40 protein-coding genes are annotated in these 47392 nt (G+C 44.5%); 13 read left to right on the top strand and 27 right to left on the bottom strand.

What is annotated here, in order from left to right; all coding sequences use genetic code 11:
* Nucleotides 1-329 precede the first annotated feature (329 nt).
* Together cysQ and nudE are read right to left on the bottom strand one after the other, a co-directional pair.
* Nucleotides 330-1124 carry a 3'(2'),5'-bisphosphate nucleotidase CysQ gene (cysQ, locus tag ACW689_RS20210; protein ID WP_476294093.1) on the bottom strand — a complete coding sequence of 265 codons (795 nt, stop codon included), beginning with the start codon at nucleotides 1122-1124 and terminating at the stop codon, nucleotides 330-332.
* Between the two features lies 1 nt (nucleotide 1125).
* Complete coding sequence (gene nudE / locus ACW689_RS20205; RefSeq protein ID WP_476294092.1) at nucleotides 1126-1689, bottom strand: ADP compounds hydrolase NudE; 564 nt, start codon at nucleotides 1687-1689, stop codon at nucleotides 1126-1128.
* A 61-nt stretch (nucleotides 1690-1750) separates the two neighbouring features.
* On the opposite strand from nudE, the gene yrfG reads away from it, so the two are divergent.
* Nucleotides 1751-2407: a GMP/IMP nucleotidase gene (yrfG, locus tag ACW689_RS20200; RefSeq protein WP_476294090.1), complete on the top strand. Its 657-nt coding sequence runs from the start codon at nucleotides 1751-1753 to the stop codon at nucleotides 2405-2407.
* Here the strand turns inward: yrfG and ACW689_RS20195 are convergent.
* The 4 genes from ACW689_RS20195 to ACW689_RS20180 all read right to left on the bottom strand — a co-directional run bounded on the left by ACW689_RS20195 (nucleotide 2404) and on the right by ACW689_RS20180 (nucleotide 6621).
* On the bottom strand, nucleotides 2404-3030 hold the full coding sequence (locus ACW689_RS20195; RefSeq protein WP_476294089.1) for a dUTP diphosphatase: 627 nt from the start codon (nucleotides 3028-3030) through the stop codon (nucleotides 2404-2406). The genes yrfG and ACW689_RS20195 overlap by 4 nt on opposite strands.
* A 103-nt stretch (nucleotides 3031-3133) precedes the next feature.
* Nucleotides 3134-5479 carry a fatty acid cis/trans isomerase gene (locus tag ACW689_RS20190; protein ID WP_476294087.1) on the bottom strand — a complete coding sequence of 782 codons (2346 nt, stop codon included), beginning with the start codon at nucleotides 5477-5479 and terminating at the stop codon, nucleotides 3134-3136.
* Entirely contained in the window at nucleotides 5480-5845 is a 366-nt protein-coding gene (locus ACW689_RS20185; protein WP_476294085.1) for a hypothetical protein, read from the bottom strand.
* Nucleotides 5846-5955: 110 nt separating this feature from the next.
* Nucleotides 5956-6621 (bottom strand): SDR family oxidoreductase, encoded by a 666-nt coding sequence (locus ACW689_RS20180; RefSeq protein ID WP_476294083.1) that lies wholly within the window; start codon nucleotides 6619-6621, stop codon nucleotides 5956-5958.
* A gap of 119 nt (nucleotides 6622-6740) precedes the next feature.
* Between ACW689_RS20180 and ACW689_RS20175 the strand changes: the two genes are divergently transcribed.
* The gene (locus tag ACW689_RS20175; RefSeq protein WP_476294082.1) at nucleotides 6741-7478 is read left to right on the top strand and encodes a hypothetical protein; all 738 of its coding nucleotides are present in this window, start codon (nucleotides 6741-6743) and stop codon (nucleotides 7476-7478) included.
* 90 nt (nucleotides 7479-7568) lie between these two features.
* Here the strand turns inward: ACW689_RS20175 and ACW689_RS20170 are convergent, their stop codons facing one another.
* Nucleotides 7569-7910, bottom strand: coding sequence for a hypothetical protein (locus tag ACW689_RS20170; protein ID WP_476294080.1), 342 nt, complete (start codon nucleotides 7908-7910; stop codon nucleotides 7569-7571).
* A 111-nt stretch (nucleotides 7911-8021) separates the two neighbouring features.
* Between ACW689_RS20170 and ACW689_RS20165 the strand changes: the two genes are divergently transcribed.
* Both ACW689_RS20165 and ACW689_RS20160 read left to right on the top strand, forming a co-directional pair.
* Nucleotides 8022-8387, top strand: coding sequence for an RNA-binding S4 domain-containing protein (locus ACW689_RS20165; protein WP_476294078.1), 366 nt, complete (start codon nucleotides 8022-8024; stop codon nucleotides 8385-8387).
* A gap of 157 nt (nucleotides 8388-8544) precedes the next feature.
* The gene (locus ACW689_RS20160) at nucleotides 8545-8997 is read left to right on the top strand and encodes a PaaI family thioesterase (RefSeq protein ID WP_476294076.1); all 453 of its coding nucleotides are present in this window, start codon (nucleotides 8545-8547) and stop codon (nucleotides 8995-8997) included.
* On the opposite strand, the gene ACW689_RS20155 is transcribed toward ACW689_RS20160, so the two are convergent.
* Nucleotides 8981-9703, bottom strand: coding sequence for a substrate-binding periplasmic protein (locus ACW689_RS20155; RefSeq protein ID WP_476294075.1), 723 nt, complete (start codon nucleotides 9701-9703; stop codon nucleotides 8981-8983). The genes ACW689_RS20160 and ACW689_RS20155 overlap by 17 nt on opposite strands.
* 190 nt (nucleotides 9704-9893) lie before the next feature.
* Here ACW689_RS20155 and ACW689_RS20150 point away from each other — a divergent pair, with 190 nt between their 5' ends.
* Entirely contained in the window at nucleotides 9894-10991 is a 1098-nt protein-coding gene (locus tag ACW689_RS20150) for an NAD(P)/FAD-dependent oxidoreductase (RefSeq protein ID WP_476294074.1), read from the top strand.
* Between the two features lie 9 nt (nucleotides 10992-11000).
* Here the strand turns inward: ACW689_RS20150 and ACW689_RS20145 are convergent, their stop codons facing one another.
* The 4 genes from ACW689_RS20145 to ACW689_RS20130 all read right to left on the bottom strand — a co-directional run bounded on the left by ACW689_RS20145 (nucleotide 11001) and on the right by ACW689_RS20130 (nucleotide 15999).
* Nucleotides 11001-11528, bottom strand: coding sequence for a DUF4124 domain-containing protein (locus tag ACW689_RS20145; protein WP_476294072.1), 528 nt, complete (start codon nucleotides 11526-11528; stop codon nucleotides 11001-11003).
* Between the two features lie 102 nt (nucleotides 11529-11630).
* Nucleotides 11631-12371: a phosphoadenylyl-sulfate reductase gene (locus ACW689_RS20140; RefSeq protein ID WP_476294070.1), complete on the bottom strand. Its 741-nt coding sequence runs from the start codon at nucleotides 12369-12371 to the stop codon at nucleotides 11631-11633.
* A gap of 46 nt (nucleotides 12372-12417) precedes the next feature.
* Nucleotides 12418-14139, bottom strand: a complete 1722-nt coding sequence (cysI, locus tag ACW689_RS20135; RefSeq protein WP_476294068.1) for an assimilatory sulfite reductase (NADPH) hemoprotein subunit — start codon at nucleotides 14137-14139, stop codon at nucleotides 12418-12420.
* A 39-nt stretch (nucleotides 14140-14178) separates the two neighbouring features.
* Nucleotides 14179-15999 (bottom strand): assimilatory sulfite reductase (NADPH) flavoprotein subunit, encoded by a 1821-nt coding sequence (locus ACW689_RS20130; protein ID WP_476294067.1) that lies wholly within the window; start codon nucleotides 15997-15999, stop codon nucleotides 14179-14181.
* Between the two features lie 303 nt (nucleotides 16000-16302).
* Between ACW689_RS20130 and ACW689_RS20125 the strand changes: the two genes are divergently transcribed.
* On the top strand, nucleotides 16303-17955 hold the full coding sequence (locus ACW689_RS20125) for an endonuclease (RefSeq protein ID WP_476294065.1): 1653 nt from the start codon (nucleotides 16303-16305) through the stop codon (nucleotides 17953-17955).
* A 112-nt stretch (nucleotides 17956-18067) separates the two neighbouring features.
* Here ACW689_RS20125 and ACW689_RS20120 read toward each other — a convergent pair whose 3' ends face one another.
* Both ACW689_RS20120 and ACW689_RS20115 read right to left on the bottom strand, forming a co-directional pair.
* Complete coding sequence (locus ACW689_RS20120; protein ID WP_476294064.1) at nucleotides 18068-19231, bottom strand: DUF3103 family protein; 1164 nt, start codon at nucleotides 19229-19231, stop codon at nucleotides 18068-18070.
* 236 nt (nucleotides 19232-19467) lie between these two features.
* Nucleotides 19468-19845: a hypothetical protein gene (locus ACW689_RS20115; protein ID WP_476294062.1), complete on the bottom strand. Its 378-nt coding sequence runs from the start codon at nucleotides 19843-19845 to the stop codon at nucleotides 19468-19470.
* A gap of 230 nt (nucleotides 19846-20075) precedes the next feature.
* Here ACW689_RS20115 and ACW689_RS20110 point away from each other — a divergent pair, with 230 nt between their 5' ends.
* From ACW689_RS20110 to ACW689_RS20100, 3 genes are read left to right on the top strand one after another with little or no spacing between them, the layout of a single operon-like run.
* Nucleotides 20076-21728: a S41 family peptidase gene (locus tag ACW689_RS20110; protein ID WP_476294061.1), complete on the top strand. Its 1653-nt coding sequence runs from the start codon at nucleotides 20076-20078 to the stop codon at nucleotides 21726-21728.
* Nucleotides 21728-22129 carry a hypothetical protein gene (locus ACW689_RS20105; protein ID WP_476294060.1) on the top strand — a complete coding sequence of 134 codons (402 nt, stop codon included), beginning with the start codon at nucleotides 21728-21730 and terminating at the stop codon, nucleotides 22127-22129. Before ACW689_RS20110 ends, ACW689_RS20105 begins: the two co-directional genes overlap by 1 nt.
* A gap of 48 nt (nucleotides 22130-22177) precedes the next feature.
* A complete protein-coding gene (locus ACW689_RS20100; RefSeq protein WP_476294059.1) occupies nucleotides 22178-22867 on the top strand; it encodes a 4'-phosphopantetheinyl transferase family protein in 690 nt (229 codons plus the stop codon).
* 62 nt (nucleotides 22868-22929) lie between these two features.
* Here the strand turns inward: ACW689_RS20100 and ACW689_RS20095 are convergent, their stop codons facing one another.
* The 4 genes from ACW689_RS20095 to ACW689_RS20080 all read right to left on the bottom strand — a co-directional run bounded on the left by ACW689_RS20095 (nucleotide 22930) and on the right by ACW689_RS20080 (nucleotide 28014).
* Complete coding sequence (locus ACW689_RS20095) at nucleotides 22930-23970, bottom strand: OmpA family protein (protein WP_476294058.1); 1041 nt, start codon at nucleotides 23968-23970, stop codon at nucleotides 22930-22932.
* 107 nt (nucleotides 23971-24077) lie between these two features.
* Nucleotides 24078-25856 (bottom strand): ABC transporter ATP-binding protein, encoded by a 1779-nt coding sequence (locus ACW689_RS20090; RefSeq protein ID WP_476294057.1) that lies wholly within the window; start codon nucleotides 25854-25856, stop codon nucleotides 24078-24080.
* Nucleotides 25857-25870: 14 nt separating this feature from the next.
* Complete coding sequence (locus ACW689_RS20085; protein WP_476294056.1) at nucleotides 25871-27319, bottom strand: protein adenylyltransferase SelO; 1449 nt, start codon at nucleotides 27317-27319, stop codon at nucleotides 25871-25873.
* Nucleotides 27319-28014 (bottom strand): DNA-3-methyladenine glycosylase I, encoded by a 696-nt coding sequence (locus ACW689_RS20080; protein ID WP_476294054.1) that lies wholly within the window; start codon nucleotides 28012-28014, stop codon nucleotides 27319-27321. Before ACW689_RS20080 ends, ACW689_RS20085 begins: the two co-directional genes overlap by 1 nt.
* A gap of 200 nt (nucleotides 28015-28214) precedes the next feature.
* On the opposite strand from ACW689_RS20080, the gene ACW689_RS20075 reads away from it, so the two are divergent.
* Nucleotides 28215-29435 (top strand): isochorismate synthase, encoded by a 1221-nt coding sequence (locus tag ACW689_RS20075; RefSeq protein WP_476294053.1) that lies wholly within the window; start codon nucleotides 28215-28217, stop codon nucleotides 29433-29435.
* Between the two features lie 105 nt (nucleotides 29436-29540).
* Here the strand turns inward: ACW689_RS20075 and ACW689_RS20070 are convergent, their stop codons facing one another.
* Nucleotides 29541-31676, bottom strand: a complete 2136-nt coding sequence (locus ACW689_RS20070; RefSeq protein WP_476294051.1) for a TonB-dependent receptor domain-containing protein — start codon at nucleotides 31674-31676, stop codon at nucleotides 29541-29543.
* A 133-nt stretch (nucleotides 31677-31809) separates the two neighbouring features.
* On the opposite strand from ACW689_RS20070, the gene ACW689_RS20065 reads away from it, so the two are divergent.
* Nucleotides 31810-32775 (top strand): helix-turn-helix domain-containing protein, encoded by a 966-nt coding sequence (locus tag ACW689_RS20065; protein ID WP_476294049.1) that lies wholly within the window; start codon nucleotides 31810-31812, stop codon nucleotides 32773-32775.
* On the opposite strand, the gene ACW689_RS20060 is transcribed toward ACW689_RS20065, so the two are convergent.
* Genes ACW689_RS20060 through ACW689_RS20025 form a run of 8 tightly spaced genes read right to left on the bottom strand, consistent with a single transcriptional unit; the run spans nucleotide 32772 to nucleotide 45238 of the window.
* Entirely contained in the window at nucleotides 32772-33950 is a 1179-nt protein-coding gene (locus tag ACW689_RS20060) for an MFS transporter (protein WP_476294047.1), read from the bottom strand. The two genes, ACW689_RS20065 and ACW689_RS20060, sit on opposite strands and share 4 nt — an antisense overlap.
* Nucleotides 33947-35479: an amidohydrolase family protein gene (locus ACW689_RS20055; RefSeq protein ID WP_476294045.1), complete on the bottom strand. Its 1533-nt coding sequence runs from the start codon at nucleotides 35477-35479 to the stop codon at nucleotides 33947-33949. The genes ACW689_RS20060 and ACW689_RS20055 overlap by 4 nt, the downstream gene beginning before the upstream one ends.
* Nucleotides 35479-36732, bottom strand: coding sequence for an aminotransferase class III-fold pyridoxal phosphate-dependent enzyme (locus tag ACW689_RS20050; RefSeq protein WP_476294044.1), 1254 nt, complete (start codon nucleotides 36730-36732; stop codon nucleotides 35479-35481). Before ACW689_RS20050 ends, ACW689_RS20055 begins: the two co-directional genes overlap by 1 nt.
* A gap of 15 nt (nucleotides 36733-36747) precedes the next feature.
* Nucleotides 36748-37521 carry a 2,3-dihydro-2,3-dihydroxybenzoate dehydrogenase gene (gene dhbA / locus ACW689_RS20045; RefSeq protein ID WP_476294042.1) on the bottom strand — a complete coding sequence of 258 codons (774 nt, stop codon included), beginning with the start codon at nucleotides 37519-37521 and terminating at the stop codon, nucleotides 36748-36750.
* Nucleotides 37521-38342 carry a siderophore-interacting protein gene (locus tag ACW689_RS20040; RefSeq protein WP_476294040.1) on the bottom strand — a complete coding sequence of 274 codons (822 nt, stop codon included), beginning with the start codon at nucleotides 38340-38342 and terminating at the stop codon, nucleotides 37521-37523. Before ACW689_RS20040 ends, dhbA begins: the two co-directional genes overlap by 1 nt.
* On the bottom strand, nucleotides 38339-42670 hold the full coding sequence (locus ACW689_RS20035; protein WP_476294038.1) for an amino acid adenylation domain-containing protein: 4332 nt from the start codon (nucleotides 42668-42670) through the stop codon (nucleotides 38339-38341). The genes ACW689_RS20040 and ACW689_RS20035 overlap by 4 nt, the downstream gene beginning before the upstream one ends.
* Nucleotides 42667-43566 (bottom strand): isochorismatase, encoded by a 900-nt coding sequence (locus ACW689_RS20030; protein WP_476294036.1) that lies wholly within the window; start codon nucleotides 43564-43566, stop codon nucleotides 42667-42669. The genes ACW689_RS20035 and ACW689_RS20030 overlap by 4 nt, the downstream gene beginning before the upstream one ends.
* 19 nt (nucleotides 43567-43585) lie before the next feature.
* Entirely contained in the window at nucleotides 43586-45238 is a 1653-nt protein-coding gene (locus ACW689_RS20025) for a (2,3-dihydroxybenzoyl)adenylate synthase (protein WP_476294034.1), read from the bottom strand.
* 354 nt (nucleotides 45239-45592) lie between these two features.
* Here ACW689_RS20025 and ACW689_RS20020 point away from each other — a divergent pair, with 354 nt between their 5' ends.
* Nucleotides 45593-46120, top strand: a complete 528-nt coding sequence (locus ACW689_RS20020; protein WP_476294032.1) for an RNA polymerase sigma factor — start codon at nucleotides 45593-45595, stop codon at nucleotides 46118-46120.
* A 337-nt stretch (nucleotides 46121-46457) separates the two neighbouring features.
* The gene (locus tag ACW689_RS20015; RefSeq protein ID WP_476294030.1) at nucleotides 46458-47108 is read left to right on the top strand and encodes a substrate-binding periplasmic protein; all 651 of its coding nucleotides are present in this window, start codon (nucleotides 46458-46460) and stop codon (nucleotides 47106-47108) included.
* The last annotated feature ends 284 nt before the right edge of the window (nucleotides 47109-47392 follow it).

Here is a 47392-nt window from a genome sequence, read left to right as displayed (position 1 = left end):
GGAGCCGGATTTGAACCGACGACCTTCGGGTTATGAGCCCGACGAGCTACCAGGCTGCTCCATCCCGCGCCTGTAAATTGTCAGCTAAATGAAGTCGGGGACCGACGACCTTCGGCTTTTTAGGCTTAACGAGTCCGACGAATGATTTATCATTCTGCTCCATCCCGTGCCTGTGATTCGAATAAAAAATTCGAAATTTACTCCTTGAAAAACAAGGTTTTTAAACCTGCTTTTTGAAGAGGTCGCCATAATATAGGATTAAATTATAAATGCAAGCATTTGCTTGCAAAAACCGTCCAACCGCTCAAATATCAACCAAAATGATATATTTAGCTACGGTGATGCGGCGTGATCAATTTTTGCCATTGCCAATCGGGATGGCCCATCACAATAAAGTCAGGGTTTTCTGTTATCTCTCGCTGATTGTATGTAAGCGGATTAAATTCTGCATCCGTGATACAACCTCCCGCTTCTTCGACAATCACTTGTGAAGCACCGGTGTCCCACTCACCTGTTGGACCAACACGCATAAAACAATCAGCCTTCCCCTCGGCAACAATACAAGCTTTCAGTGAACAAGAGCCCAGCGCAATCGTATCAAAGTGGCTATTCAAATATTGGCTTACCGCTTCTATTTTTTGTCGTCTACTCACTGCTAATGTCAAACTTTGCGGGGGCGCAACATAGATCTGATGTTGCTCCTCATCTGAGCGCTTGAAAGCGCCATTGCCTTTAGTTGCATAGTAAGTAATATTTTTTGACGGCCAATAAATGACCCCGAGCACCGGCTGATTATTCTCAACCAAGGCAATATTCACCGCAAAATCACCACTTTGTAGAATAAACTCCCCCGTGCCATCCATAGGATCGAGTAGCCAATAGCGCTGCCATTGCTGTCGCTGTGATAATTCTGGAATGGGCGTTTCTTCTGACATAATGGGGATATCGGGCGCAATTTTTCTAAGACCCGCTACGAGTACTTCATTGGCTGCTAAATCGGCTGCAGTAACTGGCGTATGGTCTGACTTTTCGCGCTCACCAATGTCATCATTCTGATAAATTTCCATGATCACATCACCTGCTTGTTGTGCGAGTGAAATGCAAGGCTCTAGCAGTGTGTGCATATTAAACCTCCTGGGCTAAATGCTGTTGCAACAATAATAGTGCTGCAACACTGCGTGCTTCCGTAAAATCACTTTGCGTTAGTAATGATTGCCAGTCATCTAACGGCCATCTTACGGTCACTAAAGGTTCTGGTTCATCTCCTTCAAGCTGTTCTGGATAAAGCCCTTTCGCCACCAAGATATGCATTTTTGCATTGAAATAACTCGGCGCTAACGATAACGTTTTGAGATCGCAGAAATGCTCCGCACCAAAACCAACTTCTTCTTTTAACTCTCGATTGCCAGCTTCTATTGGGGTTTCCCCGGGATCAATCAGCCCTTTGGGAAAACCCAGCTGATAATTGTGCGTTCCTGCACAATATTCTCTCACTAATAATAGCTCATTTTCTGCCGTTAATGGCACTATCATGACCGCACCTCGGCCACCACCACGAATGCGTTCATACTGACGCTGTTCACCATTTGAAAACTCTAATTGCAGGGACTCTACGGTGAATAAACGGCTTTTTGCTGTCACTTCACAGTGTATGATTTCCGGTGGTGTTGGATGCTTTTTCTGTGACATAAGATTTTATTTGTTATCATGACTATTAAACTTATCATAAAGCCTTTAAAGACAAATGCCCATGCTAAATTGGTCTGAAATTGACACCGTTCTGTTTGATATGGACGGCACCTTACTCGATTTACACTTTGATAGTCACTTTTGGCTGCAAGTTATTCCACAAGAGCACGCCAAAAAACAAAATATCTCTTTCGAAGAAGCCAAAGCGGATATCCTAAAACGCTATGAAGCCGTGCAAGGACAAATTCAATGGTACTGCCTTGATTACTGGCAAGCGCAATTAGACTTACCAATTATGGCACTTAAAAGAGAGATCCAGCATTTGATCTCGCTACGCGAAGATGTACCAGAGCTTTTAGAAGCGCTCAAAGCGGCTGGAAAAGAGCTGATTATTCTTACCAATGCCCACCCTGATAGCTTAAGTTTAAAGGTCGAGCTTGCTGATTTTGCGCATTACTTTGATTGTTTGGTGTCAACCCACGAATATGGTGTCAGTAAGGAAAGCCAAGATTTATGGCACAAAGTACAGGCGGACTTAAAATTTGATAAACAGCGAACGCTGTTTGTTGATGACAGCTTAAGCGTGCTTAATGCAGCACGCGAGTATGGCATCGGCCACCTACTTGCTGTCGCGAATCCAGACAGTAAGCAGCCTGTAAACACGATTACAGACTACTTATCGATTACCGACTATAGAAGGTTATTACCTATTACTTAGGCCTCACTTGGGTAACGCGCTTGCAAACCCGCATACACATTTTTAGCAAAGTCTGGGTGCTCTGTATCTAGGCTTTTAACCACTTCAACCAAATGCTCATTATCTTCTTGACCGTTCCATACCTTGATATAGCTGCCTTCTTTGTAACCATGATCTTGGCGGAAGAAATTAAGGGTGTTTTTACCAACATAACCACGGTATAGATCATCAATGTCCATACCTATTTGTTGCATGCAACCTGCGAACGCTTTGCCGTTAAATTGCTTATCTGCAACGGCACTCGCAGCGAGTACTTCGAGTGTTTGCTTGAAATCAGTTTCTGCTGCTGGTTGGCTAAGCTCCGCTGACAGCTGCTCTGCTAGCGCTTCATAGCTGGTTGTACCATCAATACGTAGTGATAAGCCGAAGTGGAAAATATCCACCAGCTCTAAAATAACTTGCTCTGTATCAGGTACTTGTTTTTTCCACCACTTCCAACCGTAGTGATCAAGCATTTCAGCACACTCAACCCAAATTGCACGATACCATTCAAAACCTTGGTTAAACCATTGCTCATGCACCTTAGTGTTCATGGCATTTTGCATTTCTAACATCACGACTAGCTTAGTGATATTGGCTGACATTGCGCTCTCTCTTTATTGTGTGAAAAGATCTGTATCATACCCCACTCAAAGGGGGGTTCACAGTTTCATAATATGTTTTGTTGGCTCTAATCGGTGACTAACGCTAGCGATTCTCCAAACGGTTATAGTCAAATAATCCGTATTCAATACCTCGATATTGCTTCGCTACGCTATGCAGTAAGTCGCTATATTGCCAAAATTGCGGGTGCGTGCGGCGTATAGCAAATTGTGAAGTCAATCGTTGGTAATCGGCTTCACTGCGCACTTTGTTCAATCGTTCGATAAAAGCATGAGCGTTTTTATCATCGGCTAAGTACCAAATTACTTCTGGGTAATCGCCAATAAAACCAGGCACCAGCGTTGCGGTATCTTCATCATAAGCTCGCTGCCCTTCTTCATTGAGCAAACTAGAAATATTGTAGTGCGCATTATGGTGTATCAAAGTAAAAGCGCGGTGCTCACCATTCGTTTGCCTTTGCAAGATAAAGGACACTTGTGGCAACAAATTAATCGCTTCACTAGGCAAATGATTCAGCTGCGCTAAGTCAACTTCAATCGACTGATAATTGTAACGGTTATTCAATACTGGCTGTAACCTCGCTTTAATTTTTTCATATAACTCCGCTTTAGGATCATCCGTTACGAACTCAATACCTGTTGGTGCAGCAAGTAAACTCTTGCGATTGATAAATTCGCTTAAGCTGACATGTGACTTACGATACCAATGATTTTTTATTTGTTGTCTTACATGTTGCGGCAGCATGTTGATGAAGTTTTGTTCACCTTCAAGGCGTAAAAAGTCCATATACAACCTAGTCACCAGTTGGTGACCAATATTGCCATACACGTCAAAGCCCGCCACTAGCAAATAATGAATACGTTCAAATAAGGCATAATCCAGTAGCCACATAGTTTTTGGTGGCTGACCAACAAATCCTTTAACGACGGTAGCACTGTCAAAATGGCGGAATACGGTTAATGCAGCATTATCGTTATACCCCTCACCTTGCCAAATCAAATCCATATTCAATCGTTTACCATCGGCAAGTAACTCATTCGCGAGCTTAGTTTTAGCTTGCAGATATTCATGTTGGCGATTGGCATACTTTACCCAGCTCGCCAAAGGCAAGACATTACTTTGCTCAGCAGCTGGAAGCGCTAAATCATCTTCATGACGCAGCAAAAGCTCGCTAACCGCCGGCAAGCTATTTTTATCTGGGTCAACAAAGGCGACCCAAAATTGATCGTTGATCACATTGAGTGCAATTTGACCACGACACACAGGTCCCTTAATAAAACCATTAATGATCAGCTGAGCCTCGTCCAACATAAACTGATATTTAGACTTTACAGGTATTGCTGCAAACGTTTTAAATGGGTTGGAAGCTTCCTTAGGTGCGTAACTTGGCAAGCTATCAACCTGATAATCAGCTTGCATAAATTGTTTATCCAAACGCGCTAACTTTGTCTCGGTTAATGCCAATGGCATGTGCGTTTTTGCCAGTATGGTGCTGCGTTCATGCATCAAGCGATAGTAAACGCGCTCTGCATGTGGGTCATCGTATGGGCGCCGAGTGCCAATAAGTTTAATCGGACTACCTGGCGGTGTGCTTGAACGCACGAGTTTGAAAAAGCTTGGCCGCGCACTGCTATTTTGCTCTGGAAAGTAAATGTTAGCCAAATACCAATGCTCATAAATATAGCGAGCCGCTAATTGCGCCTTGAGCGCATCTTGATTTAGAAATAGCTCCCACTTTGCCACTGCTTGCCTTTCAGCAGCGATAGGTTCTGGGATCTGAGCCATTTTGGCGCCACCTTTGAGCCAACTTTCAATTTGCTTAAACTCGCTGCGCTCTAGTGCTGGTAGGCCATAAGGCATACCCGCATGCGGCTGACTTTTTGCGTATCCAGCAAACTCATCCATATTCGGACAACTTTGTGTTCTGTCGAGCGAAAAGTCGAACTCTTTGCCAAGTAACCCTTGCTCAGGAAAGGGTTTACTCATTTTCAATAACAAAGCATTGTAGAGCACACTACCAGCTAAATTAGCCTGTTCGCTTTGCTGGCGTTCATTCAGCACAGGCGTAAAGTCTTTTGCACGCCATTGCTCTGTGGACGTAGCATCAAATAGTAAGCGAGAAGGCGCTTGCGCAAGCAATCGTGTGCCATCATACACTCGCTCTTTGGTTAAACCTCTATCTATCCCCTCTGGCGAGGACAGTTTCAGCTGACAAGGTGCATCATAGCAGCCATGGCAGACCACACAGCGCTGTTCAATTATAGGTTTAACCAGCTGTAAATAATCGCTACCATTTGATTGAAAATGATTGACCTCACGCGCCTGAACGCTTTGCTGTCCATAAAGTTCATCATATTGGCTAAATCCCAATGCCATACATCCAGACAATACCAATACACTGCATATTAGCCACCAAGCGCGCTTATCCATTTAGCTCTCCTCTTCTTCGCCCAAATCAAACGTTGGCATCATTTCCATCGGCGGAGATATAAATACGGTACTTTCATCTAGGCTCAAAACAGCACTCAGAACAGGGCCATGATTGAGAATAAGCTGAGCCTGGTGCTCACCATCAATTGCTTGAGCATATTGGCTTTGCTCTGCAGTCAGTTGATAATCGTTGAGGTTAATGCTGATATTTTCATCCACTTTGGGATTTTGGCACAAATGGGCAAGTAAAGTTTCATCGAGAGTCACTTGTAATGTGACGTCTGGTTGCGACATATCTCTTTGCTCAAGATGCTCATCCAACAAAAAAAGCGGCAGATTCAGCGGGGTGTTCTGTGATAATTCCATAGTCTACAACGAGGGTGAATTTAATAGATGAGCACATACTAGCATACATTCAAGCTTTCATACGCCTGTAGGTAAGGAGCCTACCTTCTCAGTAGGCTCAACTTTTCAAGCTACCAGGGAAGTGTTTCTCCATTGGCGTGCCAAAACCCCCCCGTGTTATCAAGATTAAGCGCTTCGATCCGAGTGATTAAACGTTCTGCGGCTTGTTGTGGTGAGATATCCCCCGCAAAGTTAACCATTTGAGTTTGCACAAAACCCGGGTGAAACAGCCCCACTGAAATCTGCTTAGCTTTTAGCTCGTGCGCTAAACTGACGCTAGCCGCATTCAAGGCGGCCTTGGACATGCGATAGCCGATATAGCCTCCTGAGCCATTATCTTCAATCGACCCCATGCGGCTGGTTATCATCGCTATCTTACTGTTGGCCTGAAGCAAAGGTAATAATGCATGAGCCACTCTTACAGGTGCGATTGCATTAATTTGCAGCTGCCTTTCTATCGCGCTGAAATCCATATTCGCCATGGTCTCATTACTAAAAATGCCGGCATTGTTGATCAAGATGTCTATTTTGTCTCCAGCTAATTTCTCCGTCAGCGTATTCACCTGCAGCTCGTTGCTCACATCCACACCAGCAAGAACGCGAATACCAAGCGCATCAAGTTCAGGCGAAGCCTTGCGCACAATCGCGGTGACTTTGTCGCCTTGTGCTTTAAACTGTTTACAAAACTCCAACCCAATACCTCGGTTTGCACCTGTCACAATCACATGTTTACTCATTTATGCCGCTCCTTACAGTTTAGTCTGCTCAAAAATACCGTATATTTACTTACGCCGAGTCTCTCACATTTAGTCGCTTCTCTGCTATGCTCTGATAAAGCCACAGCTAAATATACGATATGCTCAGATATTTTTGCCTTGTTGTCATTGTATTTATATCAAGTGTACTGCATGCAAAACCTTATGTGATCAATGCCAGTGAGGGTTTAGACTACCAACTTGGCAAAGAAAAATTACGCGAGGTCATGGAGGCAATATACGCACCGCTAGGGATCAAACCTGAAATCGTTTATCTGCCAAGTCGCCGAGGCCTACAGCAAGTAAACAAGGGCATATTAGATGCCGAGGCAGGTCGCATTGATCTCGCCGTCAAGCAATACACCAAGCTCATACCTGTGCCAGAGCCTCTTTCAAGGATAAGACTTCATATTTTCTGTATCCAGGCAAACGAGTGTGCTTTAAATAAAAACGTCGGTGTTCTTACGATTAAAGGGAGCTTAATGGCAGAGCAGTACTGTAAAAACAGGCGCTTGATGTGCAATATTGTGGCAAATGACCACTCTGCATTTACCGCTTTAAAAAAACAACATGCTCCTGCAATTATCGCCAACAACCGTTTCGCAGTCGGCACATTATGCTCGTCTGGATTGCAAAAAATATATATAAAGTCTCTAACAAAGCCATTTACCATATATCACTATGTGAGTGAAAAGCACGCAAACTTAGTTCCCAAACTAACCGCATCTATTCAACACTTAATGCAAACTAATACAATACAAGGCACATTTCAAAGCTTAGCCGATGCGGCAAAGTCATGTGACATAGAAATCATTGATTTGGACCAACCGAGCGCTTGAAACAACACTCACTGGCTAGAAAGTAAAGGTAACATCTTTGGCGCTGAGCCTAGCTTATTTGAGATAAAGCCCAGCCGCCAAATTTTCAAATCACGGCTGCTGAGATAACCATCTTTTTACCGCAGTTCTAGGATAAAGCACTTCTTTAAACAAACGGTGTCGCTCAAATTCCAGCGCTTTTTCCTGGCTCGGTAGCCCAGATTGGATCTGGTTATGATGGGTGTTAAAGCGTGCGATGAGATTAAATTTCTGTGCACTGCTATTTTTTACTCTCTCCAAGTGAGATTGCAGATAGTGCCTCACATCATCTGCGGTCATTAAACCCATTGCATCTAAGTTCATTAGCTCTTTTTTTAGTGTTGAACGAATACCCATATTGCTTAGCTCCTCGTCATAGATTGCAACAATCAACTCATTCAAATTCGGCAGCAAGATACACGCCAAATACTGCAATCACATTAAAGACCTCAAATTCTCTTAAAAAGTTTCGTCGCTTATCGCAACATCACGGTATACTAACGCAAAGGTTTGAGAGGTAAGATAATGTTTGAAGAGCAACCGGAATATATTGAAATTGAGCTGGAAGAAGAGCCCATAGAGCTTTGCAACCTTTTGAAAGTTTTAGATTTAGCTGAAACTGGTGGACAAGCAAAAGCGCTCATTGGTGAAGGTTATGTCGTAGTGAATAATGAAGTGTGTACCGTGAAAAGAAAAAAGCTTTATAGTGGTGACACGCTACATTTTGATGACGAGTACTTCCAACTCACACTTGCTGATGGTGTTGAACCAACCCCGCGCGCCGTGTCCACCCCAGTGCAAGAGGCACCAACTCAGCGCAAAAAGCGCAATAGAAGTCGTAAAAATAAAAAAGATGCGAATACCGGACGAAAACCAATTTCATTTGGCTGATAAGCCTCATCTTGGACGCTTTGATTATTAGCTCTAAACTGGTATTTTTATGACGCTGAAAGGCTTTCAAATACAACGCATGCCGTTCCTCGACCTTTCACGCAAGAACTAGGCGCACTATATGCTCCTTTAACCCGTTCAGAATAAAAGGAAGATTATGTCTATTTGGTTTCGCCCTATCGATCTGGCATTTTGTAAATCGCTAGATGAAGGTATTCATGGCAAAGGTTCATTGATGAAAAAGCTTGGCATTGAGGTGACTGAAATTGGTGATGACTATATGGTAGCAACCATGCCAGCAACACCGGAACACCATAACCCATTAGGTATGGTGCATGGCGGTGCCAATGTTGCCTTAGCAGAAACCGTGGCAAGCTACGCCGCTAACTTTGTTGTCGACTTTGAACGCTACTACTGTGTTGGCCAAGAGATCAACGCCAACCACCTTAAAGCATCTAGAGATGGCATATTAACAGCAACAGCGAAACCATTTCATCTCGGAAAAAGAAGCTCGGTATGGGATATACAGATCACCAACGCTAAAGGTGAATTATGCTGCATTTCTCGTATGACCGCAGCCGTTGTTGAGCGCGCTAGTTCACATACCTAGCAAGGATTTGATCGTACACACCATTACTTCGTATAGCTTCTAATCCGAGGTTAAAGCGGCTAATGATCTCTTGTGCATAGGGGTGTGTGCGATTCACCCCAAGATGCAGTGGCCAACTCACCAAAATTGGGTAGTGAAGCTTGAGCTTGGCATACTCGGGAATCTTTGACACTTCATAGTTGAATGCCAATGCATCAGCAATGGCAAAGTCGACACGACCTTTACTGAGCAACTCTAAACACGCATGCAGGTTCAGCACATCAATCACACGTAACTGTTCAATATTTTGTAACAGCTCATGATAGGCATATCCTCTGATCATAGCAATACTTTTAAAGCGTAAACTTTGTGCCCCTCGAAATACCATTTTACTCTCTCGCTGACCCACAATTGCTAACTCATTATGAAAATAAGGCTTACTGAATAACATGGTTTTATCGCGCTGTTCCGTCCACCACAGCGCCACTATTAAATCTACTTCTTGACTCTCAACTAACAACATCATTCTGCTAAATGGCGCGATTTTTACGTCAAACTCAATTCCTTGGGACGTGAATGCAGCATCCAATATTTCAGGCACCAAACCACTGCCATCTTCATTAACGTAAGGTGGCCATGGATTGTGCCCCCCTGTTAGCTTCATTATTTCCATACTGGCATTGACATAAGACGCCGCGAGCCATAAACATGCGATTATCCACTTCACTGTGCACCTGCAAATAATTCTCTTAATGCAAAGAGTTTAGTCCAATTCACCTCCAGCACCGACTTCGTTTAAGACTTCGTTTAATTTTTTGCACTGCACATACAGGTTAATAGACCTGACACACAAAGTGTGTAGAGGCCCACGTATGACTTTGTTATCATGCGCACATTAGAATAAAAATAGCTTACATATGGATCAAATAGATACGCTAGTGATTGGTGCAGGCGTGATTGGCTTAGCCTGCGGTGCAAAACTCAGTACCCAAAGCGACGTATTAGTCATTGAGCAACAGGCTCAGTTTGGCGAACATACCAGTAGCCGAAACAGCGAAGTGGTCCATGCGGGTATCTACTACCCAACCAATAGCCTCAAAGCACAGCTTTGTGTTCAAGGAAAATCGTCCCTTTATCGACATTGTCAAAAATATAATGTGCCAGTTAATAAGATTGGTAAGTTATTAATTGCAAATGGTGAGCAAGAAATCGAAAAGTTACACGCACTCTATCAACAAGCGGGTGAGAATGGCATGCCTGACTTGCACTTTATGAATCGCAGCGAGCTTGAGGAAAAAGCCCCCCAAATCAGAGTGCAAGAAGCACTTTGGTCTCCTTCAACAGGGATCATAGATAGCCACCAATTAATGCTTTCTTACATTCACCAAATAGAAAGTAATGGCGGCCAATACGTAGGTAATACACGGTTTTTGTCTGCACACTTTGATGGTCATCACTTTATCGTCTCGCTAGAGTGCAGCGGTGAAATATTCACCCTTCAATGTAAGCACCTGATCAACGCCGCAGGATTATTCGCTCAGCAATGTGCTCAAAACATAACTGAGCTTGCTTTAGAGCATATTCCTAAGCTTTATTTCTGTAAGGGTCAATATTTCAACTATCAAGGAAAGCACCCATTTAAGCACCTGATCTACCCGATGCCAGAACAGCATGGATTAGGTATACACGCCACTTTAGATTTAGCTGGCCAGCTCAAGTTTGGGCCCGATACTGAGTTCGTGGATAAACTCGATTACGCGCCCAGCGAACATAACAAGGCAAACTTTGTAAACGCAATTTCACGTTACTGGCCAACAATCAATGAATCGAGATTACATGCTAGCTATAGCGGTATAAGGCCCAAGTTACATCACTCTGGCGCACAAGATTTTGTGATCCAAGATAGCCAAACTCATGGACTATCAGGCCTTATCAATCTATTTGGCATCGAGTCACCTGGGTTAACAGCCAGCCTTGCGATTGCCGATCGTGTCGCAGAAAAGCTTCTTTCGTGAGAAGCTTTTTTACTGCTCCCCAGCTATTGCCTGATCGATTTTTTTAGTTCGCTCATCCATAAGTTTTTGAATGTTTTTCGCATCCATCATTAACTGTTTTACATCGGTAGGTGACAACGCGGATGGATTCTTAAGCTGCGAGTCTATTTGCGCCTTACGTGCAGCCAATTCTTTGAGGATAGATGTGTCTTCTGCGGCCATTACCGTAATGCGGCTGGGATCTAGGGCATGCGTTTGACTTGCGCCTTGGCTGTTCGGTTTGTCGGAGTAAACCCAATTGCCATTTTTGTCTTGCCACTTGTAAATCGTGCCACTCGTTGAAGATGCATTAGAGGACGCTTCACTCGTAGTTGCTTGTTCAAGTGTATTATTTAAGGCCTGTTTCGCATCCAAATATTGCTCTGTTGCCTTTTGCTGAACCTGCTCGCCGACATCCCCTATGTCTAACCAAGGCTTACCATCTGGTCGCTTCAATACAGTTAACGAAGCCAACCCCACTAACATGGCCATAATCATTAAATAACTAAAATACTTCACGAGCTTACTCCTACTTCTACCAGAGTAACAGCATACACCCGTCGAAATAAAAAAGCACAACCGAAGTTGTGCTTTTGCGCCTCCTCCATGGCTGGAGAATGTTTAAATGCCGTCCCCGTCAATGTGTAATCCACATTCACGATTTAATCCAAAGAAACGTGTTTCTTCTTCTGTCATGCCAGGTTCTAGTTTGCGCGTGGTATGCACATCGCCCATTGACACGTAACCCTCTTCCCACAAAGGGTGATATGGCAAATCGTGCTTAGTTAGGTACTGATATACATCTCGGTTATTCCATTCGATGATAGGATAAACCTTCACCGTACCGCGACTAATTTCTAATATTTGCTTATCCGCACGAGTTGATGATTGGTCGCGTCTTAAGCCACTAAACCAAGTGCCTGCGCCAAGCTCTGTTAACGCACGCGTCATCGGCTCAACTTTATTTAACGTGTTGTAATGCTTGATCCCATCTTGACCCTGTTCCCATAACTTACCGTATTTAGCTTCTTGCCAAGCTGGGCTAAGTGGAGAACGATAAACTTGCAGATTGAGGTTCAAGCGTTCCGTTAAATAATCAACAAACTGATAAGTCTCTGGAAATAAGTAACCTGTATCAGTTAGCACCACAGGAATATCGGCACGCTCTGAGGTCACGAGGTGTAACATCACAGCAGCCTGAATACCAAAGCTGGAAGACAAAAATGCGGTATCGGGCAAATTTTCTAGCGCCCATGCAACACGCTGTTGTGGCGTCATTGGCAACAGCAATTCGTTGGCTTGTGCCAACAGTGATTGCTGCTGCTCACCACTTAACTGTAATAGTTGTTTATATTCACTCATGCTCATTCCCAATTGGCAAGCCAAGCTTGCCAAAATCACCTATTCGTTACGCGTGAAAGTCGGTTTTCGATACCTTCACTTCAGCCACAATGCCTTGACGGATCACAAAGTCACCAAAACATTCGTTCTCATGGCGTTCATTCACCCATTGGCCAATCAATTCATCCAGTGCAGGTAGATAAACATCCTCACCAACGTTTTCTAAGTACAGTTTAGGCACACGGGTACCTTCGCGGTTACCACCAAGATAAACGTTATATTTACCTAGGCCTTTACCCACTAAACCAACTTCAGCAAGCATCGCTCGGCCACAGCCGTTAGGGCAGCCTACAACACGTAAAATAATGTTGTCTTCACTCACGCCATGTTTTGCAAGTAACCCTTCTACATTGGTTACTAAGTCAGGCAAATAGCGCTCGGCTTCTGCCATGGCTAATGGACAAGTTGGTAATGCCACACAGGCCATCGAGTTTTTACGCTGCTCACTATGGGCATCATTAATTAGGCCGTGTTCACGAGCAATTTGTTCAATTTGCGCCTTTTGCTCAGCAGGGACTCCGGCAATGATCAAGTTCTGGTTTGCCGTCATACGGAAGTCACCTTGGTGAATTTCGGCAATCTTGCGACAGCCCGTTTTCAAAGGTTTATTCGGGAAATCTAAAATACGGCCATTTTCGATGAACAAAGTAAGGTGATGCTTGCCATCAATGCCTTCAACCCAACCGAAGCGATCGCCACGGTGCGTGAATTCATAAGGGCGGCTTTGTTCAAATTCTACGCCTGCGCGTTTTTCCACTTCGGCTTTGAATGCATCACTGCCAAATGTATCTAGGGTATATTTGGTTTTCGCATTTTTACGATTGACACGGTTACCCCAGTCGCGCTGAACTGATACTACGTGCTCGGCAATTTTCAGCGTATGCTCAAGTGGAATAAAACCAAAATCGTCCGCTTTACGCGGGTACGTGTTCACATCGCCATGAGTCATGGCTAAGCCACCCCCAACCAGCACGTTAAAACCTACGAGCTTGCCATTTTCAGCAATTGCCACAAAGTTCAAGTCATTAGCGTGTACGTCCACTTCGTTGTTTGGTGGAATGGTGACTGTGGTTTTGAACTTACGCGGTAAGTAAGTTGAACCTAAGATAGGCTCTTCTGTTGTTTCTGTCTTTTCACCATTGAGCCAAATTTCGGCATACGCTTTAGTGTGAGGCAGTAAGTGCTCAGAAATCTTTGCAGCCCATTCGTACGCCTCTTGGTGTAGTTCTGATTCAACAGGGTTAGTGGTACACAGTACGTTACGGTTAACGTCTCCCGCCGTCGCAATAGAGTCAATGCCCACACTATTGAGCATTTGATGCATGTCTTTAATGTTTGGCTTCAATACACCATGAAATTGGAATGTTTGACGCGTCGTTAAACGAATGCTGCCATACATTGATTTTTCTTCTGCGAATTTATCAATTGCTAGCCACTGGCTAGGCTTGATAATACCGCCCGGCATGCGAGCACGAAGCATCACGTTATGTAATGGTTCAAGCTTTTGCTTAGCGCGCTCCGGACGTATATCACGGTCATCTTGCTGGTACATGCCGTGGAAGCGGATCAGCTGGAAGTTATCTGCGGTAAAACCACCGGTTAACTGATCGCCCAAATCTTCTTGTATCGTGCCACGCAAAAAATTACTTTGCGTTTTTAAACGCTCGTTATCTGCAAATTTTGCATTTGAGTCTAACTTGCTATTTGGTTTGTTATCTGAATTGCTCATGGTGTTTCCTAAAATTTCTCTCGACGGTCAGTGACGTGATCAGTACACGTCTTTTTGATAACGATGTGCAGCTCGCAGCTCTTTTAAATATTGCTCTGCTTGCTCATCATCTTTGCCACCATGAGCTTTAACAATATCCAACAAGGCTTGATGTACATCTTTTGCCATGCGGTTTGCATCCCCACACACATAGAAGTGGGCACCCTTTTCTAACCACGCAAACACCTCTTCACCTTTTTCAAGCAAACGGTCTTGAACATAGATTTTTTGAGCTTGGTCACGACTAAATGCCAAATCAACTTTGTTCAATAAACCAGACTTCACATACCCCTGGATCTCTGTTTGATATAAGAAATCCTGTGTAAAGTGTGGGTTACCAAAGAACAACCAATTATCACCCTGTGCATCACGTGCTTCACGCTCTTGTAAAAAGGCTCTAAATGGCGCAATACCTGTGCCCGGACCCACCATGATCACCGGTGTATTATCATCAGCAGGTAAACGGAAATTATCATTATGCTCACTGAACACTTTAACATTAACGCCTTCCTCTGCTCGGTTTGCTAAGTAACCCGAGCAACCACCAAAATGCTGCTCGCCAAATGCATCAAATTCAACCAAACCAACCGTTAAATGTACTTCTTCTTCCACTTCAGCTTGGCTCGATGCAATTGAATACAAACGTGCTTGCAGCTTGCGACAGCAATCTACTAACGCTTGTGCATCAATGTCTGCTGGGTTTTGTTTGATAATGTCGAAGATCTGACGGGCTTCAATGTACTCTCGTAATGCTGCTTTATCTTCTACTAATTTTTGTAGCTCTGCGTTATTGGTCGCTTGCGCGTACTTTTCAACAAAGCCAGGGTAAGATTGCGTCAACTCTAGTTTTTCAATCAACGCTGTACGTACATCTAGTTTTTCACCTAACAACTCAACCGAGCTTGCAGCATCAATTTTGAGTGCATCAAGTACTTGGTCAACCAACACTTCGTCATTTAGGAAGTACACACCTAACGAGTCACCTGGTGTATAGGTAATATCAGAACCTTCTAGTGAAATCTCAATATGGCGTACATCTTTAGTTGAATCACGACCGGTAATTTTTTGCACCACACTGAGTTCTGCCGCAAATGGGTTTTGTTTTGTGTACTGACTTGCCACCGCACCTGCAGAAGCAAATGGCATGCTCACTACATTATTACCTGCATCGTTTTGCTGTGCTTTTAACTCAGGTTCAAACACATCAAGTGCGCCAACTATCCATTGCTGTGCTTGCTCTTCGTAATCCACATCTAGATCGGCACGGGCAAATACGACTTCGGCGCCGAGTGCATTCAAGCGCGCTTCAAAATCTTTGGCTGTTTGGCAGAAAAACTCATAGCTGGTATCACCTAAACCGATTACGGCCACTTTTACGCCATCTAGTTTAGGTGCTTTCTTACTGGCTAAAAATGCATGCAGTGCTTCTGCATCTTCAGGTGGTTCACCCTCGCCGTATGTAGAGACCGCAATAGTCAGGAATTTCTCTTTTTTCAGTGCTGAGGTTTTATAATCAGCCATGTTGACAAGTTTCGTCGCAATACCCCGAGATTCAGCTTGCTCTTTAAGCTTACTCGCCACAGATTTAGCATTACCTGTTTGCGAACCAAATAAAATCGTCAAAGGTGCCGACTCTGATGCGATAGCGCCAGGATTGGCCCCCATCGCACCCGATAAAGCCGCAGTATTAGCATTAGCAGCCAAGTAACCACTGACCCAAGCTTGTTGAATTGGATTGAGCTCAGCCACTAGCCCCTGTAATTTTTGCACTTGCTCTTGCGTAAGCGGGCTTGCCGCAGCACTGAGTTGACCTAACAACATTGATTAATCCCCGTAACCCTAAAACATCTTTTGCGTAGATTGGTGTCTCACTTGCCAACAAAGCGAAAGCAAGTTTTTCGATGTGTGCAGGATACTGCGCGCTAGCCGCAACAAGAAAGACAAAGATCTGCTTTTATATTCCATTTAGTTATGAATAACAAAAAAACCCAAAGAAAACAGATTAAAAGATTTGCTTTAAAAATGAACGCTCTAATATTAACATTGCCGCAACAAAGGTTCAGTAAGCTCGGCCTTTGTTTAAATAAATTCAAAAATATAATTATTATTAAATGAGATTAAATAATGAAACACGGGAAAAACTTCTATAAACATAGAGTTGTGCTAGGTCTTGCGGCAATCACCCTTAGTCAGAGTGCGATTGCGCAAGTCGCTAATGGCGATTTTGAGAATTGGCAACAAAACTTACCTGCACAATGGACAACAATTGACAGTGGCATTAGCATCAATGCAACAAGCTCAATTGTTAAATCAGGGCAGAACGCCGCGCAAATTACCGTCAACACGGGAACGCAAAGCAACACTGACTTACTGCAACAAGTTGCCGTACAAGCAGGACAAACCTATAACTTCAGTACTTGGGTTTATCACACTGAAGGAGGTGTAAAAGCAAGGCTAGTCGTTAACGGTTATCATGGCTATTCCGACCCATTTACGCTAAACCAGTGGCAGCAAATAAGTTACACCTATACCGCCACAGCCGATACCAATATCAATGTCGGCCTACGTTTTTACGATGTGAGTGGCTTTGATGGTAGCGAAACCGTTTATATCGATAACTTTCAACCAACGACGTCGCCTACAACCCCACCGACTACTCCCCCCACTTCCTGCCAAGCAACGACTTTAAACCTCTCCCTCACCACCGATGGATATGGCAGTGAAACTAGTTGGACACTCACCAATGCTACAAATCAACAAATTGCTGCGGGTAATAACTATGCGAGCAACACTACGCATAACGAAGCGCTTTGTGTCAGCGATGGTGACTATACCTTTACCATATTTGATAGTTATGGCGATGGCCTATGCTGTAACTTCGGTAATGGCGCATACACGCTAACCGGGCCACAAGGTGAGATAGCATCTGGCAGTAGCTTTGCTAGCCAGCAGCAGCATAGCTTTACCATTGGTGGTGGCACAGATGACGGTGGTAACACCACACCTACCGATCCAAGTGAATATTATGCTTCTACTGCTGGCCTAACGGGCTACGCATTAAAAACACAACTTCACACGATTATTAGTAGTCACAATTCACAAGGTTATAGTGCTATTTGGCAATTTATTGATCAGTATGAGCGCGACAATTACTTTGAAAAGGACAACTCTGTTTTGGACCGCTACTCTGAAAAACCTAATGCCGCGGACTCTATCACCTATGTTGCCGTGACTGACCAATGTGGTTCTTACTCAGCTGAAGGTGGCTGTTATAATCGTGAACACTCATTCCCGAAAAGTTGGTTTGGCGGTAAAATAGAACCAATGAATTCTGACATTCATCACATTTTTGCTACCGATGGTTTTGTTAACTCTAAACGCAGTAATTATCCTTTTGGTGAAGTAAGCAGCGCGATTTATACCTCAAGCAACGGCAGTAAACTGGGCACAGCAACAAGCACGCTAAATTATACTGGCACTGTGTTTGAACCTATTGATCAGTTTAAAGGTGACTTTGCCCGTGCATACTTCTACATGGCAACCCGCTACCAAGATGTGATCGGTTCTTGGCAAAACAATACAACCTACAGCGATGCTGTGCTTAATGGTACTTCGGACCAAGTGTTCGAGCCTTGGGTTGTTGCAATGTTGCTGCGCTGGCACCAAATGGACCCGGTTGATGATTTAGAGCGAGCTCGTAACCAATCGGCACACCAATTCCAAGGTAACCGTAATCCGTATGTAGACCACCCAGAATTTGTTCAACAAATTTGGTAAATAAAAAAAGCCACCCATTGGGTGGCTTTAACCTTTCGCTTCTAACTAGGGTTATTAAATGAATAAAAAAAGCGACCTAATCCATCAGGTCGCGAACCGACTCAACGGGGAGTTAACGAGGGTTGATTGTTAAGGGAGATAACGTGATCTTCGCATTACCACTGGCGCCCATATGGCCTGTATAATTTTGTCCTTCAAACAGCGTATAAAATACATCCACATAGTCATCGTCATTAGTAAACCAAGAATCAGGCATCGCTTTTATCAGCTGATTGGTCAACTGTGGAATAATCGCATAGCCTTGCACATTTGGATCTGGGATGGTGCGCATCACTTGTGTCACAATATCCAAGAATGTCGTCGCCAGCGTTTTATAATTGGTGTTGTCGTCCTGCTCCATGAGTAATACATCCGCAGCTTGCCAACGATAGCGTTCCCAATGGATTAGAATTTGGTTTGGTGTGTAGTCTTGCTTGTCGTGATCAAGATACGGCATATCTACAATATCGAGTACAGGTTCATCACGACTTGGGCTTACACCCGTTACCACTGCATACACTTCTGCTGCGCCTGAAATCCAAGGCTCTTGATCATTATTCAAACGAATGCGGTTAAGCACACTGGTTGAAATTGGTTCTTCTGCCGTCGAAGCCTGCGTTTGCACCTGTGGTTGACTCAAGCGTTTTGCAAACTCACGTTTCATCACGACTAAACCTTCTTGAAGGCTTTTTTTACCGTCGACTTCAACAACTAATACAGGTTGCGATGGCATCGTATGCGCATCTAATAGATGGACATTGCCCTGCGCATCAAATGCTTCAATATATGTCCAACTCTTATCGTCACCTTTTGGCGCGAAAGCCACAAGTGCAGGTTCACCTTGCTGCCATGCTTTAAGCATCTTTTTATCTGCCAAACGCAACTGGTAAATGGACTCAGTTGACTGCGACAAACCTTTCAACTCGCGTGTATATTCGGTTGCACTATCTACCTGAGTAGCCAGTGAACCCGATGCAAGCTGAGAGCTAAGTGGTACTTGAACACGATATTCACTCATTTGCGCTTGCAGTTGTACCGATAACTTCGGTAACTGTTTTGCAACTTGCTGTGCGAGCTGCTTCTTCATTTGTGCAATCTGATCGCCAGCAGGGTTGTACATATCCAATGCTGGGAATGTGCTTTGGATTGATACATCTTGCTTTGCATTACTAGATGCAGACATCGCCATCATAAGTGCAGGCAGAGCTGATAATGTTAGCTTTGTTATTCTTTTCATATTCTACTCCTGACAATAATCCGTGTGTTTGAGTAGATGAAGATAAAACTTATTTAAAAATTTATCAACCTGTTAATTTAAAATTAACAAAAATAATTTTATAGGTACTTATCTTCCACTAAATAGAACTATGTCATTTTAGCTTAAGTACATTAGAGTCTTATTTATTAAGGCTTGGAGGTGTTTATAAGGCTAGCTGGGGCATCACTAGCCTAGGAATATATCAGATAGAGCGATTACTCAACAGGGTAAAGGGTAATTTCAATGCCAGCACCAATAGCGGAAATCCTTAACAAAGTATCCACGTGTAACGCCTGAGAGTAACACTTTGGTGAAGTGCCTGAGTTAAAACCAATATCAAAGGTCCGTTTTGTACATGATAACCATTGTTTTAAAGCGGGTTTAGAGCATGACTCGATTAACTCGCACAAGTGGTTAATTGCCTTATCGGGGCTGGTCACCTCAACATCGGCTTCCACTCGCGCTAACTGGCGATACTCATCTTGATCATAGTGCAAAACAATCGCATTCTTTTTCAGATCATTTACCAAAGCGCTAATGTCATGTTTTGACTCTAACTCTAAATCGACGTTTAAAAACTGGATCTCTGACATGTTGACTGTAATACCTACGGTTGACTACAAAGTAATGGCTAAACTACAAGTGTAACCAACTAAGTAGCAACTGGCTATAGCAACCTAAACTCTGACTATAGCTACTTTGAACATATTTAAGGGCATCATAAAAAGCGAGTACCAGTATCTGATACAAAATATCCCCTATATGTTGCCTTTGTCAGTACGTCTTGCTAATTTGAGAGTAACTAAATAAACAAATGATCAACATGAAAAAGACCAATTTCATATCAATTTGCTTCTTGTCAGTGCTTGCCTGCACACAATTAACGGCGTGTGGCGGCGGTAGTGGCGGTGGAGCAACCAATAACCTGGATAACGGGCAAACACAGTCGCCACCTGACGCGACATGGCAAGCCGGTGTATTTAAACCTGCTACTACATTCGCGAATTACTGTGAGAACCCACGTGCGGGCATAGATCCTTTTTTAAATACATCCTATCCAGATAAAGCGGGATCACAGCAATTAGAAAAAATGTGGGCTCGTTCATTTAGTCACGAAACTTATTTATGGTACGACGAATTACCGGATCCAAATCCCAATGATTTCGAGTCGACAGTCTCTTACTTTGATATTTTGCGCACAACAGCAAAAACGGCATCAGGTAAGGATAAAGATCAGTTTCACTACTCTGAAAGTTATGAGGATTTCCAGAAAGAATCTCAATCTGGTGTAGTGGCAGGTTATGGCGTGCGTTGGGCATTTATCAGTAATACCCCACCGAGGGTACTCAAGGTTGCATTTACACAAGATGGTTCACCAGCCGATCTTGCAGGCCTTTTACGAGGCGATAGTGTGACTGCCATTAACGGCGTCGATATTAATGACACCAGCACGAGTGGAGTGGACACGCTCAACGCGGGATTAACACCGAAACCGGGTGAGTCACATATATTTACCATCAGCCGAGTCAATGCAGACACAGGAACAGCAGAGCAACTCGACGTCACACTCGTAGCAGGTGATATTGAATCCACACCGGTACAAAATGCTCATATCACCAATATCGGCGACCGTAAGGTTGGTTATGTACAATTTAACCAGTTCATTTCTGTAGGTCAGCGTCCACTTATCGAGGCATTTAAAAACTTTGCCAACAATGGTATCGACGATTTCGTACTGGATTTACGCTATAACGGCGGTGGCTTAGTCGATATGGCAGCGCAACTGGGTTATATGCTTGCGGGCCCTAATCTAACTCAGGCTGGCCCAAATAGTAGCAGCAAAGTTTTCAGCGCGACCACATACAATGACAAACTCAGTGCACAGAATAAGTATCTTGGTTTTGGCTATCGAGCAATAGATTGGGATGCTGAAGTCTACTTGGATGAAGTGCTACCTAGTGTTAACTTAGATACTGTATACATACTTGCTACAGACAACACATGTTCGGCAAGTGAATTAGTAATAAACGGTTTACGCGGTATTGATGTCAACGTTGTCCTTATTGGTTCGCAAACCTGTGGTAAGCCTTATGGTTTCTACCCAACGCCAAATTGTGGAGAGGTTTTTTATACCGTGCAATTTAGAAGCGAAAATGCCAAACAATTTGGTGATTACGCCGATGGCTTTACGCCAGTCCCAGCCAGTGAAAACAATACCGAAGTAGGTTTGTCGACACGTGTGTCTGGTTGCCAAGTGGCTGATGACTTTACTCATCCACTAGGTTCAGCGAATGAAGCCATGTTCGCAGCCGCATTAACACACATTCAAACGGGCCAGTGCCCTAAACCTGCCCTAACTCAACAGAATGTCGCAGCTAAAGGGGTGACATGGAGTGTGCAGGGGCCGGCATTAGAACTGCCTTTCCATCCGCTCAGAAATGGTTCGGTTTTGCTGCAAGTGAAAGAGCAGAACTAATGACTCATCGTCCTATTGCTTGTTCAATTGTGATATTGCTCGCAACGCAGGTTGGCTGTCAACACAGCCAACCTGTGTTGCCTACTCCAGCCTTATTTACTGATCAGAACCCAGCTAACAAGGTCAAAGTACAGCAAGCTATTGTTGCTTTAAAAGGCGGTTTTGCCCCGCGTATCGCTGATAATGTATTTACTTTACGCAGCTCTTTGCTTTTAGAGCATGGCACAAGTGAATCAAGTTATGGCAAGCCCATTTTGGGCACACACAACTTATCGATTAAGCGCTTTGAGCTACAACTTCGTGGTAAAGACTGTGTACTGTATTACGCAAAAACCGATTCATATGTGGCGTTAAGCGATGTAAACTGCATCGCAGAACAAGCATCAAGCAGTGGCAATTAACTGCAATACTAATAATAGCTAAGCAGATAATTAGGCTTAACACCGAATATGAATTATCAACAATCCTTTGAACTTACACCACAATTAAACTTTCCTTACTTTTGCTGTGCCTTCGACAAGTCAGAATTTCAAGCGAACGACTTTGTTACTCATGGCGTGCTATTCCCTGAAAAACTCAATAAGGCCGTTGATAAACGCAAAGCAGAATATTTAGCGGGTAGAATATGCGCGCGCCAAGCGTTGCAGCAATTAGGGGTCATCAATGCGCAAATCAATAATGCAAATGACCGAGCGCCGATCTGGCCGCAAAGCACATTAGGAAGTATCAGTCACACGCAAAATATTGCCATTGCGATGGTTGCACCTTCACAACAACTCACGGGAATTGGGATTGATATTGAACGACACATGTCTCAAAAACAAGAAGATGAGCTACAAAAACAGATATTACACCCGTTAGAAGTTGCGCAATTTACCGCCTTAGGTGAACGAGTAAGCTGCCCCTTGACGGTGATGTTTTCAGCCAAAGAAAGTATCTATAAGGCGCTTTATAGCAGCGTTAAACGTTTTTTTGGTTTTGATGCAGCACAGCTTATCGATTTCAATGACAATCAACTGTTCTTTAAAATCACCGAAACACTCAGCTCTGAAGTCCCTATCAATACGCAAGTAACAGTACTTTACCAAATCAGTGAACACTATGTGCTTACTGAGTGCGCTTTTAAATTGGATAACTAGGGCGCTGCTCAAAAAAACAAGGCCCGCAAATGCAGGCCCTTTGAACTACAAGTAATGAATAATTACTGACGCTTTACCTTCACGCGTTCCGTTGAAGTGATATTCGCTTCTACACGACGGTTTTGCGCATGTGCTTCTTTGGTCTTAGCGGAGTTTTTCAAACGCTCTTCACCATAACCAATGGTCGAAATACGACTTGCATCGATACCATCTTTGATTAACTCTTTTGCAACCGCTTGAGCACGTTTTTCTGATAGCATCTGGTTGTATTTTGCATCTCCAATAGACGATGCATGACCTTCTAATACAACTGTCGCGTTGGCATGTGCTTTCATGAATTCTGCCACTTCATTGATATCATCAAAGTACTGCTGTTTCACCATAGCGACGTCATGAGAGAAGCGTACCAGTAAAGTCACCGATGTTTGGCGCTCTTCGTATTTTGTACAACCAGAAGCATCGACTGCCTCAGTCATTGGCGTGTCAGCACAACGATCATCACCGTCCATTACACCATCTTTATCGCTGTCTTTAGCAACGGGTTGCTCCACTGGCGCCGGTGCAGGTGCTGGCTCCACTTTTTTCATCGGCGCACTTGAGCCAAATGAGTAATTAAGGCCTATTTTTGCAGCTGCATCGGTGTAACCACGATCTAAGCCTTGGTAAATTGCCGCTTCAGCATTCACGAAGAAGTTATTGTTAAAGTAGTGTCGGTAACCCGCACCGATATTTGCAAAAGTTAAGTCGTCATACAAATCAATCGTCTTCAAACCAACAATGCCGTAAAAAGGGCTGTCATCAAAGTGATAAAGCGCATCAATACCATAGCGATCAGCGTCACGTGAGCCCGTACCAGCACCAGATAGGTCAAAGTCCATGTCAGCGTATTCAAAACGCGCACTCCAGCTGTCGCTAAAACGATAGCCAATTTCTGCGCCCCATCCCATTGAATCATCAACGTCTACACTTGCTGCGTCACGAATATCATTCCAGTTGGCATCGTAGTAATCACCAAAAATACCAAAATAGACACCCTCGTTCGCGTTGGCTGATGTTGCAGCCATCACTGCTGCAATTGCTAAACTTATCGATCTTAATTTCATTATTTCGTCCCGTCCTTTCATTTCCAATGTGAGCACAGATAGCTCATGAATTTAGCCCTATAATAGTAGGACATAAATTAATTTTTACTTAACAGGACGCTACTGGCTTAATGTTGATGACCAAATAAAGTTTGATACAGCCCTTCTTCTTGTAACAAGCTTTGATGATCACCCGCTTGAGAAATCTTCCCATCATCAAGTACATAAATTAAATCAGCTTGCTTAATCGCACTTAATCTATGCGCAATTATCAATGTTGTTCTGTTATGTAAAAAATTCTTTAAATTATTGTGTATTCTTGATTCTGTTTCAATATCTAACGCTGATGTTGCTTCATCTAGGATCACCACTTTCGGGTCTGCAAGCACCATTCTTGCAATCGCCAAACGTTGCTTTTGGCCTCCCGACAAACGTACCCCATTTCGTCCAACCAACGCATCTAACTGACCGTCTATTTGTTGTACCGTCTCGTCCAACTCAGCAACACGCAAAGCATGCCAAAGCTCTGTGTCAGTATGGTTATGGCCCAGTGATAAATTATCTCGAATACTGCTATTGAAAAGAATAGGTTGTTGCAAAACAGTAGCAATATTTTCTCTAATCAATTGATAACCAACACTTTCAACATCCTCTCCTGCGATTTTTATGGCGCCCGATTGTTTTTCATAAAGCCCAAGTAGCAACTGCACTAAAGTTGACTTGCCGCCGCCTGACACCGCAACAACCGCCACTTTTTTACCCGCAGGGATCTGCATCGACACTTCTTTTAGAACGGGCTGTTCAGGCTGATAAGCAAAATCTACTTGGTTAAATTCAATGCTGATTTGTGATTGATTAAACACATTACTGACTTTTTCAGGTGCAGGCGCTTCGGTTGCAAATGCAAACACCTGATTTAAACGCTGTAATGCCGCAGAAGCGCCATAATACGCATACTGAATACCGAGTAATTCTTGTACGGGCCCCATCATAAACCACAGATAACCAAATACCGCGAAAATCTGCCCAACGGTGAGATCAGAAAATACCACCATAAACATGGCAACGGCCCTAAACACCTCAAAGCCAAGCAAAAAGACCGTAAAACTCAAGCGGTTTACCGCATCGGTTTTCCACTGAGATTGCACCGCAAAATGCTTTAAATCTTTCGCCGTCGATTTCACATGTTCAAAGTAGGTTGCTTCTCGTCGTACAGCTTTAAGCTGAGAAATAGCGTCCAGCGTTTCCACCAGCGATGATTGAAACGCTTCAAATGCAGCATTTTCTTCTTTCTTTAGATGCTTAACACGTTTACCAAACTGTCTTGAAAAATAGATCACCGCCGGATTCAGTAACAAAATCACCAACCCCAAAGTCAAATCAATCCATAACAACACCACAGCGGTACCAACTATGGTCAGCAAACCTATCAAAAAACGTGATAACGTTTGGCTGATAAAGCCATCTAACGTTTCTACATCGGTAATACACCGCGAACTGATAGCGCCAGCCCCCTGTGTTTCATATTCTTTAAGTTGAACTTGCGGCAAATGCGCTAATAAACGTTCACGAATATTGAGACTGATATCTTTGCCTATAATGGTAAATTGTCGTGACTGGATCACGCCCAATACCAAAGCGCCTAATCGCATACACACGACGGCACACAAAATAGCAATAATGTACACCCCACTTTGCTGCCATTCACTGGGTAAAAAACCGTTTAAAAACGCAATTGCAGGCCCAGGTTGATTGAGTAAAACTTCATCAACCAGCAATGGCATCATCAAGGGAATAGGTACACTGACTAAGGCTGCTAAAAAGGCGATGATATGCGCTATTACTAATGGCTTTTTATGTGCCAAAACCTGATTTTTAATATCCTGCCAGGAAAGTGTTTGTTTCATGAAAAATCCAATACTTAGGTGCCACAAAAGGTCTGATAATTGTCTTCGTTATCACTGGAGTTGGTATAGATTGCCGCCAGTTCTTGATATTTATAAGGGTCATTTAACAGCGGCAACCACTGCGTTAACAAGTCACTCTTGCCATCTTTATAATAGTCGTCAATGACTTGCTCCATGAGCCCATTACGGGGGATCAGCATGGGGTTAGCACCTTGCATTGTTGCAAGTACCAAATCGCATTCAAAAACGGTAATACGCTGTAACCACTTTTGATACCAAATACTCAACGCTTCTGGTATTGAAAAACATGCTATTGGCTGCTCGAGTAATGAGTTAGTGAGCGCTGCAAATGTATTGGTGTAATCAAGTCGGTGTGTTTTCATTGTGCTCAATAGCTCAGACAACAATTCATTGTCCTCCTCTTGCCACGCTAATATCCCTAACTTGCTCGCCCACATCGCTTGATACTGTTGATTGAAGCTTTGTGAAAACACAGTTAATACGTCACTTAATTGCTCTACGGCTTGGCTTTCTTCTGCGTTCATTAAACTCATTAAGCTTTCGGCTAAACGGGCACAATTCCAACTGGCAATTTGTGGTTGCTGACCAAAGGCATAACGTCCATGCTTGTCAATTGAGCTAAATACCTGCTCAAAGGAAAATGATTCCAACATCGCACAGGGGCCAAAGTCGATAGTTTCACCGCCAACTAACGTGTTATCGGTATTCATCACTCCATGAATAAAACCAACGCGTAACCAATGGATCACCAACTTTATTTGCTGCTCGCACACGGCTTTTAAGAATGCCAGAACTCGCTCATTCCCTTGTTCGTCGATGTGCGGATAATAGCGAGCAATGGCCATTTCCATGAGTTTACGCAAACCATCAATATCTTGATTCAGCGCCAAATATTGAAACGAACCAACCCGAATATGGCTACTGGCCACACGGCATACAACCGCTCCTGGTAACCGGGTATTGCGATAAACAGGCTGCTCAGTTGCCACAACCGCCAGGCACTCTGTGGTAGGAACCCCCAACGCCCGCATTGCTTGGCTCATCACAAATTCCCTTACCGCTGGCCCTAGCGCACATAAACCATCACCGCCGCGCGAAAAAGCTGTAGCGCCAGACCCTTTTAACTGCAAGTCATAACTATTACCTTGAGCATCATCGAAACTGCCAATCAAATGCGCACGACCATCACCCAAAGTCGGATTAAAGTGGCCAAACTGGTGACCCGAATAAGCCAAAGCAACAGGCGATGCCCCCTCGAGTGCCGTTCTACCGCTGAGTAATTGATCAGCATCTTGCCTTTTTAGTGGAATAGTAAGACGCTGTGCAACGCTTTCATTCCAAAGTAACAAATGAGCCTCATTACTACGTTGATTGACAAAGTGTGGTGTGGAAGGCACACAAAAAGAAGTGCCCATTCGCGAATACCGGTCGTAAAAAGCCATTATGCATGTTCCTCCACAGGTCGGTTATCGCCCACACTGAACGCAATCAGTTGACTCAATGCTTGTAATGACCAGCCACTTTGCTCGACCAAGTCATTAAAAAATGATTGAGTAGCCTGTAGCGATTTTTTGGATTGTAAGCCGCCATCAATAATCTTGTGCGCGCGCAAATACGTCTCGACATCTTTTGATAATAAAAACGTATCTTTCCCTAACACTCTTAGTGCATATGGGCCCGTGTTGCCACCCAATCGCGCCCCATGTTGTTTTAGATAAAGCCACAACCCCACAATATTATCGGTTGGCCACTGTGCAATAAACTGGGCAAACGAGCCATGTTGCTGCGCCGTTTCATAGATCATCAGACAGTTTTCGGGAATGGTCATCACCTTTTTATGGTTGCGAATAATTCGCTCATCGCTGGCGCGTTGTTCTAGCATTTCAGGCGACATCATGAGTAGCTTTTCAACCTCAAAATTCCAAAAGACTTCTCTAAAGCCAGCCCACTTCGCATCAATCACAGACCAGTAAAAGCCACTTTGAAAAATCTTACGAGTAAACTCTTCCAACCATTGGTCATCACTCAGTGACAACAATTCGTCCGTACTTCTAGGCTCGCTCAATAACGCCCGTAATACAGCCTCTGAACCTTTGCGCTCAGCCGCGCGTTGATAAATTTTTTTGAATTCGCTCATGCTCTTGCCAGCAACTTTTTAATATTAACTAAGGGTAACTGATCTGAGTTTTTGATGTGAACTTTTTAGGTTAATGGAATGGTTATTTTTAGCTAAAAAAATTACGGTTACCTTGCCAATCTTACTAAATATTTAGCACCCAATTTCGTCAACAAAGTACCTAAAGTCGCGCCCTTTGCGCTGGAGAATGAGGACTAACTATGTTGAGTGAATTATCCGCTTTACAATCCATTGATACATCCATTGGAGAATTTGATGCATCAAAACATGCCCTGTTTGCAGCAGGATCACACTGTTATATCACCCACCACCCACAACATCGCTTCACTGTAGGTATAGAAGACCATGAAGCACTGGCTCAACATGTCACACAGGCGCTCGCACAAAATAAAAACGATGACGCGGTTGCTTTCGGTGTATTACCGTTTTGCAAATCGCAAAAAGCGCAATTTATTATCACCGATCAAGTGAAAAAGTACGATAAAGCAACTTTTACTAAATGGTTAAATACCAAAAGCTCATTACATCACCCAAGTATTCCAAATTTAGAACGCGTTGAACATCGTCAATCTCAACAACATTACGAACATGCCATTAATAAAGCCAAAGCGTGTTTTGCCAGCGGTCAATTAGAGAAAATAGTATTAGCAAAACAGTCGGATCTCTATTTTGATAATGCACTACACCCTGATGTGGTATTAGCTAACCTACTCACGCAAAGCAATAGCGGCTTTCACTTCTCGTTTCCAACTGAACAGTGCACGACACTGATGGGCGTCAGTCCCGAGCTGCTGCTACGTAAGCAGGGTGAATCGATTATGAGTAATCCATTGGCGGGCTCAACGAAACGCGTCTGCGACATGGCGCTTGAGTTCAAACGCAAACAGGAGCTCATGGCCTCCAAAAAAGATCGTTATGAACATGCAGTCGTGCTGGCAGAGATGTCGCAAGTACTGCAACCATGGTGCGAAAAACTGAGTATCCCTAGTAACCCCTCTTTACTCAGTACCGCAACCATGTGGCACTTATCAACTGAGATTGAAGGGCAATTGAAAAACCCCGATACACATGTTTTATCTTTGGCTAACCGGTTACACCCAACCCCAGCACTGTGTGGCAAGCCCACTGCAGCGGCCTACCCATGGATTGAGGCTTTAGAAGAAGAAAGTCGCGGCTTTTTCTCCGGGATCGTCGGTTGGTGCGACAAACAAGGTAATGGCGAATGGGTTGTTGTGATCCGCTGTGGCGAACTGAATGACAATCACGCCAAACTATTTGCGGGCGCGGGCATTGTTGCCGCATCCGACCCAACATCAGAATGGTTTGAAACAGAAGCGAAAATGTCGACTATGTTAAACGCCCTTGGTGCAACCAAGCGCTACCACCAGCTAAGCCAAACAGCACTGTTAGAAAGCGCCTAAAAATTGATTGTGACTCTGAGCTAGGTATAAATCACTTGCCTAGCCAGATCCACATAACAAAATGCCCAGCAATATGCTGGGCATTTTTTATAAAAGGCTTAATTATCAGAATTGATATGAGATGTTTGCCTTAATGTTTCTACCAGGCTCATAGTCCATTAGGAATAACTGACCAAATACAGGGTGGAATGACACACCATTTTTAGAAGATTGAGATGAATAGAACTCATCAAATAAGTTATCTACACCCACTCGAATATGCAGGTTCGCAACCGCTTCAGGTTGCCAGTGTGCGCTGATATTGTGAACGTTAAAGCCATCTTTGCTGTTGTCTAAATCAGCACCATACAAGTCTACTCCTTTAGCTACATCGCCTACTGCCATAAAGTCCCAGTTTAAGGTTAGATTGTATGCACTCAGTTGATAAGTAAAATCAGCAGCAAGGGTATCGCCTTGCTCACGCTCTAAACGTGCACCGTGTAATGAGCTATACTGGGCAAATGCATCCAAGTCACTTTCCGATTTAGAGTAAGAGATTTGGAAAGAGAATGCATCCACCGAAAAGCCAGCGTACGTTTCAAAACCTTTGACGGTCATATCACCAACATTGTCTTTCCATGTCTCACGAGGGGCTCCGCCCGGTAAAGCTGCATTATCGAAAATATAGTCATCAATTTGTGTGTTAAACACGGTCGCACCTAAACGCAGTGTTTTATCGCTCGATAGCGCATCTTCAAATGCCACTGATAACTCATTGTTAAGTCCTGTTTCAGCTTCAATATCTGAGTTTAGCTTTTCCCCCAAACCTGCACCGACGAACACTTCACTGATCTCAGGGCCTTTAAATAATTCGGTTGAACTTAACTTCACCATCAGGTTGTCGTTAATCTGGTATTGCGCCGCCAAAGAGAATGAGAATTCAGAAAAGTCGTTATCAACCGTCGCCGCATCAATATCGTAGCTATCGTGTCGAACACCTGGGATCAAAGCAAAGCCATTTCCAAAGTCGATTTTATCTTGTACAAAGAAGGCGAGGTTTTTTGCTGTTTCTTCTGAGTGCTTTGCCCCTCCAGCCGCGATGGCTAAATCATATTGTGTGTCGTGTTTTACGTAATCGATACCGTAAGTAAAGGTATGTTCTTCGGCACCGAACAAACCACTTACCAGTGTTTCTGCAAGTACATTCAAACCACTGTTTTTCGCTTCACCAGTAACGTGACCTGCGTAAGCTTGGAATCTTGGGCTTGGAGATAATGCCCAGCCCGACTCATTTCTATCCAATTCACTGGTATTAGAATACAGGCTAGCTTTTAGTGAAGAGCTATCACCCCAAGTTAAGTCATAGCTTAAAGTCACTGTGTCACGGGTAAATTCTGTCGGCCATAGCAGTGGGATCTGCAAGCTGTTGGTGATCGCCATGTCAGTCGCTAAGCCCATATCAGGACGATAACTATAATCACCCTCGTCCTTATAGGTTTCATAGCTCAATGCAATACGTTGGTTGTTATCTATGTTCCAACCCAGTTTAACAAGTGCGTCGCTGACTTCACCTTCTAAGCCTTTGACTTCACCATTCGTGCCAGCAACTACTTTGTCATCCTGATCGAGAATTTTACCGCCACCCACTTCGTAGTTATCACGCTCTACGTGATTGTAGTAAGCAAGAAAATCTACATCATCGGTCAATAAACCAAAACCCGTTACAGAGTAGTTATGACCCGCATTATCCGCGGCACCAGCCGAAACACGCATGGCAAATCGGTCATCACCGCTTAACAACTCGCGTGCTTGCTTGGTTTCAAAACGTACGGCACCACCCAGACCACCATTGATCACCGAGTTAGTACCCGTTTCAATATCTACTGACTTCAAAATATCGGCATGGATCTGCAAGTTACCCATGTGGTGATACATATAAGTATTTTGCGCTGCACCATCAATAGAAATTTTCAGGTCTTTGTCATCCATACTACGGATAGTAATACGTTGGTTTAATGAGTGAGCACCACCCACATCGATACCAGGAATGGAACGTAGTAGATCAGAGATGTGATCGGCTTGTTTATCGGCAATTTCCTGCTCTTTTAAGTACAGAGCGGATGTTTTGACTGCGGTAGACCAAACTTCAATTTTTTCTATGTTACCTGCATCTGCGAAAGCCGGTGCTGATATAACCCCCGCTAATGCTAAAGCAAGGGTGGAAGGGCGAAAACCTAACTGCTTTGTGCGAGAAACCAACATAAGTATCCTTTAATTTTTAATGTTAATACGAATCACTCGCAATATTGTACACCTTTACTTTTGTTGCTTTCTAAATATTAGTTATGCAAAATCGTCAATCTATTATGATTATTAGAATTAATTGGCACTTACTATGGAAGGGAATATTTTCAGCGCACAACTCAACAATCAGTTACTCTTTGCCAGTGGCTTGAACAGCCGAACTACCGTTTGTGACGAGAATAAACTGATAGCCATTGGTCGCTTATCATTTTTGCCTTTAAGTGAACATTTACAGCTTCATATCAGCCAATGTATTGAACAACAACAAACCAGTAATTGTGCTGAGTTACAAGAAAGTATCAACATCACCGTATTATTGAAGGGAAAAATCAAATTTAGAGTCGCTAATAAATACTACCACTTTGAAGTCACCAACAAGCCAATCGCTTTTGCCAATATTGTTGCACAGCCAGAACCTTTTACGCGTTACTTACACAGCCATCAAGAAGTCGAGAAACTCACTCTGAGTGTGTCAAAAGAATGGGTCAACGCGCGGCTGCAACGACAGGCTAACGCACTCTTTGCCAATACCAAGGTGGTCAAACTACCGCTATCTGACAAGGCAATTACTTTGACACAACAGCTCATGCAAACTCCGAGTTCCCCCTCACTTTGCCAGCAATTAGAGTGTGAAGGTAACGCAATACAGTGGTTAAGCTGCTTTTTCCCTTATCTTGTGGCGAACAATCAAACCACACATGCGCTCTATCGTTTGCCACCACAAACCGATATGGAACTAAGAAAAAACACTGCCATTGATTTACTGAATAGCGGTAAGAGTGTTGAGCAAGTATCACAAGAGCTTGCAATGAGCGTAAGCAGTCTACAGCGCTTCTTTAAACGCTGCTTTAACACTACACCTAAACAATACGTGAAACAAAGCAGACTAAATAAAGCGCGTCATGCGCTCTTGGTCGAAGGGTTATCAATTGGTGAAGCGGCCTACCTGGCCAATTATGATCACACTGCCAACTTTATCGCAGCATTTAAAAAGCAGTTTGGTGTCACCCCGATGCAGTTTATCAAAACACATCAAGCTGACACCCAAGTGACTTAACCAAGTTGTTTTTCAGTCGGTTTTGCCAAACGTGTGTAACATGTACTCACCACGCTTGCCACAACAAGGATAACTAAAGCCAATGCAATACAGAAGTTGGTAAACGTCAAACTGGCGATAGCAGGTTCAAACAACACAGGACTGATGAACTGGCCAGTAAAGTAACAGGTCGTCATGATCCCCATCGCCTTACCGCGCATAGCAGGCGGCACAAATTCAAATAACCATACTACCAAATTGGGACGGATGAGGCCCAACCCTGCACCAATCACCACACTTGCACCGACTATGGCAACTAACGTTTCCACCACACCAAGTAAGGCAAAACCAATGGCCACAATCAACCAACCCACTAAGTGTGCTTGTTTGATACTCAAGCGTTGACGTGCTCGACCATAACCCACTGACACACTCGCCATCGCCAATAAGAAAACAGCGATAACCAAACCTATGGTACTGGCTGAATGCCCCAACTCAGTCAAATGAAATGGCAGATGTATGGTTAAACCATATAACACAACGATTTCCACCAGCGCCAATGTACAGCACACTAAAAAAGTGCGGTTCATCCAATCGCTTGGCATTGCCGAAGGCTGTCCTTGTGGAGTTTTTAGTTCAGGCACTTTGACCCATACCCATACACCGGGTAGCACCAAAAGCGCCAAAGCATAAATCGCGAACACATAAGTCCAATGTTGCTCAGCTAAAAAACCCGCCAGCGCTAAAAATAACACTCCGCCAAACCCGCCAAATGCGGCTTGCAAGCCCATAAAACCGGAAAAGCGAGGCCCTTCAAAGTATCGCGCAGCGATGGTAGTACCACTGACCATAATAAAGGCCACAGCTAAGCCCATCAGCGCCCGGCTGAATAAAATCAGCCACAATGACGCTTGCCAGTAGTAGCCCAGTCCACCACTGAGTAAAAAAAGCCCTAAGGCGCTGACCAATAGTTTTTGACTATTAAGCTTGTCAACTAAAGTGCCCGCCAACGGAGCACACAAGGCGATGACCAAGCCTGGTAACGCCAAAGTCATTTTGGCCCAAAACGCTGCATTATCAATGTGAGAAAACGCTGCTGTCATGGCAGGCAATGCGGGGGCGAGTGTTGCACTGGCCAGCACCGTCATGGTACTTGCCAATAGCAAGAACCAGGTCGCTAAACGCGTTTGACTCATTTTGGGCCTCCAATGCGTTTGCGGGCACTAGCTACCGCTTTTTGATAATCCTGATATAGCTCATTTTCATCAAAGCGCGTGCTACGCCCTGCTTCCACAACAAGGTCACCTGCCACCATCACAGTATCCACATCCTTGCTAGAACCAGTAACGATAAAGGTGCGCAGTGGATGACCCGACAACTTATAACGGTAATCGTCATTGTTCACGAGTACCAAATCAGCTTGTTTACCTACCTCAATTGAGCCAATTTGCTGCTCCCACCCAAGTGCTTTGGCACCATACAAGGTCGCCGTTTTCAGTGCCAACGTGGGTGGGCAAGCGGTATTACAATTTTGTGCCTCATTGTGGCCAAGGTGGGCACCTCGCATTGCTTCACACATACCACCAATAAACGAAATGTCGCCATCCGTGCTACTAGACACCCACACGCCATCCTGTAAAAAGCGACCAATTTGCCCTGTTTCACTCACCGTGGCTTCACCCAACATGCCGTAGTGGGCTGGAGAGTGACAAATATTCACGCCGGTTTCGATCAGTCGCTGGTACTCATTTTCACTGGCATACGCAGTATGCACTGCTAATAATCTGTCGGTGAGTAGCCCCATCGCATCAAAACGCGCAATCGGCGATAAGCCAAATACCCGCTCCACTTCTTGACGCTCGTTTTTCAACGGCGCAAGATGGGTTGCATAAGGCACCTTGTATTGCTGTACGATACTGCCAAGTGCTTCAAGTTGTTTGTCTGAGCTGCCAAATGCGCCCATCACCGATGGCATCGCACCAACCAATCCTGAGCTATGGTTATCCCAAGTTTCAATCAAAGAAAGCCAGTCAGCGGTTTGCACTTCGGTGTCGGCAATAATGGTTGGCGTTGATTTATGCGCCTCCAGCATCACATCCGAGCCCCAACGGCTCACCCGCAGGCGCATGCCCAAATCGATTGCCGCAAGAGCCATCGCATCGGCTTTGTTTGCCGAGCCTACATCACCCAAGGCAGTGGTACCCGAGCGCAGTTGCGTCCACATGCTCCATCTAGCAATCGCCAGCCCTTCTTCTAAGCTCAGTTTGTCTCCCACTGTTGAAATGAAGCCAAACATCGAACCAAGGGCATGAATATTACCGCCATTCGAGTACGCGGTAGGCTCAACATGGCTATCGTCCGGCAATTCTGGATTGGGCGCAACAAAGCTTTCGTGCCAGTGTGGATTGATCAACCCCGGTAACATCAGCTTGCCTTGACCATCGATTCGCTTGTCAAACTCTTGAGGCTGCTCACCCTGTTCGCCCAATGCGACTATCTGCTTGCCATGCACCAGCACCCAGCCATTTGGGATCACGGTGTTATTTAAATCCGCAGTGTAAATAAAGACATTATCAATCAATATACGCTGACCATCATTATGGGGTTTTCTGCATACCGCTTTGAGGCTGTCCAGTTCACTCACCTGACCACTACCAAATGGCTGTTCACTCATTGCTTTGGCGAGCGCAGAAAAACGCTGCGTCGATAAACATGAACAGGCCATTATGCGTCATCCTGCGCGTCAAATAGACCTGCTTCTTTCATTTCAATTAATGACGCTTTCACAGCGGTGATAGTTTCATTAATATGTTCCTGCGTGTGGACACCGCAAATGAAATTCACCTCACGGCGCATTAAAATGCCACGCTTAGCCATTTGCGCTAAAAATGGGATCGCAAACTTCACATGCTCTTCTGGATTTTTAGCAAATAAGAACATTGGAATAGGATCATACCCCACCACACGAAGTGGTGTGCCCAACTGCTCAGAGATCTGGTTAACTTCGGCCTTTAAAATCGCCCCTAATTTGGCTATGTGCGCAGTAAAATCCGTACGTTGATACTCTTTTAAAACGGCATCACACACTTCAAGAGAAAGCATTTCCCCGCCAAAGGTGGTGGAGACCTGTAGTTCGTTAATTCTCGACATTAAGTCGCTATTACCTGCTACCGCCGACAACGGCATTCCCGCCGCAATGCCTTTTGATAGGGTAACCAAGTCAGCGGTAACACCAAAGAACTCTTGGGCACCGCCCGGTGCTAGCCTAAAGCCCGTCACCACTTCATCAAATACCAAGATCACACCGTGCTCAGTACAGGTTTCTCTTAATTGCTGTAAGAAGGCTTTTTCTAACACACGGTTGTAAGGCACTGACAACAATACCAACGCCAGCTCATCTTTTCTTTCAACGATTTTCTCGATGATTTTTGGCTCATCTGCTGGTATAAACAATGGCATGCGATGGGTCAGTTCAGCAATGGCTGCAGGCACTCCTGGGGTGTCGAACATGTATTGATCGTGCCAGCCATTGTAACCAACTGTCATGATCTCATCTCGGCCCGTCACGTGGCGTGCAAGTCGCACGGCTGCAGAATTCGCATCCGCACCCGTTTTGAAAAAGCGCACCATTTGCGCCCCTGGGATCACATCCACAAGTGTTTGTGCTGTTTGTACTTCAATTTGTGTGGGCAGTGAGTGGATAAGCCCTTTACTTAAATTCTCGGTAATGGCATTCACTACAACGGGGTGGTTATGGCCTAAAGTATTGGCCGCTAAACCACAGATAAAATCGATGTATTGATTACCATCCACATCGGTCACCATAGCGCCTTCACCTTTGGCTAAATAAACAGGAAATGCCCCCGGTGAAAACTGCTCCGGCTTTTTCATCATCGACTGCGTAAAACCAGCGATAACTTGCTCGCCCTGTGCTTGAAGTTGCTGTGATTGCGTAAAAGAAAGTGGCTGATTATTCATAATATCCTCGAAAAATTAGTGTCCCAGAGTGGCACCACCGTCAACCAACAAACTGGTCATAGTGATGTGTTTAGCTTGTTCACTGAGTAAAAACAAAATACTGTTAGCGATGTCAGTCGGTGAGGCGATGCGCCCAAGAGGAATACCCACCTTATAGTGCTCAAGATCGCCCGCAATGGTTTTGGCAGCACCATGTTCATCGCGCCATAATTGCTGCTGCATTTGGGTATTGGTCGACCCAGGGGCAACCAGATTGCAACGGATGTTGTACGACGCTAGCTCTAGCGCTAAGTTCTTGATTAAAGCGTCTAGTGCCGCCTTTGAGGCACAATAACTGCCCATGTTCATTCTCGGCGTTTGTGCCGCATTGCTGCCCACAGCTACGATGGCGCCACGTCGTCGAGTTTGCATTTTTTTGGCAACTGCTTGGCAAAGATAAAAAGCGCCATGGCAGTTCACCGCAAAGGTGTCATGCCAGTGTGTTTCGCTTTGCTCAAGTAGCGACCCCATGTGCAAAATACCCGCGACACTGGCCAAGTAGTCGATACCGCCCAGTTGTGCTTCAACAGCATCAACCACCTTGCGCACGTTGTCCTGATCGGTCACATCAAGCTTAATTTGGAAGCAATTGGCCGAGACTTCTGTCAGTATTTGCGCGTCAAAAGCAATATCCGCAGCGACGACCACAGCGCCTTGACGGAGCAACAAAGCCACCAGCGCTTCACCAATCCCTTGGTGCGCACCAGTAACAAACGCAATGCGGCCATTAAATTCATTGGCTATTGACATTAGTACACCTCATCCATGATCTCGTGGCGTCGCTCATGATAAGTTTCTTCATCTTGTCCACGGCGCCAGTAAGGGATGGCATATAGTTGCTTTTTGCTCAGCTCAAAGTCTTGAATTAACTGTTTTCGACAAGCCAATACCGCGCTGTTTTCGCCAGCGATAAAGGCACTGACAGAAGTCACATCGTTGGGAATAGTGATTTTTGCTATCTCTTGCGCCAGCTGCGTAGGGTTACCAACTTGACGTACCAACCAGTGAATATCCACGCCCTGAGGGGCTGCGATGGGATGTTTATCTTCAAGGCTGTCCAATTCAATAAACACCTGCGCTCTGGTCTGTGCACTAAAGTTCTCAACCAGCGCACTGATTGCGGGCACCGCGGTTAAATCTCCCGCTAAAATATGCCAATCCGCGTCAGCCAGTAATGGATCTGGACCACCCGGCCCAGCAACACCCAGTTCAGAGCCAACCTTAGCATTCACCGCCCAGCCAGATGCCGGGCTGCTATCACCATGCACCACAAAATCGATGTCGAGCTCGTTACTGTGTGGGCGAAATGCGCGAACAGTATAAGCGCGGGTGACAGGTCTATTTTCTGGCCATTTGATTTTGCCACTCTCGTCACGCGTAGGTAGTTCAAGCGTGCCAGTATCTCGATTGGCAAAAAACAACTTGATATGTGCGCCGTCATACCCTGCTGGAAATCCGAGTAATTGTTCCCCCGACACCGTAATACGCAACAGGTGCGGTGTGATGTAGCGCTTAGCTACACAATATACGCGGCGAGGTCCGCTTGGTTTGATTGGTTGTCGCTGACTCATAACAACTCCTCTGCAATTTTTGTCGATGCACCTTGCTGTTTTATCTGTTGGTAAGCGGCAGGGTGATATGCTTTATCAAGTAGCCCACAGGCAAATGCGTAAACAAGATAATTGGCTAAATCGGCTTTGCTAAACGCCTGTAGTGTCGCGCTATGTTGCTGACTCGTTCGTTTAAAGCCGTCATTATGTGCTTCAAGCGCCATGGGTTGATGTGATGATTGCGATGACTTTTGGCCTTGCGAAGTAAAGAAACTGGCAATCGCCAAGTCTTCTTCATCGCTCGACTGCTCAACCAACTCAATCCATTTGAGTAACGGAATAGTCTCAAATTCAAAGCCATATTCGCGTAGCCAAAGATACAGCTGAGATAAAGACACAAGATTTTGTGGTGTAACATTAAAAACGGCATGGTCACTTGTGCACAGCGTTTGCGCTGCCACAAATTTGGCAACCACATCTACTGGAGTCCAAGGTTCCAACACATCTAAATGCGGTAAACTATGGTGCTTTAAGCCGGTACGCAAAATCCGCCAAACCAAATCGTTACGATTAATATAGCCACTTTGCTTCGCGCCAATAACACGCGCTAATCGGTATACTTGTCCTTGTATACCTTGCTGTATAGCTTCTGCAACCATGGCCTCTGCTACCCACTTGGATTGCTGGTAACCATCGTGTAAGCCATCATGTAGAGAAACAAATGACTCAATCAGCGGCTCGCCATTGGCTGGCGCAACTGCGATAGTCGAAACATGATTAAATGGCACAGCGAAGTGCTTAGCGAACATCAGCAATTGCGCTGTGGTGTATGCATTAGCAGTTTTTAAACTGTTGTAATCACGCAGCACAGAAGTGTGCGCCGCATTGTGCAGTACATGTGAAACGCGCTGCCCCAGCGCTTGGTATGCGTGTTCATCCAAACCAAGTTTTGGCAGGGCAATATCAGTGAGTAAAATATCAATCCTTGCAAAATCAAGCTGACCAAGACTTTGTGCATCAAAGGCCTTCTGTAATCTCACTTTGCCATGCGGGATATCATCGGCTCTCACCGCACACACAACCTGCAATTGAGGTTGCTGTAGTAAGTATTTAAGCAGCTGTGCGCCAACAAATCCGGTAGCCCCTGTCAGCAATACCGTTTTGTCATCGCTCTTATCGCAAGCAGTCTGTACAACGGATTGAAGCTGAAGCTTAAACTGCGCTAGCTCACTCTGCAGCTGCTCGGTAATCGCTCCTGTATTTGCTGCAGATACTTCTCCCGTTTGTAAAGCGGCACTTAAATCTTGCAATGTTGGGTGTGCAAACAAAAACGCCACACTAACAGGCTGTTCAAGCAACTGCGTTAAACGTGCTGCAACCTGAATACATTGCAGTGATTGCCCGCCAATATCGAAAAAGTTATCTTCTGGACTAAACCCATTGATACCAAGCACCTCTTGCCATACTGACGCAATCTTCGCTTCAAAATCACTGAGTGCAGAAGGAACAGAAGTGTGAGCTTGCTGCGCTGACAATCGCTTGCGATCGATTTTATTGGCAGGGGTTTTAGGTAAGGCAGTATGCATGTACAACTGCGCTGGTAACATTGCACTAGGTAAGTACGTAGCCAAAGACTCACGTAATGATGCCAAGGTCCAGGCTTGTTCACTGACGATATGAGCTGAGAGTGCCTTAGGCTTGCCTTGGCTATCTTTGATGATGGTCACCGCGCCTTCTTGCACACCATCAAGGCTCAGTAAAACGGCTTCTATCTCACCAATTTCGATGCGATAACCGCTGATCTTTAACTGTGAGTCGGCACGCCCTAAATATTCGAGTTGGCCATCTGGTAACATACGAACCATATCACCAGTGCGATACGCATCAACATATTCATTACGAACTGGGTGCCAAAGCTTTACAAACACGTTCGCACTTTGTTCTGGCAACCCCAAATACCCGCTGGCTAACCCACAACCCGTTAAGCAAAGCTCGCCACGCTCACCATACTTGGCTATTTGAGTTGCTTCGCGCATCACCATTGCGCCTCTACCCGGCAATGGCAAACCAATCAGGCTTGTGTTGCTATTTACACTCAGATCAGAATAGGTCGCCACCACGGTGCCTTCGGTTGGCCCGTAGGTATTAAGCACGCGAACCGTTTGTGCAAACTGTTTACGCCAAGCTTCTGCCCGCTGTCTGTTAACCGCCTCACCGCCAATTATGATGGTATGCACAGCCCGTGGTAAGCGCGTTTTTGACTCACAAAGGAAGTGACATAATTCATGCCAGTAAGCAGTCGGTAAGTCTAACACCGTAATATGTTGTTTTTCGACTTCCTCTAGAAAACGCTCAAACGACTCTAGCATATCGTCATTGCGCAACACTAAGGTGGCACCCACAGTTTGCGTGACAAAGACTTCTTCAATGCAGGTATCAAAATGAAATGGGGCAAACTGCAACACACGGTCACTAGCTTTAATGTTATAGGCCGCTTTAGCGCCATGCACAAAACCAGCTAATGCACCATGGCTTATTTGTACACCTTTAGGCTTGCCCGTAGAACCTGAGGTATAAATTAAATACGCTTGCGCATCAGCCGATGGGAGTGCAGGAACAACCAAGGCGTCGGTGATTTGCGTCTGTTGCTCCACAACATTTAAAGTCGCAATCCCAACATCCTTAAACAGATCTAAATCAGCGCTGTCATTATCTACTAAGGCAACAAACGGCTTAGCATCTTCAGCAATAATTCGATTTCGACTCGAAGGCGCATCAATATCAATAAATACAAATCGGTGTCCGGTCAGAAGCACAGCCCACATTGCTAACACTGTATGCTGACTGCGTGGCAACGCCAACAACACACAGCCATCATCGTGCTTCGCTATGTTACTCAACCTATCAGCCAGCCATAATACCTGCCGCACGAGTTGTTCATAACTAAGCACTTGCCCATCTATCGTTTGTATCGCAATGTGGTCAGGCGTATTTGTCGCATGCATAAACAAACTTTGTAGGACACCCGTTTGCTCTATGGGAGCTGGTGTTGCACATAGAGCCAAGTCGGCGACCATCGTTTGCAAAGGCAACGTAAGTTGCTCGCAAAGGCGATTAAGTAATATTAAAAATTCATGCTGTAACTGCGTCAATTCAATCTGACTATAACCACTTTGATTGCCTTCAATTTCAAAGCGAATACCACCATCCGCTTGCTTGATAAATATAAATGCAATGTCTTCAACTGGCCCGGCGGATATCGGATGATTTATCACTGTCTCACCTTGGCATGTTTCAAAACGCTCAAAAGGCAAAATGTTCACTACGGGGCCAAATAGACGCTGTGGTAATTGCTGCGTAGTAGCCTCAGCTTTAAGATTCTCATAGCGATAACGAAAATGGCGCCTGCTTTGCTTTAATTGCTTACTCACCTGTTGCAACAATTGCGCAAAGTGCACGACACCCGCAAAGTGCACCGTCACTGGCACAATATTCATATGCATACACGGCGTATTGGCAGCTTTTGAGGCAATGCGATTGGCAACAGGCATGCCTATAATTGTTTTTTCAACGCCACTGCGCTGGTAGACAAGGTAACTCACCACGGTGAATAACAGCTCTGACCAATTACTATTTTTTGACTGAGCTTGGTGCTCTAATTGCGCCAGTTGAACAGCGGTTATCAACGTCGATACTTTACATTTCTCTGCATTGGCATCGAGCGTATGCTGAGTCAAAGTAACAGCATTGCCAAAGCCACTTAACTGCGCCAGCCAATATGCTCTATCTTGTTGATACCATTTGCTGGCGCGGTATTTCGCGTCTTCGTCAATGACAGCTAGATACTGTGCTTCATCAGAAGTGACATGATGACCTTCATACGCCTGCAAAACACGATTTGAGACTAACGCAAAACTAAATCCATCGAAGGCAATATGATGGGCCCCTAACACCCAAAAGTAGCGATTAGTTGCCAGACGAACTATCGCATGGCGATACAAGTCTCCACGCGCTAAATCGTAGGGCATCGCTTGCCATTGCGCGATAAATTGCAACGCCGCAGAATCAGGGTTAGCTTGATGCGACACATCAACGTACTCGCCCAATTTAGTGACACGCTCCGACTCACTCAGCAGAGCTTGCACAGGCTCACCTTGTTGCGAAGTAAAACGCACATTCACTGCAGTGGTGTTTTGCAGCACTTGAGCGCCGGCGAGCAAAAAAGCTTGTGCGTCGATCACCGTATTGAGTTCAAGATATTCAGCAGTGTTGTAGCGGGTACTGTGTGGCTGCTTTTCCTGTCCAAGCCAAATACCCAGCTGCGCCGCGCTCAAAGGCAATTCAATCATGCCGATAACGCCTCAGGCTGGGAGCTCTGACTCATGATCTCATACCAATCATTGATGGTGGTCCCTTCAGCCAGTTGCGCCAGAGTAATATCCACTCCCTGCGCTCGCCATTGGTCAAGCAAAGTCATAACACGAATAGAATCTAAACCAAGATAAAGCAGGTTCTCTTCTGGGTCGACTTCTTCCACGTCAATATTCAGCACAGTTGCCACCGCCAGCTGTAACGCCGCAACCGATGGCGCGCCGTGCGCGTCTTCAACAGCTAGATTGGTCGCGGTTAGGCCTGATATCACTTCATCTAATAGCTGCACTTGTCCACAGCGAGATGAAATGTACTCTAAGGCTTGAAGGTGGTCACTATCGCTAAAATCTGCAATAGCATCAGCGACCACAAACGCTTTCACATCGTACATAAACGCATCCAGCGCCGTCGATAAAATACCGATGTGTGCATAAATGCCGCATATAAGTAACTGATCTCGGCCTTGTGCACGCATGTCATCGAGCAAGGTGCTGCGCTTAAACGCACTATAGCGCCATTTTGTATAGACCTTATCATCATCAGCCGGTGCAATAGCAGGCAATATACTGGTGTCCTGCTCGGTCAAACCCGTGCCCCAAAAATCTGTCAGCAGCGCTCTATCTTTAGGATCTTGATTGGCTGGCTGTGCCGTGTAAACAACGGGGATCCCAGCTGATTTTGCTACTGAGATCAAACGCTCAATATGCTGAACTAACGGTTTCATCGGCGCACTTTCAACATCGTAAAAATCGACAAAATAGGATTGCATATCATGTACAAGGAGCACGGCTTTATTAGGATCGAGTTGCCATTGCGTTCGATTATTTGGACGATTAGTTGGTAACTGATATGAATTGATGCGTGGGATCGCCATAATTATTTCCTATTCCTTATTATGCGTTTTGTACTGACGTAAGTAAGTTTGCGATATGTTCGCGCAGTGCACGTTTATCTACCTTGCCCACTTTGGTTTTAGGCAAACTATCTATGAACTCGAATCGGTCTGGGTATTTATAATCAGCGAGCCCTCTGCCACGAATGAAGCGATTCAAGGCGATTTTAGTTAATGGTTGCTCAGTATTATCACGCACCACAACAAAGGCACAAATTCGTTCCCCCAAAAGCGGATCTGGCATTGCGACCACCGCACAATCGTGCACATTCGGGTGTGCGAGTAGTTGGTTCTCAACTTCTTCTGCGGCGACTTTTTCGCCCCCTTTATTGATCTGATCTTTATCGCGACCTTCTACGATAATATTTCCACATGGGCTGAGTTTGACCACATCTCCGCTACAGTAAAATCCCTCTGCCGTGAAAGCCGCCAAATTATGCAGCTCAGCATTAAGGTAACCACGGAACGTATAAGGCCCTTTCGTCGTTAATAATCCAGGTTCTCCATCTGGCACTGGCTGATTATTTTCATCTACGATACGAATGAGATCCGCCTCACTCATCGGTCTACCTTGTGTGTTGTGGCGAGTCCATTGGTTATCATCCAAACGCGTGTAGTTAACCAACCCTTCCGCCATGCCAAACACCTGCTGTAAAGTCACTTGTAAATCATTTTCAAGCCGAGCTGCTAATGTAGCGCTAAGCTTTGCGCCACCAACTTGGATCACTGCCAATGAACTTAAGTCGTAGCGTTCACGCTCTTGTGAGTCGAGCCACAAAGTCACAGCTGGTGGAACAAGTGCAGTCCAATTAGCACGGTGTTTTTGGATCAGTGAAAAGCAACTACTGGGTGAGGGATCTGGCGCGCAAATGACCGTTCCGCCAGCATAAAACACGCCTAGCGCACCGGGTGAGCTTAATGGAAAATTATGTGCCGCAGGTAGCGCGCACAAATAACGCGTTTGCTCATTCCACTGGCAAACCTCGACGCTTTGCCGAACGCTATAGTAATAATCGTTGTGCGTACGCGGGATCAGCTTCGGCGTACCTGTGCTACCACCAGACAGCTGAAAAAATGCCACATTGTCAGCTTGGTGTTTACGAAAAGGTAGAGAATCGAAATGCTCGAAACTAGCTGATGCATAGAGCTTTTCAGTGAGACTGCGTGTCCAGTTTGTCTGCCCGCGGAGCAGTACGTGCGCAAGTTGAGGCGCGCTCGTTTTTAGTTGTTCAGTGAATGCACCGTCAGCAAATAACGGGTGCTTAGCATCGGCAATGATTAATTTTGGATTTAATGCATGAGCATAATGCGTGAGCTCCAGCTGGTTGTGGTTCATCAGCGCATTAACAGGTAGAACTGCTAACTTTTGTAGTGCGAAGAACACCACATAAAACTCATAACAATTTGGCAATTGCACAATCGCTGTATCTCCGGCAGCTAAGCCCTGATTAGCTAAGTATCCAGCTAACCTAGTTGCTTCTTTGTCTAAGCAGCCATAAGACTTTTCATTGCCATCGTCGATTACGGCAATAGCGGTTGGATTGTTTTGCACTTGTCGCTCTAAAATTTGGCACAATTCCTCATCAATCCAATACCCAAATTCACGATATCGCGCAACTTCCTCAGCCGGCCAACCGATACAACTATTTAACATAAATAAAACCTTATGAAATTATTTATAAAGGAGCTCTATCCAACATAACTTTTTCAGCGCTTCGCCTTAGAAACAAAGGAATGGTAAAGAGTCTTAAAATCAATAAATTAAAAACTAACAAACGAACTAATTTGCTCACAACGTCACTATGACGATCTCGCTTGGGCAAAATTTAGGAAAATTTTCATATTTTTTTAATTTCATTTGTTCTCGCCATGAAAACCTAAAAAAGACACAAACGTTGCATTTTAGTGATCAAGAAAAAATTTTATGTGTTGACAAAAAGCCAAGATTGGAATTAGGATCTAACTGATAATTATTTTCATTACGACCAATTAAACAAAGGAGGGGAAAATGACAGCTGGTCAAAGTGCTAATCCTGTGCAAGCCGAACACTGTTGGTCTGACGTAATCGAAATGCAAAGGAGTAAATTGATTGTTTACCTGACTTCAATTTTACACTGCCAATACTTAGCTGAAGATGCCCTACAGGAAACATTCATTCGACTGTCAAAAATGTCAGACCCCTTCGAATCCGTATCAAATCAAAGTGCGTACTGCTATCAAACCGCAAAAAATATAGCCATTGATATGCTCAGAAAAAAATCGAAAGAAAGCTGGATCAGTATTGAGAATGCAGAGCCTGCTCAGTGTGTTGATACACAAACCAACATTGAAGAAACACTGATTGAGCAAAGCCTTAACGGGCGAATAATGCAGGCGGTTGGCTCTTTATCAAAGCGCCATCAAAACGTTCTAGGTTTGTACAAACGCGGTGGTTACAAACAAAAAGACATCGCTAAAATATGCGCCATATCACCTACTTTAGTTAACTTTACACTGCAGGAAGTGGTTTCTACTTGTCAAACAGTGGTCGCTTAGGCATCAAGCTTAAAACTTTAATGTCTCATTTTGTCTCAATCATAACAATAAAGCAGCAATAAACTTGCTAAAAATATTGCAAAAAAAGAACTAATAGCACTATCCATCGGCGTACATACGCAAATTTTCTTTAAGGGATCAGAGTATTGAATAACATCAATAAACTCACAACATGATACGCTGAATATAACCTATATTTAATATATGGCTTTAACCTTCTGAGATCTCAGTATTGCGATTCGCTCTGCTTCTATTTCTGGTGCTATCAAGTTATCCTTCTCACACCAAGGGTTTGAGCAAAACCCTCAATATTAGTACAGGCCAATGGCCTCCTTATATGGACCAAGCGAGCCCAAACGAAGGCTGCGTAGCAAGGTTGATCCGAGATGCATTCGCAGTCTCTAACTACAGAGTTAGATTTAATTTCATGCCTTGGGACAGAGCATATCATGAAGGCATGAAAGAAGAGTTTATTGGCAGCGCTTATTGGTATAAAAGCAAAGAAAGAGCACGTTACTATACATATACTTCCTACCCACTAACGGAAGAAGTCACCCGCTTCTATCACCTTAAAGAGCTAGACTTTAAATATGATAATTATGAGGACTTAAAACCATTCACACTTGTTCTCAACCAAGGCCTAACTTATCCAGAAACTTTATTGGAAGCTATAAAGAAGTATGAAATAACCACTGTCAACGCTACGTACACAACTAAAAATTTATCGTACCTGCTAAAAAAAAGAGGCGACGTTGTCATTTTAACAGAACAAACAAAAGCAGCTTACGCAAAAGAGTTAACTAAAAAACAGCTCTCCAAGATAACCTATCAGGAGAAACCCGCTTTCATTCTTCAAGGCTTTTTACTGATCAATAAGCGCCACAAAGAATATGTAGCGATCTTTGACAAAGGAATCGCAACACTTTGGGAAGATAAGTCTTATAAGGAATATTATCAACAGAACTGCTTACATAGAAAGAATGAATGAATGAATGAATGAACTTGAGTCATATCACGTATATACCATTGGGGATGGCGCTCGCTTATCACGGGCCTCTGTAGGTTGGAAAAGCCGAAGGCGCCTTCCAACAACAGTGTAAAAGGTTAGCAACTGGAGCGAAACACTCTCTTTATCACCGAGTTTATTCTGCAATAATGCAAGAGACAATTTTGCACACAACAAAAAGCCCGACTCTTTCGAATCGGGCTTTCTCTTAATAGGTGCCTGGCGATGTTCTACTTTCACATGGCAACTGCCACACTATCATCGAC

This window comes from Pseudoalteromonas sp. ABE4_541, assembly GCF_056312285.1.
Note: the sequence above shows the minus strand (reverse complement) of the source record. Positions and strands in the feature narration are given on the sequence as shown.

Excerpts from the sequence above, each read along its gene's own strand:
- cysQ (WP_476294093.1), bottom strand. The coding sequence starts at position 1,124 with ATGCACACACTGCTAGAGCCTTGCATTTCACTCGCACAACAAGCAGGT.
- nudE (WP_476294092.1), bottom strand. The coding sequence starts at position 1,689 with ATGTCACAGAAAAAGCATCCAACACCACCGGAAATCATACACTGTGAA.
- yrfG (WP_476294090.1), top strand. The coding sequence starts at position 1,751 with ATGCTAAATTGGTCTGAAATTGACACCGTTCTGTTTGATATGGACGGC.
- ACW689_RS20195 (WP_476294089.1), bottom strand. The coding sequence starts at position 3,030 with ATGTCAGCCAATATCACTAAGCTAGTCGTGATGTTAGAAATGCAAAAT.
- ACW689_RS20190 (WP_476294087.1), bottom strand. The coding sequence starts at position 5,479 with ATGGATAAGCGCGCTTGGTGGCTAATATGCAGTGTATTGGTATTGTCT.
- ACW689_RS20185 (WP_476294085.1), bottom strand. The coding sequence starts at position 5,845 with ATGGAATTATCACAGAACACCCCGCTGAATCTGCCGCTTTTTTTGTTG.
- ACW689_RS20180 (WP_476294083.1), bottom strand. The coding sequence starts at position 6,621 with ATGAGTAAACATGTGATTGTGACAGGTGCAAACCGAGGTATTGGGTTG.
- ACW689_RS20175 (WP_476294082.1), top strand. The coding sequence starts at position 6,741 with ATGCTCAGATATTTTTGCCTTGTTGTCATTGTATTTATATCAAGTGTA.
- ACW689_RS20165 (WP_476294078.1), top strand. The coding sequence starts at position 8,022 with ATGTTTGAAGAGCAACCGGAATATATTGAAATTGAGCTGGAAGAAGAG.
- ACW689_RS20160 (WP_476294076.1), top strand. The coding sequence starts at position 8,545 with ATGTCTATTTGGTTTCGCCCTATCGATCTGGCATTTTGTAAATCGCTA.
- ACW689_RS20150 (WP_476294074.1), top strand. The coding sequence starts at position 9,894 with ATGGATCAAATAGATACGCTAGTGATTGGTGCAGGCGTGATTGGCTTA.
- ACW689_RS20140 (WP_476294070.1), bottom strand. The coding sequence starts at position 12,371 with ATGAGTGAATATAAACAACTATTACAGTTAAGTGGTGAGCAGCAGCAA.
- cysI (WP_476294068.1), bottom strand. The coding sequence starts at position 14,139 with ATGAGCAATTCAGATAACAAACCAAATAGCAAGTTAGACTCAAATGCA.
- ACW689_RS20130 (WP_476294067.1), bottom strand. The coding sequence starts at position 15,999 with ATGTTGTTAGGTCAACTCAGTGCTGCGGCAAGCCCGCTTACGCAAGAG.
- ACW689_RS20125 (WP_476294065.1), top strand. The coding sequence starts at position 16,303 with ATGAAACACGGGAAAAACTTCTATAAACATAGAGTTGTGCTAGGTCTT.
- ACW689_RS20120 (WP_476294064.1), bottom strand. The coding sequence starts at position 19,231 with ATGAAAAGAATAACAAAGCTAACATTATCAGCTCTGCCTGCACTTATG.
- ACW689_RS20115 (WP_476294062.1), bottom strand. The coding sequence starts at position 19,845 with ATGTCAGAGATCCAGTTTTTAAACGTCGATTTAGAGTTAGAGTCAAAA.
- ACW689_RS20110 (WP_476294061.1), top strand. The coding sequence starts at position 20,076 with ATGAAAAAGACCAATTTCATATCAATTTGCTTCTTGTCAGTGCTTGCC.
- ACW689_RS20105 (WP_476294060.1), top strand. The coding sequence starts at position 21,728 with ATGACTCATCGTCCTATTGCTTGTTCAATTGTGATATTGCTCGCAACG.
- ACW689_RS20100 (WP_476294059.1), top strand. The coding sequence starts at position 22,178 with ATGAATTATCAACAATCCTTTGAACTTACACCACAATTAAACTTTCCT.
- ACW689_RS20095 (WP_476294058.1), bottom strand. The coding sequence starts at position 23,970 with ATGAAATTAAGATCGATAAGTTTAGCAATTGCAGCAGTGATGGCTGCA.
- ACW689_RS20090 (WP_476294057.1), bottom strand. The coding sequence starts at position 25,856 with ATGAAACAAACACTTTCCTGGCAGGATATTAAAAATCAGGTTTTGGCA.
- ACW689_RS20085 (WP_476294056.1), bottom strand. The coding sequence starts at position 27,319 with ATGGCTTTTTACGACCGGTATTCGCGAATGGGCACTTCTTTTTGTGTG.
- ACW689_RS20080 (WP_476294054.1), bottom strand. The coding sequence starts at position 28,014 with ATGAGCGAATTCAAAAAAATTTATCAACGCGCGGCTGAGCGCAAAGGT.
- ACW689_RS20075 (WP_476294053.1), top strand. The coding sequence starts at position 28,215 with ATGTTGAGTGAATTATCCGCTTTACAATCCATTGATACATCCATTGGA.
- ACW689_RS20070 (WP_476294051.1), bottom strand. The coding sequence starts at position 31,676 with ATGTTGGTTTCTCGCACAAAGCAGTTAGGTTTTCGCCCTTCCACCCTT.
- ACW689_RS20065 (WP_476294049.1), top strand. The coding sequence starts at position 31,810 with ATGGAAGGGAATATTTTCAGCGCACAACTCAACAATCAGTTACTCTTT.
- ACW689_RS20060 (WP_476294047.1), bottom strand. The coding sequence starts at position 33,950 with ATGAGTCAAACGCGTTTAGCGACCTGGTTCTTGCTATTGGCAAGTACC.
- ACW689_RS20055 (WP_476294045.1), bottom strand. The coding sequence starts at position 35,479 with ATGGCCTGTTCATGTTTATCGACGCAGCGTTTTTCTGCGCTCGCCAAA.
- ACW689_RS20050 (WP_476294044.1), bottom strand. The coding sequence starts at position 36,732 with ATGAATAATCAGCCACTTTCTTTTACGCAATCACAGCAACTTCAAGCA.
- dhbA (WP_476294042.1), bottom strand. The coding sequence starts at position 37,521 with ATGTCAATAGCCAATGAATTTAATGGCCGCATTGCGTTTGTTACTGGT.
- ACW689_RS20040 (WP_476294040.1), bottom strand. The coding sequence starts at position 38,342 with ATGAGTCAGCGACAACCAATCAAACCAAGCGGACCTCGCCGCGTATAT.
- ACW689_RS20035 (WP_476294038.1), bottom strand. The coding sequence starts at position 42,670 with ATGATTGAATTGCCTTTGAGCGCGGCGCAGCTGGGTATTTGGCTTGGA.
- ACW689_RS20030 (WP_476294036.1), bottom strand. The coding sequence starts at position 43,566 with ATGGCGATCCCACGCATCAATTCATATCAGTTACCAACTAATCGTCCA.
- ACW689_RS20025 (WP_476294034.1), bottom strand. The coding sequence starts at position 45,238 with ATGTTAAATAGTTGTATCGGTTGGCCGGCTGAGGAAGTTGCGCGATAT.
- ACW689_RS20020 (WP_476294032.1), top strand. The coding sequence starts at position 45,593 with ATGACAGCTGGTCAAAGTGCTAATCCTGTGCAAGCCGAACACTGTTGG.
- ACW689_RS20015 (WP_476294030.1), top strand. The coding sequence starts at position 46,458 with ATGGACCAAGCGAGCCCAAACGAAGGCTGCGTAGCAAGGTTGATCCGA.